This is a genomic window from Pseudomonas sp. NPDC087612, from assembly GCF_044743505.1.
GTDB lineage: Bacteria > Pseudomonadota > Gammaproteobacteria > Pseudomonadales > Pseudomonadaceae > Aquipseudomonas.
Genome location: NZ_JBIUWO010000004.1, coordinates 135673 through 190871 on the forward strand (window position 1 = coordinate 135673; position 55199 = coordinate 190871).

The window sequence follows — 55199 nt, forward strand, 5'->3', positions numbered from 1 at the left end:
TCGCCATCCCGATGACGGTGCTGGAGGAGCTCGACAAACTCAAGACGGGCAAACATACGATTGCCGCCGAATGTCGCCAGGCCATCCGCCTGATCGACCAGACCCTGGGCGATGCCTCGCCGGCCGATGTCGAGCAGGGCGTGCCGATCCAGCGCGGCAAGAGCGGCCCCAAGGGCTTCCTGTCGATTCTCATGAGCCCGCGCAACGAGCCCAACCGCCTGCTGCCGGAGAACCTCAACGACAACATCATCATCAACCAGTTGCTCGAGCTGCGTAGCCGGCGCAAGGAACTGGACGTGGTGCTGGTGACCAAAGACATCAACATGCGCCTCAAGGCCCGCGCCTGCGGGATCGCGGCCGAGGACTACAGCACCGACCAGCTGGTGGACGACGTCTCCCTGCTGTCCAAGGGTTACCACAGCGTCACCGGCTCGTTCTGGGACCGCGTCAGCAAGGTCGAGACCCGCCAGGACCATGGCCGCACCTGGCACCGGGTGCAGATGATCGACAACCTGCCGGCCGTGCACATCAACGAGTTCATCATTGACGAGCAGGGCTTCGTCGGCTGGATCAAGGGCATCAAGGATGGCGAGCTGGTGCTGCTCGACCTGCACCAGGAGCCGCTGCTGCACCAGGAAGCCTGGGGCCTCAAGCCGCGTGACATCCACCAGAGCCTGGCGCTGTTCGCCTTGCTCGACCCGGACATTCACCTGGTCAACCTGACCGGCGCGGCCGGTTCCGGCAAGACCATCCTGGCCCTGGCCGCCGCCATCGAGCAGACCATGGTCAGCAAGCGCTACCGGCGCATCATCGCCACCCGCAGCGTGCAGGGGCTGGACCAGGAGATCGGCTTCCTGCCGGGCACTGAAGCAGAAAAAATGGAGCCCTGGCTCGGGGCAATCACCGACAACCTCGAAGCCCTGCACATGGATGACGAAAACACCCATGGCAGCGTCGAGTACATCCTTGAGCGGGTGCCGCTGCAGTTCAAATCGCTGAACTACATTCGCGGTCGCAGCTTCCAGCAGAGCCTGATCCTGATCGATGAATGCCAGAACCTCACCCCGCACCAGATGAAAACCATCATCACCCGTGCCGGCGCCGGTTCCAAAGTGATCTGCCTGGGCAACCTGGCGCAGATCGACACCCCTTACCTGTCCGCCACCAGCTCCGGCCTGACCTACCTGACCGAGCGCTTCAAGGACTTCCCCAACGGCGTGCACATCACCCTGCAGGGCGTACCGCGCTCGATTCTGGCCGAATACGCCGAATCGCACCTGTAACCCGGTACGGAGGTTGCAAAAAGCCCGCATCAGCCGATGCGGGCTTTTTCATTGCTGGTAATTTCATTTCCAACCGCGGCCAAAAGCACCCCAACCGGTGAAAATTACGCTCACTATGCTGTCGTCCTTGTCGAGAATCAGCAGGTAAGGGCTCTGCCCGGTATAACCAATGACTCCCGGCCGAATCTCGCTGACTTCACCTCCACCCGCATTTTTGCAGATCTCGTCGGCTAACTCCTTGCTGAATGTCTTGCCAATGTAGGGAGCAAAGACGGGTTGCATTTTTTCGTAGTCTTTCGCGTTCATGACCATATCGGTGCCTCCTGGCATCAGGTTAGGGTGCGTGCAAGGTTGTTGCATTGGCAGCTTCTACCTGCAGACGCATCAGTGTGTAGTAGATGGATATCGCATGTTTAAAGCCCCAGGCAGTGTCCGCGCTTGTCGCTAAGGTCTGACTCAAGGGTTTACAATCGACTGTCCTGAAACAGGAGTAACGCTGTGCTGACCCATCTCGATTCCCAAGGTCGCGCCAACATGGTCGACGTCACCGATAAAGCCGTGACGTCGCGTGAGGCGGTGGCCGAAGCGCGGGTGCGCATGCTCCCGCAAACCCTGCAGATGATCGTCGAAGGCGAACACCCCAAGGGTGACGTGTTTGCCGTGGCGCGCATTGCCGGTATCCAGGCGGCGAAGAAGACCAGCGACCTGATTCCGTTGTGCCACCCGTTGCTGCTGACCAGCGTCAAGGTCGAGCTCCGCGCCGAAGGCAACGACACTGTCTATATCGTCGCCCGTTGCAAGCTGGCCGGGCAGACCGGGGTAGAAATGGAAGCGCTGACCGCTGCCAGCGTCGCGGCCCTGACCATCTATGACATGTGCAAGGCGGTCGACCGCGGCATGATCATCGACGGCGTGCGCGTGCTGGAAAAGCTCGGCGGCAAGAGCGGCCATTACCAGGCGGATGAAGTGAAATGAAAATCAAGGTGATGTATTTCGCCCGTTACCGGGAGTTTCTGGGGGTTGATGCCGAAAAGCTCGAGGGTTCGTTCGCTACCCTGGATGACGTACGCAAGGCGCTGGTTGCAAAAGGTGACAAGCATGATGTGCTGCGCGAACAGAACCTGATGTGCGCGCGCAATGAAGAGCTGTGCAAGCTGGACGAGCCGCTTGAAGACGGTGACGAAGTGGCGTTCTTTCCGCCCGTGACCGGAGGCTGAGCATGAGCGTTCGAGTCCAGAGCGAGCCCTTTGATCCGGGGGCTGAAGTCAATGCGATGCACGCGGCCAACGTCGGTGTCGGCGCGGTGGTCGGTTTTGTCGGTTACGTGCGCGACTTCAATGATGGCCAGGACGTGGCGGGGATGTTCCTCGAGCATTATCCGGGTATGACCGAAAAGGCCCTGGCCAAGATCGTGGTTGAAGCCCAGCAGCGCTGGCCGTTGCTCAAGGTCGAGGTGCTGCACCGCATTGGCGGCCTGGAACCCGGTGAACCGATCGTTTTTGTCGGTGTTGCCAGTGCCCATCGTCAGGCCGCATTCGATGCCTGCAATTTCATCATGGACTACCTGAAAACCCGCGCGCCGTTCTGGAAGAAGGAACAGACCGGCGACGGCCCGCGTTGGGTCGAGGGCAAGCAGAGTGATGAAGAGGCAGCAGGGCGCTGGTAAATCTGATCGCGGGGCAAGCCCGCTCCTACAGGGATCAAGGTAGGAGCGGGCTTGCCCCGCGATGCTTTTGCTTGTTGAATTTTCATACCAAAAAGTCCAGTATGGAATTATAAGTACAAAATAATTCCAGGCCGACCCGCGCCTGCCCCTTTCCCTCTGTCTGGCACCACACCTCCAACAACGAGCGAGAGAGCCCCGTCATGAACAAGTTCACCCTGATCAGCGGCCTGGCCCTGAGTCTGATGGCCAGCAGCAGTCTGTTTGCCGCCGAGAAGACATTGCGCATTGGCATCGAAGCCGCGTACCCGCCGTTCGCATTCAAGACCCCTGACGGCAATATCAGCGGCTTCGACTACGACATCGGCAATGCCCTGTGTGCGCAGATGCAGGTCAAATGCCAGTGGACCGAGCAGGAGTATGACGGCCTGATCCCGTCGCTGAAGGTCAAGAAGATCGATGCGGCGCTGTCGTCGATCACCATCACCGAAGAGCGCAAGCGCTCGGTGGACTTCACCCACAAGTACTACTTCACCTCCGCGCGCCTGGCGATGAAGGAAGGCAGCCAGGTCGACGACCAGTTCGTCAGCCTCAAGGGCAAGCGCATCGGTGTGCAGCGGGCAACTACCACTGACCGTTACGTCACCGAGGTGCTGGCCCCCAAGGGTATCGAGGTGGTGCGCTACACCAGTAACGAAGAGATCTTCATGGACCTGGTTTCCGGGCGTCTGGACGGCGTTTTCGCCGACACCATTCCGCTGGAGCAGGGTTTTCTGAATACCGAGAAGGGCAAAGGCTACGCTTTCGTCGGCCCAGAGCTGAAAGACCCGAGCTATGTGGGTGAAGGCGCGGGTATCGCGGTGCGCAAGGGCAACACACAACTGGTGAGCGAGCTGAACCAGGCCATCGACGCCATTCGCGCCAACGGCGAATACCAGAAGATCCAGGCCAAGTACTTCAAGTCTGATATCTACGGCGACTGATCGCCGCTTTACTCAAGGCCTGAGCGTGATCAGGCCTTGAGTTCCTTCAGGTGCTTGTACACCGTCGCCCGTCCCATCCCCAGCACATTGGCCACATAGTTGGCGGCACTCTTGCCCTTGAACGCGCCCTCGGCGTGCAGGGCCAGTACCAGTTCGCGCTTATGGTCGCGGCTGAGCAGGTTGAGGCTCAGTTGACGTTGGCGCAGCCAGCTGTTGAGGAAGGTGTTGATGCGCTCCTGCCAGTCATCGCGAAACAGCGCATCGGGCTGCGGGATCAGCTTGCTCGGCGACAAGAACAGGTCGAGCGCCGCCTTGGCGTTTTCGAACAGGGAAATATTCAGGTTGATGCACAGCACCGCCAGCGGCTTGCCGGCCGGGTCGCGCAGTACGGTGCTCAGCGAGCGGATCTTCTGACCGTCCCAGTTGAGCTTTTCGTACGGTCCGATGTTGGTCTCGTCAGTACCTTCCTCGAACATGTCCTCCAGCGCCGCATCATCGCCAATCTCGCGCTTGGACAGGTTGTTGGCAATGTAGTCGATCTTCTGGCTGCGCAAATCGTGCAGCACCACTTCGGCGTGGGGGAAGAACAGGGTGGCGATGGCGTCGGCGATGGCCCGGTAGTTGTGCAGGACGGGATCGGCTTGGGGTGTGGGCATTCGGACGGGCTCCAGGCGGTGTCAGCGCCCTTGCGACAGGGCGCTTGGAGTGTGCCGCAATCGCGGCCGGGCGTCACCCTTGCAGGCGGCGCGGCGACAGCATCGCAGCGTTGAGGCCAAAGCCCTTGAGGGTGTCAGGCAAGTCTTCACCGCGCACCAGGGCGGCGCTGGCCTGGCCCATGGCCGGCGAGGTCTGGATACCATAGCCGCCTTGCGCGGCCACCCAGAACAGCCCGGGCACCTGCGGATCGAAGCCGGCCACCAGGTCGCCGTCAGCGACGAAGCTGCGCAAGCCGGCCCAGGTACGGGTCGGGCGACGAATGCTCAGGGTGGTGGCTTCTTCGATCTGGTAGATGCCCATGGCGATGTCCAGCTCTTCGGCCTGCACGTCGTGGGGCTCGACCGGGTCGGCATTGGCCGGTGAGCCGAGCAGCATGCCGGCGTCAGGCTTCATGTAGAACGACTCATCGAGGCTGACCAGCATCGGCCAGGCATGGCTGTCGATGCCTTCGGGGCCGGCGAAGATGAACGCGGCGCGGCGCTTTGGCTGCAGGCCCAGGGGTTGGGCGCCGGCCAGTTCGCCGACTTTGTCGGCCCAGGCACCGGCAGCGTTGATCAGCACCGGGGCGGTGAAGGTGCCGCGGCTGGTCTGCACGTGCCAGAGGCCGTCGGCGTCGCGGCTCAGGTGTTGTACTTCGCAGTCGCTGTGCACTTCACCCTGCTGGCGACGAATGCCGCGCAGGTAACCCTGGTGCAGGGCGTCGGTGTCGATGTCGCTGGCACTCGGGTCGTACAGGGCGCCATGCACCTTATCGCGGCGCAGCACCGGCAGGCGCGCGCAGGCTTGCTCGGCGCTGAGCAGCTCGACCTCTGGCACGCAGGCCTTGGCGCTCTGGTACTGACGCTGCAGTTCTTCAGGGTCACCATTGAGATCGACGGTCATTTCCCCGCGCGGGCTGAGCAGCGGGTGCTCGGTAAAACCCGCTGGCGGCTGGTCGAAAAACGCCCGGCTGGCCAGGGTCAGTGCGCGCACTTGCGGGGTGCCATAGGCGGCGGTGTACAGCGCTGCCGAGCGGCCGGTGGAGTGGTAGCCCGGCTGCGACTCGCGCTCAAGCAGCAGTACCCGGCCGTGGCCGGCCAGCCAGAAACCGGTGGAGGCACCGGCAATACCGGCGCCGATGATGATGAAATCAGCCTGTTGCATGAAGGTTTCCTCAGTCGGCGCGTTGCAGGCGGTACAGGGCGTTGGCCAGGGCGATGTCTTCCAGGCCCAGGCCGATGGAGCGGAAAAAAGCGTGGCGCTGGTAGCCCGGCTTGTGCGCCGCACCACTGATCAATTGCGCCAGATCGCCGACGATCGCATCGGCTTGCCAGCCATGTTGTTCGACGGCGATGCGCATCTCGCCGGCGCTGCCCGGGGTGGTTACGCGGTAGTCGCAGTAAACGTCCATCTCGCTTAAGGTTGCTGGCGGCACTTCGTGGGCACGCACCGCATTGGTGCTGATGGAGGTGATCAGCGCGGGCTTGCTCAATTGGCGCGGGTCGAGCACCGGCGTGGCGCAGGAGGTGCAGAGCATGATCACGTCGGCATCCAGCACCGCCTGCTCCAGGCTTTCGCTGAGCACCAGGCGCGGGTCGAGATTACTCAGGGCCTGACGCTGTTCGGTCGATTGCCGGCCCAGGCTTGGCGAGTACAGGCGGATGTCCTGCCATGGACGCAGGCTGCGGGCGTAATGCAGGTGGGCGCGGGCAATCGGGCCGCTGCCGATGATGGTCAGGCGCCGGGCCTCGCTGGCTGCCAGGGCATCGACGGCAACGGCGGTAGTGGCGGCGGTGCGCGCGGTGGTCAGTTCACCGGCATCGCACAGCAGCAGCGGCTGGCCGCTGTCCATGGACATCAGCAGGGTCCAGGCGGTGACCAGCGGTCCCTGCTCGCGGACGATATAGGGCGAGGTCTTGACCCCGTACACGCGCTGTTCGGCCAGCACGCCACCGTAGTTGATGAAGTCGCCTTTGCCGGCCGGGAATTCCACCAGTTGCTGGGGCGGTTGCACCGCTTGCCCGGCCGCCAGGTCACGGAACAGGTTGCGCAGGATCTGCGGAACATCCACCTGGGCGAGCAGTTGGCGAGCGTGCTGTTGATCGATGACGAGAGGCGCAGACATGCGAAGCTCCAAATGAACTATTTTGTCTATTATGGACTTTTAGTTTATTTGGGCAATATGCCGAGGTGTAAAAAGCATCGCGGGGCAAGCCCGCTCCTACAGGGTGGTGTAGGAGCGGGCTTGCCCCGCGATTGGTGTTACTGCACTCAGTGATGCTTGCGCGGTACCGGCTTGAGCAACTCGGTCGGTGGCATCTCGCAGCTGATCTTGCGCCCCAGCAGTTCTTCGATGGCTGGCAGCTGGTAGGAGTCATCCTCACCGGCGAAGCTGATCGACACGCCGCTGGTGCCGGCACGACCGGTACGACCAATGCGGTGCACGTAGTCGTCCGGGTCTTCCGGCAGGGTGAAGTTGATCACGTGGCTGATGCCGTCGATGTGGATACCGCGGCCAGCCACGTCAGTGGCTACCAGTACGGTGATGCGCCCTTCGCGAAAGCTCTCGAGGGTCTTGATCCGCTTGTGCTGCGGCACGTCGCCCGACAGCTGGGCGGCGTTGACGCCATCGCGCACCAGGCGCTCTTCGATGCGTCGTACTTCGTCCTTGCGGTTGGCAAAGACCATCACCCGTTCCCACTTGTTCTCGGTCACCAGGTTGTACAGCAGCTTGTACTTGTCGCTGCCGGCCACGGCATAGACGTGCTGCTCGACGGTCTCGCTGGCGACGTTCTCCGGCTCGATCTCGACGATGGCAGGGTCGGTGGTCCACTGCTTGGCCAGGTTCATCACGTCTTCGGTGAAGGTTGCCGAGAACAGCAGGGTCTGGCGCTCGCTCTTGGGCGGGGTCTGGCGGATGATCTGCCGCACCTGGGGGATGAAGCCCATGTCGAGCATGCGGTCGGCTTCGTCCAGTACCAGCACCTCGACCATGTCCAGGTGTGCTTCGCCGCGCTGGTTGAAGTCCAGCAGGCGGCCCGGGGTGGCGACCAGGATGTCGCAGTGGCGGGCTTCGAGGGCCTTGAGCTGCTTGTCGAAGTCCATGCCGCCGACGAAGGTCATGACGTTGAGGCCGGTGTATTTGGTCAGCGCCGCGGCGTCCTTGGCGATCTGCACCACCAGCTCGCGGGTCGGGGCGATGATCAGCGCCCGTGGCTCGCCCATGTAGCGCTCTTTCGGCGGCGGGGTCTGCTGCAGCTGGGTGATGATCGAAATCAGGAAGGCTGCGGTCTTGCCGGTACCGGTCTGGGCCCGGCCAATGGCGTCTTTGCCACGCAGGGTGTAGCCCAGCACCTGGGCCTGGATTGGCGTGCAGTACGGGAACCCTAGGTCGTGGATCGCATGCATCAGCTCGGGCGAGAGCTTGAAGTCATGAAAGCGGGTCTTGCCTTCCTGCGGCTCGACGGCGAAGTCTTCGAGCTTCCAGGTGGAGGCGGCGGGCTTTGGCTTGCGCTCACGGCGCGGCTTGGCCTCGGCCGGTTTTTCGGCGCGTGCCGGGGCAGGGTCCACGGCTTCGGTCTTGAGCGGTGCCGACGGGGCAGGGGCCTGGGGTACTGCGGGCGGCTGCTTCACGGGGGCAGCGGTTTCGGTGGCGAGTTGCTCAACCTCGCTCTTGCCGAACATCTTCTTGAGTGCTTTGAGCACGGTCATCTCATCAATTGGTTAAGGAATGTACGCCGGGCAGTGTAATGCAAGAATCGGGCGCGGCGTAGTGGATTGCACTGACAACTACAGGGAACGCTTCTTTTAGCGCAGGCGCTCGGCCAGCCAGTCGGCGATATCGCGAATTTCTTCCTGCAGCACTTCGTGCTCCATCGGGTACTCGGCCCACTTGGCGCTGACGCCCCAGTTCTTCAGGTGCTCGTAGGCGCTGCGCCCCATGGCCGGTAGCACAACCGGGTCGTACACACCGTGCAGGCACAGGGCCGGGGTGCGTTGCTGGCAGGCGCTCAGTTCGCGTGCCTCGGTGAAAGTCGGGGCATAGGTCGAAAGCGCCAGTACGCCGCCCAGGGCTTCTTGCCACTTTATATAGGCAGTGTGCAGCACCACGGCGCCGCCCTGGGAAAAGCCGGCGAGGATGATCCGCGACAGGGCCACACCCTTGGCCTGCTCGGCCTTGATCAGTTCGATCACCTGTTCCGCCGATTCGTGCAACTGGTCTTCATCGATGGCCCGCGCCGGGCTCATGGCCTTGATGTCGTACCAGCTGGGCATTGCATAGCCGCCGTTGATGGTCACCGGACGGGTGGGTGCCTGGGGCATGACGAAGCGGGTGGTCAGCAGAACTTCCTGCAGGGCCTCAGCCACCGGCATGAAGTCGTAACGATCGGCCCCCAGGCCGTGCAACCAGATCACACAGGCGTCTGCGGTTTTTTGTGGTTCGAGAATCAGCGGGTGGGTCATGACTGCTCCGAAAGTGTGCGCGCGCTCTTGTTTGCGTGCATGAAATGAAGGCGCGTCGGGTAAATCCGGGAAAAACCTGTCGCAAGGTTGCAAGTTTTCCTATTGACGTTAACTGAAACGCTTTAGCCCTTCAGTGTGGTACGCGCTTTGCTATGAAACTCCAGATGCGAGGTTACACGTTTTGGACGGTAACACCCGTTAGCGGTCCCCAAGGCTGTCACAGAACAGCGCATTGCGCCAATTGACCCAAAAACAAGCCAACACGGGTCGGATGCGCCTCATAAGGGTGCGGTGCAATCCCGGCTCACACAACAAGAGCAAAACTGGAGGTTTGAATGAAGATGTTGAAATCCACACTGGCAGTGGTTACCGCTGCTACCGCGTTGGGTATCAGCGGTTTCGCACAGGCAGGTGCGACCCTGGACGCAGTACAGAAGAAGGGATTCGTTCAATGTGGCGTCAGTGACGGCTTGCCGGGCTTCTCGGTACCGGATGCCAAGGGCAACATCGTCGGTATCGACGCCGACGTCTGCCGCGCGGTCGCCGCTGCGGTGTTCGGCGACGCCAAGAAGGTCAAGTTCAGCCAGCTCAACGCCAAGGAGCGCTTCACCGCGCTGCAATCGGGCGAAGTCGACGTGCTGTCGCGCAACACCACCTGGACCAGCTCGCGCGACGCCGGCATGGGCCTGGTGTTCGCCGGTGTTACCTACTACGACGGCATCGGTTTTCTGGTCAACAAGAAGCTCGGCGTTTCCAGCGCCAAGGAACTGGACGGTGCAACCATCTGCATCCAGGCCGGTACCACCACCGAACTCAACGTCTCCGACTACTTCCGCGCCAACGGCCTGAAATACACCCCGATCACCTTCGACACCTCCGACGAGAGCGCCAAATCGCTGGAATCCGGCCGTTGCGACGTGCTGACCTCGGACAAATCGCAGCTCTACGCACAACGCTCCAAGCTGGCCGCCCCGGCCGATTACGTGGTGCTGCCAGAGACCATCTCCAAGGAGCCGCTGGGCCCGGTGGTGCGCAAAGGCGATGAAGAGTGGTTCAGCATCGTCAAGTGGACCCTGTTCGCCATGCTCAACGCCGAAGAGATGGGCATCAGCTCGAAAAACGTCGAAGCCGAAGCCAAGGCCACCAAGAACCCTGACGTGGCCCGCATGCTCGGCGCCGACGGCGAGTACGGCAAAGACCTGAAACTGCCGAAGGACTGGGTAGTGCAGATCGTCAAGCAGGTCGGCAACTACGGCGAAGTCTTCGAGAAAAACCTGGGCAAGGAAACCCCACTGCAAATCGACCGCGGTCTGAACGCCCTGTGGAACAACGGCGGCATCCAGTACGCGCCACCGGTGCGCTGACGGTTGCGGCCTGCGGCGGCATCCGGCCGCCGCAGGCTGTTCGGTTCCCTTCCTTGCGGGGCATTACATGCAAAATAATATCGGCGCACCCAAGGGACTATCCCTGAGCGATCCACGTGTGCGTGCGTGGCTGTTCCAGATTATCACCGTGGTCGCGGTGGTCGGTCTGGGCTGGTACCTGTTTCACAATACCCAGACCAACCTGCAACACCGCGGGATCACTTCGGGCTTCGACTTTCTCGAACGCAGTGCCGGTTTCGGCATCGCCCAGCACCTGATCCCCTATACCGAACAGGACAGTTATGCGCGGGTGTTCGTAATCGGCCTGCTCAACACCCTGCTGGTAACCTTCATCGGCATCATCCTCGCGACCCTGCTGGGCTTCATCATCGGTGTGGCACGACTGTCACCGAACTGGATGATCAGCAAGCTGGCCACTGTGTATGTCGAGACTTTCCGTAACATCCCACCGCTGCTGCAGATCCTGTTCTGGTACTTCGCGGTGTTCCTGACCCTGCCGGGACCGCGGGGTAGCATCAATCTCAACGACACCTTCTTTATCAGCAACCGGGGCCTGAACATGCCCGGTGCTGCCATGGCCGATGGATTCTGGCCATTCGTCGTCGCCGTCGCACTGGCAATCCTTGCCATTGTGGTAATGGTGCGCCTGGCCAACCGGCGCTTTGAGGCCACCGGCGAGCCGTTCCACAAATTCTGGGTCGGCCTGTTCCTGTTCTTCGGCATTCCGGCGTTGTGCGTGCTGCTGTTCGGCGCGCCGGTGCACTGGGAGATGCCGCAGCTCAAGGGCTTCAACTTCGTCGGCGGCTGGGTATTGATCCCGGAACTGCTGGCGCTGACCCTGGCACTGACCATCTATACCGCAGCGTTCATCGCCGAAATCGTGCGTTCCGGCATCCGTTCGGTGAGCTACGGCCAGACCGAGGCGGCTCGCTCCCTGGGCCTGCGCGAAGGGCCGACGCTGCGCAAGGTGATCATTCCCCAGGCGCTGCGGGTGATCATCCCGCCGCTGACCAGCCAGTACCTGAACCTGGCGAAGAACTCTTCGCTGGCGGCCGGTATCGGCTACCCGGAAATGGTCTCGCTGTTCGCCGGTACCGTGCTTAACCAGACCGGCCAGGCCATCGAGGTGATCGCCATCACCATGAGCGTCTATCTGGCCATCAGCATCAGCATTTCCCTGCTGATGAACTGGTACAACAAGCGCATTGCGCTGATCGAGCGGTGAGGACAAGCGCATGAGTACCCATGTTTTCAAACCTGATATGCCTCCACCGGTCAAAGCCGTCGGCGTAATGGCCTGGATGCGCGCCAACCTGTTCTCCAGCTGGCTCAACACCCTGCTGACGCTGTTTGCCGTGTACCTGGTGTGGCTGATCGTGCCGCCGCTGCTGCAGTGGTCGATCTTCGACGCCAACTGGGTGGGCACCACCCGCGCCGACTGCACCAAGGAGGGCGCCTGCTGGGTGTTCATCCAGCAGCGCTTCGGCCAGTTCATGTACGGTTACTACCCGAGCGAGCTGCGCTGGCGTGTCGACCTGACCGTCTGGCTGGCGGTAATCGGCGCCGCGCCGTTGTTCATCTCGCGCTTCCCGCGCAAGGCGGTTTACGGCCTGGGCTTTCTGGTGCTGTACCCGATCATCGCCTACACCCTGCTGCACGGCGGCTACCTGGGCCTGGCCACGGTACCGACCAACCAGTGGGGCGGGCTGATGCTGACCCTGGTGATCGCCACCGTGGGCATCGTCGGGGCCTTGCCGCTGGGCATCCTGCTGGCGCTGGGGCGGCGTTCGAACATGCCGGCGGTGAAGGTGGTCTGCGTGACCTTCATCGAGTTCTGGCGCGGCGTGCCGCTGATTACCGTGCTGTTCATGTCCTCGGTGATGCTGCCGTTGTTCCTGCCTGAGGGCATGAGCTTCGACAAGCTGCTGCGGGCCATGATCGGGGTGATCCTGTTCCAGTCGGCGTACATCGCCGAAGTGGTGCGTGGCGGCCTGCAGGCTATTCCCAAGGGCCAGTACGAAGCCGCTGCGGCGATGGGCCTGGGCTACTGGCGCTCGATGGGCCTGGTGATTCTGCCGCAAGCCCTGAAGCTGGTAATCCCCGGCATCGTCAACACCTTCATTGCCCTGTTCAAGGACACCAGCCTTGTGATCATCATCGGCCTCTTCGACCTGCTCAACAGCGTCAAGCAGGCAGCTGCCGACCCGACCTGGCTGGGCATGGCGACCGAGGGCTATGTATTTGCCGCCCTGGTTTTCTGGATTTTCTGTTTCGGTATGTCCCGCTACTCCATGCATCTGGAGCGCAAGCTGGACACAGGCCACAAGCGTTAGGAGTGTTCCCATGAGTGAAGCGATCAAACAGCCTGTGAGCCCTGAAGGCATTATTCAGATGCAGGGCGTGAACAAGTGGTACGGCCAGTTCCACGTGCTCAAGGACATCAACCTGAACGTGCGCCAGGGCGAGCGTATCGTGCTGTGCGGGCCGTCGGGCTCGGGCAAGTCGACCACCATCCGCTGCCTCAACCGTCTTGAGGAGCACCAGCAAGGGCGCATCGTCGTCGATGGCGTGGAGCTGACCAACGACCTCAAGCAGATCGAAGCGATCCGCCGCGAAGTCGGCATGGTGTTCCAGCACTTCAACCTGTTCCCGCACCTGACCATCCTGCAGAACTGCACCCTGGCGCCGATGTGGGTGCGCAAGATGCCCAAGCGCAAGGCCGAGGAAATTGCCATGCACTATCTGGAGCGGGTGCGAATTCCGGAGCAGGCCAACAAGTTTCCCGGGCAGCTATCGGGCGGCCAGCAACAACGGGTAGCGATTGCCCGGGCGCTGTGCATGAAGCCGAAGATCATGCTGTTCGACGAACCGACCTCGGCGCTCGACCCTGAGATGGTCAAGGAAGTACTCGATACCATGGTTGGCCTTGCCGAAGACGGCATGACCATGCTCTGCGTGACCCACGAAATGGGCTTTGCCCGCACCGTGGCGAACCGGGTGATCTTCATGGATAAAGGCGAGATTGTAGAGCAGGCGGCGCCGGACGACTTCTTCGACCGGCCGCAGAATGAGCGGACCAAGTTGTTCCTGAGTCAGATTCTGCACTGACCCCATCGCGGGGCAAGCCCGCTCCCACAGGTAAACCACAAAACCTGTGGGAGCGGGCTTGCCCCGCGATGCTGTTAACCCATCAGTTTTCTTCTTTGGCTGCCGGTGCCGGCGGTGGACGCAAGCCGATTTCAGCAGTCAGCTTCAATTCCTTGCCGTTACGCATCACCTGAATCGCCACCTTGTCATTGGGCTTGATCCGCGCCACCTGGTTCATCGAGCGGCGGCCATCGCCGGCCGGTTCGCCGTTGATGCTGAGGATCACGTCACCCAGCTCCAGGCCGGCCTTCTGTGCCGGGCCATCACGGAAAATCCCAGCCACGACAATGCCCGGGCGCCCCTGCATGCCGAACGACTCGGCCAGCTCCTGGCTCAGCGGCTGCACCTCGATCCCCAGCCAGCCCCGAATCACCTGGCCGTGCTCGATGATCGACTTCATCACCTCCAGAGCCAGCTTGGTCGGGATGGCAAAGCCGATGCCTTGCGAGCCGCCGGACTTGGAGAAGATCGCCGTGTTGATGCCGGTGAGGTTGCCGTTGGCGTCGACCAGGGCGCCACCGGAGTTGCCCGGGTTGATTGCGGCGTCGGTCTGGATGAAGTCTTCGTAGTTGTTCAGGCCCAGCTGGTTGCGGCCGGTGGCGCTGATGATGCCCATGGTCACGGTCTGGCCGACACCGAAGGGGTTGCCGATGGCCAGGGCGACGTCGCCGATATGGATGTTGTCGGAGCGGCCGATGGTGATCGACGGCAGGTTCTTCAGGTCGATCTTCAGCACCGCGAGGTCGGTTTCCGGGTCGCTGCCGATCACCCGTGCCAGGGTTTCGCGGCCGTCCTTGAGCGCCACCACGATCTGGTCGGCACCGGAGGTCACGTGGTTGTTGGTCAGCAGGTAGCCTTCCGGGCTCATGATCACTGCCGACCCCAGGCTCGATTCCCAGCGGCGCTGCTTGGGCAGGTTGTCGCCAAAGAAGCGGCGGAACTGCGGGTCTTCGAACAGCGGGTGGGCGGTCTTGTTGACCACCTTGGTGGTGTACAGGTTGGCCACCGCGGGGGCGGCGATGCTCACGGCGTCGGCGTAGGACACCGGCCCCTGCATGATCCGCGTGGTTTGCGGGGCTTGCTGCAGGTTGACGTCCTGGCTGGGCAGGCCGACCCACTGCGGAAAGCGCTGGATGACCAACAGGGCGATCAGCACGCCGACCAGCAGCGGCCAGCCAAAGTAACGCAAAGCCTTGAACATTGAACGAATCCTGGGAGTTGGCAGAGGGCCGATGACAGCTGGGAGCGTAAACGCGCGCGATCATACTGCGCTGCGGCTTGTGCAGGAACTGTTAAATCGTCACGAAAACCAACAATGCCAGCCCCCAGGCAACTGCCGTCGGTTTCCCCAAACCCGGCGACGGCCCATAATGCCGCTCATTATACGGGGCCTTGGGCCGCGCTGAACTGCGAAATTGAGGAGTCTTTCCATGGCTGTTGCCTTGAGTACCCTGGTCGAGGAAGCTGAACGCTACCTCGGCAGCGCCAAAATCCAGGACTACTGCCCCAACGGCCTGCAGGTTGAAGGCCGCCCGCAAGTGACCCGCATCGTCAGCGGCGTGACCGCAAGCCAGGCGTTGCTCGACGCTGCAGTCGAAGCCGAAGCCGACCTGGTGCTGGTGCACCACGGCTATTTCTGGAAGGGCGAGAACCCGTGCATCACCGGCATGAAGCAGCGCCGGCTGAAAACCCTGCTGAAAAACGACCTGAGCCTGTTGTCCTACCACCTGCCGCTGGACCTGCACGCGGAAGTGGGCAACAACGTGCAGCTGGCGCGCCAGCTCGACATCACTGTCGAAGGCCCGCTGGACCCGCAGAACCCGCGCATTGTCGGATTGGTCGGCTCGCTCGCCGAACCCATGTCGGCGCGCGATTTTGCCCGCAAGGTGCAGGAGGTGATGGGCCGTGAGCCGCTGTTGATCGAAGGCGAGCAGATCATCCGCCGGGTCGGCTGGTGTACCGGCGGCGGCCAGGGCTATATCGACCAGGCGATTGCTGCCGGTGTCGACCTGTACCTGAGCGGCGAAGCCTCCGAGCAGACCTTCCACAGCGCCCGCGAGAACGGCATCAGCTTCATCGCCGCCGGCCACCACGCCACCGAGCGTTACGGCGTGCAGGCGCTGGGCGATTACCTGGCCCGACGGTTTGCCCTGGAACACCTGTTCATCGACTGCCCGAACCCTATATAAAGCTAAAACGGCAGGGCATATTCTTATACTGTTTCGTTCTAGTTGGCTGCCTAAATAGAATCGGGCGCTGTGATAAAGTGGCCCGCTCGAACACGGCCCGCTGGCCGTCCATAAGATCGTATTTCCGTGAGTAGCCATGGTCGACAAACTGACGCATTTGAAACAGTTGGAGGCGGAAAGCATCCACATCATTCGTGAGGTGGCCGCCGAGTTCGATAACCCGGTGATGCTGTACTCGATTGGCAAGGACTCGGCCGTGATGCTGCACCTGGCGCGCAAGGCCTTCTTCCCGGGCAAGCTGCCGTTTCCGGTGATGCACGTCGACACCCAGTGGAAATTCCAGGAGATGTACAGCTTCCGCGACAAGATGGTCGAGGAAATGGGCCTGGAGCTGATCACCCACGTCAACCCGGACGGCGTCGCCCAGGGCATCAACCCGTTCACCCACGGCAGTGCCAAGCACACCGACATCATGAAGACCGAGGGCCTCAAGCAGGCGCTCGACAAGTACGGCTTCGATGCCGCCTTCGGTGGCGCGCGCCGCGACGAAGAGAAGTCGCGGGCCAAGGAGCGGGTCTACTCGTTCCGTGACAGCAAGCACCGCTGGGACCCGAAGAACCAGCGTCCGGAGCTGTGGAACGTCTACAACGGCAAGGTCAACAAGGGCGAATCGATTCGCGTGTTCCCGCTGTCGAACTGGACCGAGCTGGACATCTGGCAGTACATCTACCTCGAAGGCATCCCGATCGTGCCGCTGTACTTCGCCGCCGAGCGTGAAGTGATCGAGAAGAACGGCACCCTGATCATGATCGACGACGCGCGCATCCTCGAGCACCTCTCGGAGGAAGAAAAGGCCCGTATCGTCAAGAAGAAGGTGCGTTTCCGTACCCTTGGCTGCTACCCGTTGACGGGCGCGGTGGAGTCGGAGGCCGAAAGCCTCACCGACATCATTCAGGAAATGCTCCTGACGCGCACTTCCGAGCGCCAGGGCCGGGTCATCGACCACGATGGCGCCGGCTCAATGGAAGACAAAAAACGTCAAGGGTACTTCTAAGCTTCAAGTTACAAGCGGCAAGCTGCAAGTTAGAAGCAAGGTGCGTAGCTTCTGGGTTTTGTCGGCTGCCGCCCCATTGTGGGTGCGTGAGAGTGCTTAACAATGGACTTTGAGAAGCTTGCTGTTTGGCAGAGATGCAAAGATTTGGCGGTAGCGATTTACACGCAGCAGAGGGTGTGCCGGGATCTTGGATTCAAGGATCAGATCACCCGGGCGGCACTTTCCGTTCCGTCGAATATCGCCGAAGGCATGGAGCGCAGAACGGCAAAAGAAAAGGTTCGCTATCTGTGTATTGCCAAGGCGTCCTGCGGTGAGTTGCGTACGCAGATCATCATCGGGGGAGAGGTAGGCTATCTGCCAAAGCCTTTGTCGAATGAGTGGATTACAGAGACTCGTGAGCTTTCAAGAATGCTGAGCGGGTTGATCAACAAAATTTCTGACTAGTTGTATGCCGACAAGCTTGCCGCTTGAAGCTTACAGCTTGGAGCTTGAATGTAATGAGCCACCAATCTGATCTGATCAGCGAGGACATCCTCGCTTACCTGGCCCAGCACGAACGTAAAGAGCTGCTGCGCTTCCTTACCTGCGGTAACGTCGACGACGGCAAGAGCACGCTGATCGGGCGCCTGCTGCACGACTCGAAGATGATCTACGAAGACCATCTGGAAGCCATCACCCGCGACTCGAAGAAGGTCGGCACCACCGGTGACGACATCGACCTGGCGCTGCTGGTCGACGGCCTGCAGGCCGAGCGCGAGCAAGGCATCACCATCGATGTGGCCTACCGCTACTTCTCGACCGCCAAGCGTAAGTTCATCATCGCCGACACCCCGGGCCACGAGCAGTACACCCGCAACATGGCCACCGGTGCGTCGACTTGCGACCTGGCGATCATCCTGGTCGATGCCCGCTACGGTGTGCAGACCCAGACCCGCCGGCACAGCTACATTGCCTCGTTGCTGGGCATCAAGCACATCGTCGTCGCGGTCAACAAGATGGACCTCAAAGGCTTTGACGAGGGCGTGTTCGAGAGCATCAAGGCCGACTACCTGAAGTTCGCCGAAGCCATCAACATGAGCCCGAGCAGCCTGCACTTCGTGCCGATGTCGGCGCTCAAGGGCGACAACGTGGTCAACCGCAGCGAGCGTTCGCCGTGGTACACGGGCCCGGCGTTGATGGAAATCCTCGAAACCGTCGAAGTCGCGGCCGACCGCAACTTCACCGACCTGCGCTTCCCGGTGCAGTACGTCAACCGGCCGAACCTGAACTTCCGCGGCTTCGCCGGTACCCTGGCCAGCGGCGTGGTGCACAAGGGCGATGAAATCGTCGTGCTGCCGTCGGGCAAGAGCAGCCGGGTCAAGTCCATCGTCACCTTCGAAGGCGAGCTGGAAAACGCCGGCCCCGGCCAGGCCGTGACCCTGACTATGGAAGACGAGATCGACATCTCCCGTGGCGACCTGCTGGTGCACGCCGACAACGTCCCGCCGGTGACCGACCAGTTCGACGCCATGCTGGTATGGATGGCTGAAGAGCCGATGCTGCCGGGCAAAAAATACGACATCAAGCGCGCCACCAGCTATGTGCCGGGCTCGATTGCCAGCATCGCCCACAAGGTCGATGTCAACACCCTGGAGCAGGGCGCCGCCAGTGCCCTGCAGCTCAACGAGATCGGCAAGGTCAAGGTCAGCCTCGACGCGCCGATCGCGCTGGACGGCTATGACAGCAACCGCACCACCGGTGCCTTTATTGTCATCGACCGCCTGACCAACGGCACCGTTGGCGCCGGCATGATCATCGCGCCACCGGTTGTGCCACATGGCAGCGTTGGCCAGCACGGCAAATTGGCCCACGTGGACACCGCAGAACGTGCCCTGCGTTTCGGTCAGCAGCCAGCCACCGTGCTGTTCAGCGGCCTCTCGGGCGCGGGCAAGAGCACCCTGGCCTATGCCGTGGAGCGCAAGCTGTTCGACATGGGCCGTGCGGTGTATGTGCTCGATGGCCAGAACCTGCGCCACGACCTGAACAAAGGCTTGCCGCAGGACCGCGCCGGGCGCACCGAGAACTGGCGCCGTGCCGCGCACGTTGCGCGTCAGTTCAACGAAGCCGGCCTGCTGACCCTGGCCGCCTTCGTCGCCCCGGACGCCGAAGGCCGCGAACAGGCCAAGGCGCTGATCGGCAAGGAACGCCTGCTTACGGTCTACGTCCAGGCTTCGCCTCTGGCGTGCCGCGAGCGTGACCCGCAGGGCCTGTATGCCGCCGGCGGCGACAACATCCCGGGCGAGAGCTTCCCGTATGACGTACCGCTGGATGCGGACCTGGTGATCGACACCCAGAACGTCAGCCTGGAAGACGGCGTCAAGCAGGTGCTGGAGCTGCTGCGCAAGCGTGGCGCGATCTAAGCGCTGGCGCTGAACAAGAAGCCCCACTTCGGTGGGGCTTTTTGTTGGTCGAATTCACCGCACGGTAGGAGCGGGCTTGCCCCGCGATGGGCCCTCATTCAGCCCACCTTCAGTCCAGGCCTGCCGTTGGCTACTCGCCACTCCAGGATCTGCTTCATAATTTTCTGCGGCGTTGGCTCCTGACCGCCAGCCGGGTAAAAAATCAGGTCCGAGCCCTCTGGATGTTGCGTCACTGCGATGAAGTGCTCTAGCAAGGTGTCCTGATAGAGCTCGGTGCCAGCGGCCTCGATAATGTTCTCGATCAGCAATTCGAACTCGGTTGCCGTGTAATCAGCAAAGCTGCTCTGGAGCAATATCATTGCTGATCACCATAGAGGCTGATGCATTGTTTGGGTGTCAGGATTCGCAGGTTGTCCAGGTCATACAGTGCACCGCCCTCGCTCGTTGGCACGATATGGCGCATTTCATAAGAACGGCGATTCTTGACCGTTTCTGAAAATGGCGCGCGGGGCGGATAGCCTTTCTGCATTCGGGCCAGGTTCGCTTTGGAGAATGGAGAGGTGAAAGGCGCATCGGTGCTTAAGGTCATTCAGAACAACCCCTGGTTGTTGACGGTGGGCGCCAGTGAAATGCTTCCTGGTGCGTCTTGCGCACAGGATGCAGATTTACAGGTGGGGATGTCTGTCGTGCGGGGTGGCAGTTGGAGTCAGGATTTTCTGAGCAGCGAGAAATTTGCTTCCTACAGGGCGATGCAGTGGGAAAATCGCGGGGCAAGCCCGCTCCCACATTGTAGGAACGGGATTTGAATTCAGATGTGCTTTTCCGACACCGGAATCACCCGCTTCTCCTTCACTGCCTTGAACGAGAAGCTCGAGTAAATCTCTTTCACCCCGGGCAAGGTCTGCAGCACTTCGCGGGCAAACTCACCGAATGACTCAAGGTCCCGGGCAAGGATTTCCAGCAGGAAGTCATAACGCCCGGAGATGTTGTGGCAGGCGACGATTTCGGGGATTTCCATCAGCCGCTGCTCGAAGGCGCGGGCCATTTCCTTGCTGTGCGAGTCCATCATGATGCTGACGAAAGCGGTTACGCCAAAGCCCAGCGACTTGGGCGAGAGGATGGCCTGGTAGCCGATGATGTAGCCGGCTTCTTCCAGTAGCTTGATCCGTCGCCAGCACGGCGAGGTGGTCAGTGCGACCTGGTCGGCCAGCTCGGAAACCGTCAAGCGCGCGTTGTCTTGCAAGGCCGCGAGCAACGCTCGATCGGTGCGATCGATGGTTGTAGGCATGTTTTACCCTCCGTGGTCTGAAATCGTTGTTTTTATGTCAATAACCTTCCGCAAGGACGGCTACATTTGGAAAAAAATCAGCACCTCAGTGGCATAAGCTTATAACAAACCACTAGAGGCTGTTTGCCATGAGCGGCTCCAATAACAATTCAGGTTTTGCCACCCGCGCCATTCACCACGGTTACGATCCACTGGAACACAGTGGTGCCCTGGTGCCACCGATCTACCAGACCGCGACCTTTGCTTTTCCGACCGTCGAGTACGGCGCTGCCTGCTTCGCCGGGGAACAGGCCGGACATTTCTACAGCCGGATTTCCAACCCTACCCTGGCCTTGCTGGAACAACGCATGGCCTCGCTCGAAGGCGGCGAAGCCGGCCTGGCGCTGGCTTCGGGAATGGGCGCGATTACCGCGACCCTGTGGACCCTGCTGCGCCCCGGCGACGAGGTGCTGGTGGGGCGCACCCTGTACGGCTGCACCTTTGCCTTTTTACACCATGGCATTGGCGAGTTCGGGGTCAAGGTACGGCATGTCGATATGAGCGACCTGCAGGCAGTTGCGGCGGCGATCAACGGCAATACCCGGGTGATCTATTTCGAAACCCCGGCCAACCCCAACATGCAGATGACCGATATCGCCGCCGTGGCCGCGCTTGCGCACCAGCACGATATCAGCGTGGTGGTGGACAACACCTACTGCACCCCGTACCTGCAGCGACCCCTGGAGCTGGGCGCCGACCTGGTGGTGCATTCGGCGACCAAGTACCTCAGTGGCCATGGCGATATCACTGCCGGCCTGGTGGTGGGGCGCAAGGCGCTGGTGGATCGGATTCGTCTGGAAGGCTTGAAAGACATGACCGGTGCGGTGATGTCGCCCCATGACGCCGCCTTGCTGATGCGCGGGATGAAAACCCTGAACTTGCGCATGGAGCGCCACTGCAGCAACGCCCAGGCCATTGCCGAATACCTCGAGCAACAGCCGGAAGTTGAAATGCTCAATTACCCCGGCCTGCCCGGCTTTGCTCAATATGAGCTGGCCCAGCGGCAGATGCGTTTGCCGGGCGGCATGATCGCCTTTGAACTCAAGGGCGGCATCACTGCCGGCAGGCGTTTCATGAATGCCCTGCAGTTGTTCAGCCGTGCCGTCAGCCTTGGCGATGCCGAATCGCTGGCCCAACACCCGGCAAGCATGACCCACTCCAGCTATACCCCAGAGGAGCGTGCGCAGTACGGCATTTCCGAAGGGCTGGTACGCCTGTCGGTGGGCCTGGAGGACATCGACGACCTGCTGGCGGATATTCAACAAGCGCTCAAGGCCTGCGCCTAACCTTTCACGGACGAGGTCAATGCAATGGTGGCAATGATGAACCTTGTGCCTGGCGAAGGTGTGCCGCGGCGCCCGGGCGATCCACAGCAGGACAGCGACCCGGGGGAAACCGCCGAATGGCTGGACGCACTGGATTCGACCCTGCTGCATTGCGGCCCGGAGCGTGCGCGGTTTCTGCTGCAGCAACTGCAAACCCATGCCCGCGAGTTGGGCCTGGAGCGCGGGGCCCAGGCCTTTTCGGCCTATCGCAATAGCTTGTCGGTGGAGCAGCAGGGCGTCTATCCGGGTGATCTGGATCTCGATGAGCGCATCACCAGCATCCTGCGCTGGAACGCCCTGGCCATGGTCATGCGGGCCAACCACGCTTATGGCGACCTCGGCGGGCACATCGCCAGTTATGCCTCGGCCGCAGAGATTTTCGAAGTCGGTTTCCAGCACTTTTTTCGCGGTGAGGCCGGTGGCGAGCAACGCAGCGCTGACCTGGTGTTCTTCCAGCCGCATTCGGCGCCGGGCATTTATGCCCGGGCCTTCCTGGAAGGGCGTTTGAGCGAAGAGCAACTGGCCAGCTATCGCCAGGAAGTGGCTGGCAAGGGCCTGTGCTCCTACCCACATCCGTGGCTGATGCCGGACTTCTGGCAGTTTCCGACAGGCTCCATGGGCATCGGCCCACTCAACGCGATCTACCAGGCGCGGTTCATGCGCTACCTGCACAACCGCCAGTTGCTCGATACCAGTGCCCGGCACGTCTGGGGGGTGTTTGGCGATGGCGAGATGGACGAGCCGGAGTCGATTGCCGGCTTGACCCTGGCCGCCCGCGAGCAACTGGATAACCTGACCTTCGTGGTCAATTGCAACCTGCAGCGCCTGGACGGACCGGTGCGCGGTAATGGTCAGATCATCCAGGAACTTGAAGCGCTGTTCAGTGGCGCCGGCTGGAACGTGATCAAGGTGCTCTGGGGCTCGGAGTGGGACGCATTGTTCGCTCGTGACACCGAGCACGTGCTGTTGCGCCAGTTGGCGGCGACCCCGGACGGGCAGTTCCAGAACCTTGGGGCCAAAGATGGCGCCTACAACCTCGAGCACTTTTTCAACCAGCAACCGGCCTTGCAAAAGCTGGTGGAGCACATGAGCTCGGCCGAGATCAATGCGTTGAAACGCGGTGGCCACGATTTTCGCAAACTGTACGCCGCCTTCGCCGCCGCCAAGGCCTGCAAGGGCCGGCCAACGGTGATTCTGGCCAAGACCAAGAAGGGCTACGGCATGAGCGCCGCCGGTGAGTCGCGAATGACCGCGCACCAGGCCAAGAAGCTCGACGTGCAGGCCTTGCTAGCCTTTCGTGATCGTTTTCATTTGCCGCTGTCGGACGCGCAGGTCGAACAGTTGCAGTTCTATCGACCGGACCAAGACAGCGCAGAAATGCGCTACCTGCGCGAGCGGCGGGAAGCTCTGGGTGGGCCGCTGCCTGCTCGGCGCAGCGACGTACGCCCGGTGCCGGTGCCAGCGCTGGAGGCCATGGGCGGCTTCGCCCTGCAGGCCGACGGCAAGGAAATGTCCACCACCATGGCCGCCGTGCGCATGCTCAGCGCTTGGCTCAAGGCGCCGCAGCTGGGGCCGCGGGTGGTGCCGATAGTCGCCGACGAGGCGCGCACCTTCGGCATGGCCAGCCTGTTCCGGCAGATCGGCATCTACTCGCCCCAGGGGCAATGCTACGAGCCGGAAGACGCAGGGTCGTTGCTGTCCTACAAGGAAGCGCGCGATGGCCAGTTGCTGGAGGAAGGTATTACCGAAGCCGGGGCGATTTCTTCCTGGGTGGCGGCGGCAACGTCCTACGCGGTGCATGGCGAACCGATGCTGCCGGTGTACATCTATTACTCGATGTTCGGCTTTCAACGCGTCGGTGACCTGATCTGGGCCGCCGCCGACCAGCGCGCCCGTGGCCTGCTGCTGGGCGCCACTGCCGGGCGCACCACGCTGGGCGGAGAGGGGCTGCAGCACCAGGACGGTTCAAGCCTGGTGATGGCCTCGATGGTGCCCAACTGCCGGGCCTGGGAGCCGTGCTTTGCTGGCGAGCTGGCGGTGATCCTCGAGTACGCGGCGCGGCGCATGCTCACTGAACAGTGCGATGAATTTCATTATGTCGCGGTGATGAACGAAAACTATCCACAGCCGTCCCTGCCGGCGCAGGTGCATGAAGAGGTTTTGCGCGGCATGTACCGTTATGTCGAACAGCAGCTGCCGGCTGCCCAGGGGCGGGTGCGCCTGCTGGGCTCCGGGGCGATTCTGCGCGAGGTGATTGCTGCCAGTGAACTGCTGGCCAGCGACTGGCAGGTTGCCAGTGAAGTGTTCAGTGTCACCAGCTTCAGCGAGCTGGCGCGTGAGGCGCGGGATGTAGATCGCGCCGGCCGGTTGGGGCAGGGCAGTGCTGATCTGAGCCATGTGCAGCGCTGCCTGGACGGTGACGCGCCGGTGATTGCGGCAACCGATTACGTGCGGGCCTGGCCGCAATTGATTGCTGAATATGTACAGGCACCTTATGTGACGCTGGGTACCGACGGTTTCGGCCGCAGTGATACCCGCCAGCAGTTGCGCCGGTTCTTCGAGGTCGATCGCTTCAGCATTGTTCTGGCAAGCCTGCACAGCCTGGTGCGCCAGGGTGGAGTTGAGCGGCGGGTGCTGGATGAGGCGCGGGAGAAGTATGGCTACCGGGAGGGGGAGGCGCCTTGGTATTGCTGAGGCTCATCACCGGGCAAGCCCGCTCCTGCAGGCTGCAACAGCAGCCATAATAAAAAACCCCGCCAGTTGGCGGGGTTTGTATTTTTAACGCTTGAGCCCGTAATGCTCATCGAGCATGCCCGGTGCGTTGGGCGCTTTCGGTGCGTAGTCGCGCGGCACCTCGGTGTCCTTCGGCGGGGTCAGGCGATCACGCGCAGGCTGCACGGCTTCGGAGTGCAGGGCGGCCAGCAGGCGCTGGCGGGTGAGTTCGTCCAGGGCCAGGCGGTTGGCGCCCTCGGCCAGGTGATCCTGGACGTCCTGGTAACTTTGGGTCAGCTTTTTGACCAGCGCAGCCGTACTGTTGAAGTGAGTAACCACCTCATTCTGGTAGCTGTCGAAACGTTCCTGGATATCATCCAGCTGACGCTGGGTGCTGCTCGGTGCGGCATTGGGCAGCAGGCGGGCGACCAGGAAACCAACGACGACACCCACGACGAGGGCCAGGGTCGGCAACAACCAAACTAAGAGCGAGAGTTCCACGAGTCCTTCCTCTATAAACGGCTTTGCTTTACGTTAACGGCTCGGACCTGCGCTGTATACCGCGAACGATCGCAAATATCTCAGACAGAATCATTCAGCTAGACGAGTCGACCCTTTCCGAGGTCACGGAGTTTATCCTTGCTTATCCGCGAAACCCCCGTATTCATCGATGGCCCGGTCGGCCAACTGGAAGCCTTGTACCTTGATGTTGCCGACGCCCGTGGCGTGGTGTTGCTGTGTCACCCTAACCCGGTGCAGGGCGGGACCATGACCAACAAGGTGGTGTCGATGCTGCAGCGCACCGCCCGCGATGCCGGTTACATCACCTTGCGATTCAACTACCGTGGTGTCGGTGCCAGCGCCGGTAACCATGACATGGGCAGCGGCGAAGTGGACGATGCTCAGGCGGCAGCGACCTGGCTGCTGGAACAACATCCGCGACTGCCCCTGACCCTGATGGGTTTTTCATTCGGCGGCTTTGTTGCGGCCAGCCTCGGCGGGCGTTTGGAAGCAAACGGTATCGAATTGAAGCACCTGTTCATGGTTGCGCCAGCGGTGATGCGCCTGCAGGATCACGACACCTTGCCACAAGGCTGCGCGCTGAGCGTGATCCAGCCGCAAACCGACGAAGTGATCGATCCGCAGATCGTCTACGCTTGGTCCGGCGCACTGCCACGCCCCCATGAGCTGCTGAAAGTGGCAGAATGCGGACACTTTTTCCATGGCAAGCTCACCGACCTCAAGGAACTGGTGCTGCCACGCCTTTCGAACTGATACAAGCCTGATAAGCGATTACCCATGACTACGCGCATCCTTACCGGTATCACCACCACGGGCACGCCTCACCTGGGCAACTACGCCGGTGCCATCCGCCCGGCGATCCTCGCCAGCCGTGAGCCGGGTGTCGACTCGTTCTATTTTCTGGCCGACTACCACGCCCTGATCAAATGCGACGACCCGCAGCGCATCCAGCGCTCGCGCCTGGAAATCGCCGCGACCTGGCTGGCCGGTGGCCTGGACCCGGAGCGAGTGACTTTCTATCGTCAGTCCGACATCCCCGAGATTCCCGAGCTGACCTGGCTGCTGACCTGCGTTGCGGCCAAGGGCCTGCTCAACCGCGCGCACGCCTACAAGGCGTCGGTGGACAAGAACGTCGAGAACGGCGAAGACCCGGATGCCGGCATCAGCATGGGCCTGTACAGCTACCCGGTACTGATGGCCGCCGACATCCTGATGTTCAACGCCAACAAGGTGCCAGTCGGCCGTGACCAGATCCAGCACGTGGAAATGGCCCGCGACATCGGCCAGCGCTTCAACCACCTGTTCGGCCAGGGCAAGGAATTCTTCGCCATGCCCGAAGCGCTGATCGAAGAAAGCGTCGCCACCCTGCCGGGCCTGGACGGGCGCAAGATGTCCAAGAGCTACGACAACACCATCCCGTTGTTCACCAGCGCCAAGGACATGAAGGATGCCATCTCGCGCATCGTCACCGACTCCCGCGCCCCGGGCGAAGCCAAGGATCCGGACAACGCGCACCTGTTCACCCTGTTCCAGGCCTTCGCCACTGCCTCCCAGGCCGATGAGTTTCGCAGCGAACTGCTCCAGGGCCTGGGCTGGGGCGAAGCCAAGCAGCGCCTGTTCCAGTTGCTCGATGGCCAGCTGAGCGAGCCGCGCGAGCGTTATCACCAGTTGATCAGCCGCCCGGCCGACCTTGAGGACATCCTCCTGGCCGGCGCGCAAAAAGCCCGCAAGGTGGCCACGCCGTTCCTTGAGGAGCTGCGCGAAGCGGTCGGCCTGCGCTCGTTCCGTAACGTCGAGCAGGCCACTGCCCAGGTCAAGAAGAAGGCGGCCAAGACCGCGCGCTTTGTCAGCTTCCGCGAAGACGACGGCAGCTTCCGCTTCCGCCTGCTGGCGGCCGATGGCGAGCAACTGCTGTTGTCGCGTAACTTCGCCGACGGCAAGACCGCAGGTGCTGTGAGCAAGCAACTGCAGCAGGGCGGCGAGCTTGACGTGCGCCACGAAGGCCTGGGCTTCAGCCTGTGGCTGGAAGGTGAGTGCGTTGGCGACGGCCCGCAGTTTGCCGACGGCGCCGCCCGCGACAGCGCCATCGAAACCCTGCGCGCGGCCCTGGTGCCCCAGCAGGACTGAACGGCTTATCGGAAGTCTGATTGCCATTATCCCGGGCCGTCGCTACAGTGACGGCCCGTTTTTGTTACCTTGCTAACGAATTATGACGCCCCTAGAACGATATCAAGCAGATCTGAAACGTCCCGAATTCTTCCATGACGCGGCGCAGGAAACTGCAGTGCGTCATCTGCAGCGCCTGTACGACGATCTGATCGCGGCGCAGAACAACAAGCCGGGTGTGTTCGGCAAGTTGTTCGGCAAGAAGGACCAGGCACCGGTCAAGGGCTTGTATTTCTGGGGTGGGGTAGGCCGCGGCAAGACCTACCTGGTCGATACCTTCTTTGAAGCGCTGCCGTTCAAGCAGAAGGTGCGCACGCACTTCCACCGCTTCATGAAGCGCGTCCACGAGGAAATGAAAACCCTCAAGGGCGAGAAGAACCCGCTGACCATCATCGCCAAGCGCTTCTCCGACGAGGCCCGGGTGATCTGCTTCGACGAGTTCTTCGTCTCCGACATTACCGATGCGATGATCCTCGGCACCCTGATGGAGGAGCTGTTCAAGAACGGCGTGACCCTGGTGGCCACCTCCAACATCGTCCCTGACGGCCTGTACAAGGACGGCCTGCAGCGCGCACGCTTCCTGCCGGCGATTGCCCTGATCAAGCAGAACACCGAGATCGTCAACGTCGACAGCGGCGTCGACTATCGCCTGCGGCACCTGGAACAAGCCGAGCTGTTCCACTTCCCGCTTGACGAAGCGGCCCACGAAAGCCTGCGCAAAAGCTTCAAGGCACTGACCCCGGAATGCACCCAGGCGGTCGAGAACGATGTGCTGGTGATCGAGAACCGCGAAATCCGCGCCCTGCGTACCTGTGACGACGTGGCCTGGTTCGAATTCCGCGAACTGTGCGACGGCCCGCGCAGCCAGAACGACTACATCGAACTGGGCAAGATCTTCCATGCCGTGCTGCTCAGCGGCGTCGAGCAGATGAGCGTCGCCACCGACGACATCGCCCGGCGTTTCATCAACATGGTCGACGAGTTCTATGACCGCAACGTCAAGCTGATCATCTCGGCCGAGGTTGAACTCAAGGACCTGTACACCGGTGGTCGCCTGACCTTCGAGTTCCAGCGCACCCTGAGCCGCCTGCTGGAAATGCAGTCCCACGAATTCCTGTCGCGGGCGCATAAGCCTTAAAAGCAGCTGCAAGTTTCAAGCTTCAAGCTGCAAGCAGGATCAAGAGCCGACCGCGTGCTGCTTTTGATCCTGCTCTTGCTCTTGCTCTTGCTCTTGCTTGCCGCTTGAAGCTTGAAGCTTGAGGCTTGAAGCTGAGGAGGCCTTTCAGGCCTCCTGCATAAACTGCTGCCGATACTGATTCGGCGACAACTCTGTGTGCTGCCTGAACAACCGGGCAAAGAAACTCGCATCGTCATAACCAACTTCATAGCTGATGGTCTTGATGCTTTTGCGTGTGCCCGACAGCAATCCCTTGGCCGTTTCGATCCGCAGCCGTTGCAGGTAGTGCAGCGGCTTGTCGCCGGTGGCGCTCTGGAAGCGGCGCATGAAGTTGCGGATGCTCATGCCGTGGTTGCGGGCCACGTCCTCGAAGCGGAACTTGTCGGCGAAATGTTCTTCGAGCCAGTGCTGGATCTGCAGGATGATCAAGTCCTGGTGCAGTTTCTGCCCGCCAAAGCCCATGCGCCCCGGGGTGTAGTTGCGCTGTACTTCGTAGAGGATGTCACGGGCCACCGCTTGCGCGACGTTGGCCCCGCAGAAACGCTCGATCAGGTAGATGTACAGGTCGCAGGCCGAGGTGGTGCCGCCGGCGCAATAGAGGTTGTCAGCGTCGGTCAGGTGCTTGTCCTGGTTGAGGCTGACCTTGGGGAAGCGCTCTTCGAACTGGCTGAAGAAGCGCCAGTAGGTGGTCGCCTCCTTGCCGTCGAGCAACCCGGCTTCGGCCAGCCAGAACACGCCGCTGGCCTCGCCGCAGAGCACGGCGCCGCGGGCGTGTTGCTCGCGTAGCCAGGGCAATACTTGCGGGTAGCGCTGGCAGAGGGCATCGAAATCGTCCCAGAACGCCGGCAGGATGATGATGTCGGCCTGCTCCAGGCCGCTGTCGACCGGCAGCATCACTTCGCTGAAGCTGCGCACAGGCTGGCCGTCAGGGCTCACCAGGCGGGTTTCGAACATCGGCTGCAGGCCCAGGCCCAACTGCTTGCTGTAGCGCAGGCTGGCGAGATGGAAGAAATCCTTGGCCTGCATCAGGGTCGATGCGAAGACATTGTCGATGGCCAGGATACTGACGCGCCGCAAGGACGCCGTGGGTTGGGTAAACATCATTTTCTTTATTCTTATAGGGTAGAGTGGTCAATCACCGGCTGGATCGTCTTATTTTTTGGCGATTGTGTCTACCCTCGGTTCCCACCTTGTTGATGGGAACCGGGATTGCGTCTCAGGGCGCGGGGTTGGGCTGGTCCTGATGGATGGCCTCGATGGCCGCCAGCAGCTCGTCGCTGAGCTTGAGGTCGGCGCTTGCCAGGTTGCTGTCCAGTTGCTCGAGGGTGGTGGCACCGATGATGTTGCTGGTCACGAACGGCTGGCGGGTGACGAAGGCCAGGGCCATTTGCGCCGGGTCCAGGCCATGGTCGCGGGCCAGCTTCACGTAGCGGCTGCAGGCAGCCACGGTTTGCGGGTTGGAGTAGCGCGAGAAGCGGCTGAACAGGGTCAGGCGGCCCGCGGCCGGGCGTGCGCCGTTTTCGTACTTGCCCGAGAGCATGCCGAAAGCCAGGGGCGAGTAGGCCAGCAGGCCGCACTGTTCGCGGATGGCGATTTCCGCCAGGCCCACTTCGAAGCTGCGGTTGAGCAGGTTGTAGGGGTTCTGGATCGACACCGCGCGGCTCCAGCCGCGGCTTTCGGCCAGCTGCAGGAACTTCATGGTGCCCCACGGGGTTTCGTTGGACAGGCCGATGTGGCGGATCTTGCCGGCCTTGACCTGCTCGTCGAGCACTTCGAGGGTTTCTTCCAGCGGGGTGAACAGGTCTTGCGGCGCATGCTGGTAACCCAGCTTGCCGAAGAAGTTGGTGCTGCGCTCTGGCCAGTGCAACTGGTAGAGGTCGATCCAGTCGGTCTGCAGGCGCTTGAGGCTGTCGTCCAGGGCGGCGACGATGTGCTGGCGGTTGTGCTTGAGCAGGCCGTCGCGGATATGGTTGATGCCGTTGCCGGGGCCGGCCACCTTGCTGGCCAGGATCCACTGGGCGCGATCGCCGCGCTGCTTGAACCCGTTACCGATCATGCGCTCGGTGGCGGCGTAGGTTTCCGGGCGGGGAGGGACGGGGTACATCTCGGCGGTATCGATGAAATTGATCCCGGCGGCCTTGGCCCGTTCGATCTGGGCGAAGGCCTGGGTCTGGTCGTTCTGCTCGCCCCAGGTCATGCTGCCAAGGCACAGGGCGCTGACGTTGAGGTCGGTTCGGCCCAGCTGGCGATAGTCCATTCGACTGCTTCCTGTCTAAAAGAAGCATAAAAGCAGGTTGAATTTTTTTTCGCAATCTGGATAATTCAGCCCCTCTCCGTGCAGCGGGAGTGATGCCCCGCTCCATAGAAGAACCCTGCCGAATATTGGACGCGCTGACCCGAGCCCCCGATAGCGTCCGTGTGCGGCTGTGTCCTTGACTTGTCAAGGTGCGCACTATCCAGTAAGATCTGCCGTCTTATTTTCGCTGGGCGGCCCCTGAGGCTATAAAGAATGAAAACTTTTACTGCTAAACCGGAAACAGTAAAGCGCGACTGGTTCGTCGTTGACGCTGCTGGCAAGACCCTGGGTCGTCTGGCCACTGAGATCGCGAGCCGTCTGCGTGGCAAGCACAAGCCAGAGTACACTCCTCACGTTGACACCGGCGACTACATCGTCGTCATCAACGCCGAGCAGGTTCGTGTCACTGGTGCCAAGACTTCGGACAAAATGTACTACTCCCACTCCGGCTTCCCGGGCGGTATCAAGGAAATCAACTTCGAGAAGTTGATCGCCAAGGCCCCAGAGCGCGTGATCGAGACCGCGGTTAAAGGCATGCTGCCTAAGAACCCACTGGGTCGCGACATGTACCGTAAGCTGAAAGTCTATGCGGGCGCTACTCACCCTCATACTGCTCAGCAGCCCCAAGAACTGAAGATTTAACGGAATAGTTCATTATGTCGGCGACTCAAAATTACGGCACTGGCCGTCGCAAGACCGCAACCGCTCGCGTTTTCCTGCGTCCAGGTACCGGTAACATCTCCATCAACAACCGTTCTCTGGACGTGTTCTTCGGTCGTGAAACCGCGCGCATGGTAGTACGCCAGCCGCTGGAACTGACCGAGACCACCGAAAAGTTCGACATCTACGTCACCGTTATCGGTGGTGGTGTCAGCGGCCAGGCCGGTGCAATCCGTCACGGTATCACCCGTGCACTGATGGACTACGACGAAACCCTGCGTGGCGCTCTGCGCAAAGCTGGCTACGTCACCCGCGACGCTCGTGAAGTCGAGCGTAAGAAAGTGGGTCTGCGTAAAGCACGTAAGCGTCCTCAGTACTCCAAGCGTTAATTTCGCTTCGGCGTTCAAAAAAAGCCCGGTTCCTGGTGGAACCGGGCTTTTTTTATGTCTTGAATAACTATGCTGTTGTTTACTGTGACAACTTGCCGCATAGACGCAAGTCAAGAGTTACAAGGGATAGCGGGGTGGCACAAGGCTAATCACCTTGTCAGAGAAGGGTCTTTTCATTACCATGCGGCAAATTTTTAGCAGTTCAGAAATTACTTAGTAGATGCCTGTTGCAACAGGCCATAAAGCTGATGGGAGAGGACTGAATGAGCAATGACGGCGTCAATGCAGGCCGGCGTCGCTTCCTCGTAGCAGCCACGTCCGTGGTGGGTGCTGCAGGAGCGGTGGGGGCTGCGGTCCCGTTCGTAGGGTCATGGTTCCCCAGTGCCAAGGCGAAAGCCGCGGGTGCACCGGTGAAGGTCAATATCGCCAAGGTAGAGCCTGGTCAGCAGATGATTGCTGAGTGGCGCGGCCAACCGGTGTTCATCGTCCGTCGTACCGAGGAGATCCTCGGTAACCTCAAGAAGATCACCGGCGACCTCTCCGACCCAGAGTCCAAGGCTTCGGTTCAACCCACTTACGTCGATCCGTCGAACCGCTCGATCAAGCCGGAAATCCTCGTGCTGGTCGGCCTGTGCACCCACCTGGGCTGCTCGCCGACCTTCCGTCCGGAAGTGGCACCTGTCGACCTGGGTCCGAAGTGGGTCGGTGGCTACTTCTGCCCGTGCCACGGCTCCCACTACGACCTGGCTGGCCGCGTCTACAAATCCCAGCCGGCGCCGCTCAATCTGCCAGTGCCGCCGCACTCTTATGAGTCGGACGACATCATTGTCGTCGGCGTCGATCAGGAGAACGCGTGATGAGTAAGTTCATGGATTGGGTTGACGCCCGCTTCCCCGCGACCAAGATGTGGGAAGACCATCTCAGCAAGTATTACGCACCGAAGAACTTCAACTTCTTCTATTTCTTCGGCTCCCTGGCCCTGCTGGTCCTGGTCAACCAGATCGTCACCGGCGTGTGGCTGACCATGAGCTTCACCCCTTCGGCCGAAGAGGCGTTCGCCTCGGTCGAATACATCATGCGTGACGTCGAATACGGCTGGATCCTGCGCTACCTGCACTCCACCGGCGCCTCGGCGTTCTTCATCGTCGTCTACCTGCACATGTTCCGCGGCCTGCTGTACGGCTCGTACCAGAAGCCTCGCGAACTGGTCTGGGTGTTCGGCATGCTGATCTACCTGGCGCTGATGGCCGAAGCGTTCATGGGCTACCTGCTGCCATGGGGCCAGATGTCCTACTGGGGTGCCCAGGTGATCATCTCGCTGTTCGGCGCCATTCCGGTGATCGGCGACGACCTGACCCAGTGGATCCGCGGTGACTACCTGATCTCCGGCATCACCCTGAACCGCTTCTTCGCCCTGCACGTGGTGGCCCTGCCGATCGTCATTCTCGGCCTGGTGGTGCTGCATATCCTGGCGCTGCACGAAGTCGGTTCGAACAACCCTGACGGTGTCGACATCAAGAAGCACAAGGACGAGAACGGCGTGCCGCTGGACGGTATCGCGTTCCACCCTTACTACACCGTGAAGGATATCGTCGGCGTCGTCGTGTTCCTCTTCGTGTTCTGCGCCATCGTGTTTTTCTTCCCGGAAATGGGCGGTTACTTCCTGGAAAAACCGAACTTCGAACAGGCCAACGCCTTCAAGACCCCTGAGCACATTGCCCCGGTCTGGTACTTCACTCCGTTCTACGCGATCTTGCGCGCCGTTCCGGACAAGCTGCTCGGTGTAATAGCCATGGGCGCCGCGATCGCCGTGCTGTTCGTCCTGCCGTGGCTGGATCGCAGCCCGGTCAAGTCCATGCGCTACAAGGGCTGGATGAGCAAGGTCTGGCTGCTGGTGTTCTGCATCTCGTTCGTGATCCTCGGTGTGCTCGGCGTTCTGGCACCTACCCCGGGCCGTACGCTGCTGTCGCAGGTATGCACCTTCCTGTATTTCGCCTACTTCCTTCTGATGCCGTTCTACACCCGGCTCGAGAAGACCAAACCGGTTCCGGAAAGGGTGACTGGCTGATGAAAAAGCTATTTGCAGTATTGATTCTGGCAGTGATGCCCGCGTTCACCTTCGCCGCCGAACACGGCCTGGAGCTGGACAAGGTCGATATCGACCTGACCGACAAGGCCGCCATGCAGGACGGCGCACGCACCTTCGCCAACTATTGCATGGGTTGCCATAGCGCCAAGTTCCAGCGTTACGAGCGCGTGGCTGACGACCTGGGCATTCCTCACGAGCTGATGCTCGAGAAGCTGGTGTTCACCGGCGCCAAGATTGGCGACCACATGAAGATCGGCATGAAGCCTGAAGATGCCAAGACCTGGTTCGGTGCCGCGCCGCCTGACCTGACCCTGGTTGCCCGGGTCCGTGGTACCGACTGGCTGTACAGCTACCTGCGTAGTTTCTATGAGGACAAGTCGCGTCCGTACGGGGTGAACAACAAGGTTTTCCCCAACGTCGGCATGCCTAACGTGCTGGTTGGCCTGCAGGGCAACCAGGTGATTGGCTGCAAGCAAGTGCAGACCGTGGTCGATGGCAAGAAGCAATACGACCCGCTGACCGGCTCGCCTTTGACTCATGAAGCATGCGACCAGCTGACCGTGGCGCCGAAATCCGGTACCCTGACGCCAGAGCAGTTCGACGAGAAGGTCAAGAACCTGGTGACCTTCCTGGCCTACTCGGCTAACCCGGTCAAACTGGAAAGCCAGCGCATCGGTACCTATGTGCTGCTGTATCTGGCCTTCTTCTTCGTATTCGCTTATCTGCTCAAGCGCGAATACTGGAAGGACGTGCACTGATCACGCAGTAGTTTCTGGTAGTTGAACGCGCCCTGGGGCGCCTCTGGAATCACAGGGGCGCTCGCAGGGCGCGTTTGCATTTGCAGCATTTATAAATTCATACGCGAGGAGGACCACTATGGGCGTGACCAACCGGTTAGCCTGCTACTCCGACCCCGCTGACCATTATTCTCATCGGGTGCGCATCGTTCTCGCCGAGAAGGGTGTCAGTGTCGAGATCATCAACGTCGATCCTGGTCGCCTTCCGCCCAAGCTGGTTGAAGTGAACCCCTATGGCAGCGTGCCAACCCTGGTCGATCGCGACCTGGCGTTGTACGAGTCGACCGTGGTGATGGAATACCTCGATGAACGTTACCCGCACCCGCCATTGTTGCCGGTGTATCCGGTGGCGCGGGCCAACAGCCGCCTGCTGATCCACCGTATCCAGCGCGACTGGTGTGCGCTGGTCGACCTGATACTCGACCCGCGCAGCAAGGAGCCGGCACGGGTACAGGCGCGCAAGGAGCTGCGCGAGAGCCTGACCGGAGTGTCGCCGTTGTTTGCCGACAAGCCTTGTTTCTTGAGTGAGGAGCAAAGTCTGGTCGATTGTTGTCTATTGCCCATACTCTGGCGTTTGCCGGTGTTGGGTATCGAACTGCCGCGGCCGGCCAAGCCGTTGCTCGACTACATGGAGCGACAGTTTGCCCGCGAAGCCTTCCAGGCAAGCCTGTCCGCTGCTGAACGTGAAATGCGCTAGGTTTTAAGGAGCTGTCGATGAACTCCAGTCGCCCCTATTTGGTACGTGCACTCTATGAGTGGATCGTGGACAACGACTGCACACCGCATATGCTGGTCAACGCCGAATACCCGGCCGTCCAGGTACCCCAGAGCTTCGCCAGTGACGGCCAGATCGTCCTCAACATCTCACCCAGTGCCGTACGTCACCTGCACATGGATAACGAGGCTGTGAGCTTCGAGGGCCGCTTTGGCGGCGTTGCTCACACCCTGTTCGTGCCTGCCGGTGCCATCCTCGGTATTTATGCCCGGGAAAACGGCCAGGGTATGGTCTTCGAACTCGAGCCGCCGCTGCTCGATGATGAAGATGAAGAAGACGACAGCGTCGAGCCGGATGACGACGGTCCGCCTGCCGGCGGCCAGCCGCCGCGGCCAAGCGGGCGTCCGAGCTTGAAGGTGGTCAAGTAACAAAAAAAGGCGATCCGCATGGATCGCCTTTTTTGTGTCTGCCGGCCTGGATTACAGGTCGGTGATGGTGCGGACCTGGTCCTTGTTGACCTTGATCACCTTGCCATCGAGCTGCTTGAACTCGTAGAAGCCGGCTGCGCGATCGTAGTGCGGCGCGTCGACTGCCTGGAATTCGCGGCCGTCGTTGAGGGTGATCTGGGTTGGGGTGGAGCAGCCGGCCAGGGTGGCGAAGGCGCCAATCAGCAAGGTTGGCAGCAGGCCGTTTTTCATGGGGACTTCCTAAGGATGGTTGGATCGCGGGGCGCTTGCCCCGCGATGGGTTTATCAGTCGATGTATTCGAACAGCTTGACGATCTTCTGCACGCCCGACACGCCCTGCACCAGGTTGGTGGCGCGCGAGGCTTCTTGCTGGGTCAGCAGGCCGAGCATGTAGACGATGCCGTTTTCGGTGATGACCTTGATGCGCGAACCGGGAATGTTGCTGTCGGTGAGCATCTGGGTCTTGATCTTGGTGGTCAGCCAGGCGTCGTTGTTGCGCGCCAGGATCGAGGAGGGCGGCAGCACCTGCAGCTCGTTATGCACCTTTTTCACCCGCTGGACCTGGCCGGCAGCCTGTTCGGCCAGGCCCTTGAGGTCGGCGCGCGGGGTTTGCCCGGCGAGCAGGACGATGCCGTTGAAGCTGCTGACGACAATGTGCGAGTTCTTGTCCAGGTCAGGGCTGGCCTTGGCGACGTTCACCGCGACTTTGGTTTCGATCAGCGAGTCATCGATCTTGCTGCCGAAGGTGCGGGTGCCGCGGTCGTCCTCGATCGGCTTGTCGCGGGTGGCGGTGAGCACCGAGCTGCAACCGGTGAGGCTCAGGCACAGGGTCAGGGCCATCAGGCCGAGGCGGTTAGGGGTCATTCTTCACTCCCGAACAGTTGGCTGTCGATCAGGTCGCAGAGGCAGTGGATCGCCAGCAGGTGGACTTCCTGGATACGTGCGGTGACGTTGGCCGGTACGCGAATCTCGACGTCTTCAGGCAGCAGCAGCGAGGCCATGCCGCCGCCATCGCGCCCGGTCAGAGCTACGACAATCATTTCGCGATCATGTGCGGCCTGGATCGCCTGAATAATGTTCGCCGAGTTACCGCTGGTCGAAATCGCCAGCAGCACATCGCCGGGCTGGCCCAGGGCGCGGATCTGCTTGGAGAATATTTCGTTGTAGCTGTAGTCGTTGGCGATCGAGGTGATGGTCGAGCTGTCGGTGGTCAGGGCGATGGCCGGCAGGCTCGGGCGCTCACGCTCGAAGCGGTTGAGCAGTTCGGAAGAAAAGTGCTGGGCATCGCCGGCCGAGCCGCCGTTGCCGCAGGCAAGCATCTTGCCCTCGTTGAGCAGCGCATTGACCATGACCTGACTGGCTTGCTCGATGTGTGGTGCAAGGACTTCCATCGCCTGTTGCTTGGTGTTGATGCTGGCCTGAAAAAGCTGGCGAATTCGGGATTGCATGTCCATCAGTGTGACCTTAAGTAGGGCGGCTGGCCGGGCGCGTCGGGAGTATACAAAAAAGGTCCCGGCACATGACTGTGCAGCCCGTGAAGCAAAGAGCAAAAAAGTTGTAGGGGTAATGGCGCAGGGCAGTGACGGGTTCAGCACTCGAAGGCATTTTTCAGCCAGTCCAGCGGTGGGCCCGAATGGCCTCTGCCTTGCAAGGCGATGACATCGAAACGGCAGGGGTGGTTGGCCCAGCGTGTTTCCTTTTGCAGAAAAGACTCGGCGGCTAGCACCAGTTTGTCCTGCTTGCGCCCGTCGATACTGGCGAGCGCACCGCCAAAATCCGCGTGCAGCCGGTAGCGGACTTCGACGAATACTACTGTATCGCTGTCGAGCATGACCAGATCAAGCTCGCCGCGTTTGCATCGCCAGTTCTGCGCCAGCAGCCGCAGGCCTTGCCCTTGAAGGTATTCAAGGGCTTGCCGTTCGGCGGCCTGGCCGGCCTGTTGGCGCGAACTGTCGGGCATCAGCGTGGGGTGTCGGGCAGGCGTTTGATTTGGCCGCCGGTGAACTCGGCCCACGGCAGTTGCCGCTCGATGCGCTGGTTCTCGTTCATGCTCAGGCTGCCGGACAGGCCGTCAATGCGGTTTTCCGGCAGCGCGCGCAGCTGGCCCAGGCGTGGTGCCAGGCTGAAGGCGTCGATGCCCATGGCGTACAGGCGGCCGAGGCTGCCGGCCGCTTGTGGCCACTGACGTTCTACCTGCTGGCGCAATGGGTTGCCGCTGTCGAGCAGCCATGGAGTATCGCAAAAGCGCACGCCGGTGAGGTCGCGGTACTGGTTGACGTCGCCGCTGGCGCTGTAAACGTGCGAGGTGGCATACACCGGTACGTCGCCAGCGTACTGGAAGTTCAGGGTCGGCTTGATCTGCTGGCCTTGCTGCGGGGTGGCGGCAAGGAAGATGAAGTCGATGTCCTGGCGGCGCGACGGCTGGGCCGATACGGCGCCGCCGACGGTGCTTTGCAGGCTCTTGGCGCGGCCTTCGCTCTGGCGCAACTGGAACAGCTCGGCGATCTGCTGGGCCAGGGCTACCGGCTGGTCGATGTGCTGGGCGGCCAGCAGGCTGCCACCGTTGGCTTCCCAGTCCTGGCGGAAGGCCTTGAGCACGCGGTCGCCCCATTCGCCTTTCGGCACCAGGGCGACGGCGCGCACCATGCCGTCGGCGCGGGCGCGGCGCGACACTTCACGGGCTTCGTCTTCGGCGGCGAGGCCGAACTGATACAGCTGCTCCGGGCCTTTCTGGCCGGCGTCGCTGTAGTTCAGGGCGAGGGTGGTGATCGGCAATTGCGGGTAGGCGGCGAGCTTTTTCACCAGCGGTTTTTCCAGCGGGCCAACCACCAGTTGCACGCCAGAGGCCTGGGCCTGGCGGTAGAAGTCGTCCAGCGAGGTCAGTCGCGAGCTGTCGAAGACTTCGATGGTCGGCGGCTTCTGGCCGGCTTGCTGGGCCTGGAAGTGCGCGGCCATGAAACCGTCACGCAGGGCGCGGGCAACGCCGGCCAGCTGGCCTTCCTGTGGCAGCAGCAGGGCGATTTTGGTCAGCGGCTGGCTGGTCAGCTCCATCAGCTTGATCAGCGACGGTGGCAGCTGGGCGGCGGCCGGGTGATCGGCGTGCTGGGCGCGCCAGGCGTCGATGGCGGCTTGTTGCTGCTCGACGGTGCCGGCGCCTTTTACCGCCAGGGCCAGGCTGGCCCAGCCGGCCATGTTGTCGGTGCCGCTGCTGAGGTTATTGAGCTGATCGCGCGGGGTGGCGGCTACCAGGTTCCAGATCGCGTCGTTGTTGGCGTTGGCAGCATCGCCCTTGAGTAGCGGCGTCAATTGCGCGCGCTCCTGGGCGGCGGCCAGTGGCTGGCCGTTGGCTTCCAGCACTGCGGCATGCACGCTGCGGGTACGGATCTGTTGATCTTCCGGCAGCTCGTTGAGGCGCGCCAGGCTTGGGTGGCTCAAGGCGGCCAGGGCCATTTTCGGCTGGTTGCGGCTCATGGCCAGTTCTGCCGCCAGGGTGCTGGCGAAGATCTGCTGGGCCGGTTTGAGCTGCTCCAGCGGCACCTGCTCGAGGATGCGCGCGGCGCGGGCATTGTCCTTTTGCTTGTAGGCCAGGTCGGCGGCGCTCAGGCGCAACAGTGCAGCTTGCTCCGGCGTCTTGCTGGTGGTGGCCTGTTCAAGCAGTTGCTCGATGCTGGCATCCGGTGTGCGCGGCAGTTCGCCGAGGCTCGACGAGGGCGAGCTGGCGCAGGCTGCCAGCAGGGCGGCGAGGCAAAGGGCTGTGAACAGCCGCAGGCAAGCGATCATGTAAGGGTCCTGTTACTCGATCAAATTAACTGGCAATTGTACCCAAGCGCTGGCCGGGGCGCGATCTTGCTGGCGTTAATCCTTCAATATAGGTGCTGGAACGCCGCTTTGCGGCAATCCTGATTGCCCAATGTTGCCGACTCTCGGGCTACAATGGCGCTTTGATCATGACGACAGGTGTGTGCAGTGACTGATGTTCCAGGGGCTTCCCAATCCACTTCGGGCACGCTTTACGTGGTGGCCACGCCGATCGGCAACCTGGATGACATGAGTGCCCGGGCACTCAAAATACTCGGTGATGTGGCGCTGATCGCCGCCGAAGACACCCGTCACTCCATTCGTCTGATGCAGCACTTTGGTATCAACACGCCGCTGGCTGCCTGCCACGAGCACAACGAGCGTGATGAGGGCAGTCGTTTTATCACCCGTTTGCTGGCGGGCGACAACGTCGCGCTGATTTCCGACGCCGGTACGCCGCTGATTTCCGATCCTGGCTATCACCTGGTACGCCAGGCCCGCGCCGCCGGAATCGCCGTGGTGCCGGTGCCCGGTGCCTGCGCGCTGATCGCGGCGCTGTCGGCCGCTGGCCTGCCGTCGGACCGGTTCATCTTCGAAGGCTTCCTGCCAGCCAAGGCTGTAGGACGTCGCGCGCGCCTGAGTCAGGTAAAGGAAGAGCCGCGCACGTTGATCTTCTACGAAGCACCACACCGGATTCTCGAGTGCTTGCAGGACATGGAAGAGGTATTCGGTGGCGAGCGCCCGGCGTTGCTGGCCCGCGAGCTGACCAAAACCTTCGAGACCCTCAAGGGTTTGCCGCTGGCCGAGCTGCGCGCCTTCGTCGAGGCTGACAGCAATCAGCAGCGTGGCGAGTGTGTGGTGCTGGTGGCGGGCTATACCGCGCCGGAAGATGAGCAGGCGGTCAGCAGCGAGGCAATGCGTATTCTCGACCTGCTGCTGGCGGAAATGCCGCTCAAGCGCGCCGCTGCGCTGGCGGCGGAAATCACCGGGGTGCGCAAGAACCTGCTGTACCAGGCGGCACTGGAAAAACAGAAAGCCCACTGATGTTATAGTGCTATTATCAGTTTTATCGCTTGTTCTTGGCGCCCGCTACCGTTAACCTTTGCGGCGGAGAGTCGATTGGACAGTCGCTGCCTTCTATTGTTCCGCAATAGAGGGGGGAGGAAAGTCCGGGCTCCATAGGGCAGAGTGCCAGGTAATGCCTGGGGGGCGCGAGCCTACGGAAAGTGCCACAGAAAATAACCGCCTAAGCACTTCGGTGCCGGTAAGGGTGAAAAGGTGCGGTAAGAGCGCACCGCATGACTGGCAACAGTTCATGGCTAGGTAAACCCCACTCGGAGCAAGACCAAATAGGGTTCCATATGGCGCGGCCCGCGTTGGAACCGGGTAGGTTGCTAAAGGCGTCCAGTGATGGCCGTCGTAGAGGAATGACTGTCCTCGACAGAACCCGGCTTACAGATCGACTCTCCACCTCTTCCCCTCCTGCTTGAATCGATAGCAGATGCGTGCTGGTAATACCGAAAAAATCTTACTCTTAATAAATTACTTTAACTTCGCTCTCTATCCGTCTGAGTGGGTTTGAGTTTTTTCGTCAAAATCCCTTCCGAATTGTCCTTCTATCTTCTCTGTGCGCGCTAAATCTCCGATCTGTAAGGGATTTCCTTATAAGCGTGCCTTGACGGTGTGGTAGGCGGATTCCTATAGTGTGCGCAAGTGGCAGAAAGTGGCATGAAGTGGGTTTTCTGACACAAAAACGCTAACATTGTGGGGAATCGCAGCCGTGTTCCGCGGAGCCAACGCCATCAACCTCGACGCAAAGGGCCGTCTCGCAATGCCGAGCCGGTACCGTGACGAGCTCGATTCGCGTAGTTCCGGGCAGTTGATCGTGACCATCGATGCGGTTGATCCCTGTTTATGTGTGTACCCGCTCGATGAGTGGGAGCTGATTGAAGCCAAGTTGCGCGCCTTGCCGTCATTGCGTGAAGAGAACCGCCGCCTGCAGCGTTTGCTGATCGGCAATGCGGTGGATCTTGAGCTTGATGGCAGTGGGCGTTTCCTGGTGCCGCCGCGTTTGCGCGAGTACGCCAAGCTCGACAAGAAGGCAATGCTGGTGGGGCAACTGAACAAATTTCAGCTGTGGGACGAGGATGCCTGGAACGCGGTTTCGGCAGCCGACCTCGCAGCTATCCAACAACCGGGCGCCATGCCTGATGAACTGCGTGATTTGATCCTGTGACTATAGATAGCGGCTTTAACCACATCACCGTACTGCTTGACGAAGCCGTCGAGGCTCTCGCCGTACGCGCCGATGGCTGCTATCTGGATGGCACCTTCGGGCGCGGCGGGCATAGCCGGTTAGTCCTCAGCAAGCTCGGGCCGCAGGGCCGGCTGCTGGGTTTTGACAAGGACCCACAAGCGATTGCCACCGGGCAAGCGCTGGCGGCCGAAGACGGCCGCTTTGTCATTGTGCAGCGCAGTTTTGCCGAGCTGGGCGCCGAAGTTGCCGAGCGCGGCCTGGCCGGCAAGGTCAGCGGCATCCTGCTCGACCTGGGCGTCTCGTCGCCACAGCTGGACGACCCTGAGCGCGGCTTCAGCTTCCTCAACGACGGCCCGCTGGACATGCGCATGGACCCGACTCGCGGCGTCAGCGCTGCAGAGTTCATCGCCACTGCGCCGGAAGAAGAAATCGCCCGGGTGTTCAAGGAATACGGCGAAGAGCGCTTTGCCAAGCGCATGGCCCGTGCCGTGGTGCTGCGCCGTGAAGAAATTCCGTTTACCCGCACCGCCGACCTTGCCGAAGTGCTCAAGGTTGCCAACCCGGCCTGGGAAAAGGGCAAGAACCCGGCAACCCGTGCCTTCCAGGGCCTGCGCATCCACGTCAACAACGAACTCGGTGACCTTGAGGCCGGCCTTGAGGCTGCGCTCGAAGCGCTGGAAGTCGGCGGGCGCCTGGTGGTGATCAGCTTCCATTCGCTGGAAGACCGCATCGTCAAACTGTTCATGCGCAAGCTGGTCAAGGGTGAGGCCGACAACCTGCCGCGCAACCTGCCGGTCCAGCACAAGCACTTCGAGCCGAAGATCAAGGTCCACGGCAAGGCCCAGTTCGCTTCCGAAGCCGAGCTCAAGGCCAACCCACGTTCGCGTAGCGCGGTCATGCGCGTCGCCGAGAAACTGCGGTGAGCCGTTTGTTCGCCAAGCCTTTGCCAGGCGGAAGCTTCCTGATGCTTCTGCTGTTCATTGGCGTGCTCGTTTCTTCGGTGGCGGTGTCCTACAGCGCGCACTGGAACCGTCAGTTGCTCAACACCCTGTACGGCGAACTCAGCGAGCGCGACAAGGCCCAGGCCGAGTGGGGCCGACTGATTCTCGAGCAGAGCACCTGGACAGCCCACAGCCGTATCGAGAACCTTGCCAGCGAACAGCTGAAAATGCGTATTCCGGCCGCTGACGAAGTACGGATGGTGGCGCCATGATGAAACTTGAAGGCGCACTCTACCCATGGCGGTTCCGCGTGGTCATCGCCCTGCTGGCACTGATGGTCGGCGCGATTGCCTGGCGCATCATCGACCTGCAGGTGGTCGACCGTGACTTCCTCAAGGGCCAGGGCGATGCCCGCAGCCTGCGACATATTCCTATTCCTGCGCACCGCGGGCTGATCACCGACCGTAATGGCGAGCCGCTGGCCGTCAGTACCCCGGTGACCACCCTGTGGGCCAACCCGAAAGAAATGCAGGCTGCCAAGGACCGCTGGCCGGCCCTGGCTGCCGCGCTCAAGCAGAACCCGCAGCAACTGGCAGCGCGCCTGGAACAGCAGGCCAGCAAGGAGTTCATCTACCTGGTCCGCGGCCTGACCCCGGAGCAGGGCCAGGTGGTGCTCGATCTTAAAGTCCCCGGTGTCTATGGCATCGAGGAATTCCGTCGTTTCTACCCGGCCGGCGATGTCGCCGCGCACATGGTCGGCTTTACCGACCTCGACGACCATGGCCGCGAAGGCGTGGAGCTGGCCTACGATGAATGGCTGGCCGGCGTGCCCGGCAAGCGACAGGTGATCAAGGACCGGCGCGGCCGGCTGATCAAGGACATCCAGGTAACCAAAAACGCCAAGGCCGGAAAGACCTTGGCGTTGTCGATCGACCTGCGCCTGCAATACCTGGCCACCCGCGAGTTGCGCAACGCCATTGCCGAACAGGAAGCCAAGGCCGGCAGCCTGGTGATCCTCGACGTCAAGACCGGCGAAGTGCTGGCCATGGTCAACCAGCCGACCTACAACCCCAACAACCGTCGCAGCATGTTCCCGGCGGCCATGCGTAACCGGGCGATCATCGACGTGTTCGAGCCAGGTTCGACGGTCAAGCCGCTGTCCATGAGCGCGGCCCTGCAGAGCGGGCGCTGGAAGCCGACCGACAAGGTCGAGGTCTACCCGGGCACCCTGCAACTGGGCCGCTACACCATTCGCGACGTATCGCGCAGCGAAGGGCCGATCCTTGACCTGACCGGCATCCTGATCAACTCCAGTAACGTCGGCATGAGCAAGATCGCCTTCGATATCGGTGGCGAATCGATCTACCGGGTCATGTCCCAGCTGGGGCTTGGCCAGTACACCGGCCTGGGCTTCCCGGGCGAGCGCGTCGGCAACCTGCCCAACCACCGCGAGTGGCGCAAGGCCGAGACCGCGACCCTGTCCTACGGCTACGGCCTGTCGGTGACCGCGCTGCAACTGGTGCATGCCTACGCGGCGCTGGCCAACGACGGCAAGATGGTGCCGCTGAGCATCCTCAAGGTCGACAAGGCGCCGGAGTCTACCCAGGTCGTGCCCAAGGAAGTCGCCGAGACCATCCAGGGCATGGTCCAGCAGGTTATCGAGGCGCCGCGCGGGGTGTTCCGCGCCCAGGTGCCGTTCTACCACGTGGGTGGCAAGTCGGGCACCGCGCGTAAAGCCACTATCGGTTCCAAGGGTTACACCGAGAATTCGTACCGTTCGCTGTTCGCCGGCTTCGGGCCGATGAGCGACCCGCGGTATGCCGTGGTCGTGGTCATCGATGAGCCGAGCAAGGGCGGCTACTTCGGTGGCCTGGTATCGGCGCCGGTGTTCAGCAAAGTCATGTCCGGCACCCTGCGCCTGATGAACATTCCGCCGGACAACCTGCCGCCGGCAACACCTACGCAGCAAGTCAACGCTGCACCGGTCAAGGGAGGACGCGGTTGATGACAATGCCATTGAGCAAGCTTTTTACCCAGGCCAGCCGCGATCCGTCGATCCGCGAACTGACCCTGGACAGCCGCAACGTGCGCCCGGGCGACCTGTTCCTGGCGGTGCCGGGTACGCGCATGGATGGCCGTGAACACATTGCCGACGCGCTCAAGCGCGGTGCGGCGGCGGTCGCCTATGAAGCCGAAGGCGCTACCGTGCTGCCGATCGCCGAGGTGCCGTTGATCCCGGTCAAGGGCCTGGCCGCGCAACTGTCGGACATCGCCGGGCGTTTCTACGGCGAGCCGAGCCGCCTGCTCGACCTGGTCGGCGTCACCGGCACCAACGGCAAGACCAGCGTCACCCAGCTGGTAGCCCAGGCGCTGGACCAGCTCGGCCAGCACTGTGGCCTGATCGGCACCCTCGGGACCGGTTTCTATGGCGCCCTGCAAAGCGGTCGCCTGACCACGCCGGACCCGATCGCCGTGCAGGCAACCCTGAGTGACCTGAAAAAGGCCGGGGCCAAGGCCGTGGCCATGGAAGTCTCTTCCCATGCCCTGGACCAGGGCCGGGTCGCGGCTCTGGCATTCGATATTGCGGTGATGACCAACCTGTCCCGTGATCACCTCGACTACCACGGCAGCATGCAGGCTTACGAAGACGCCAAGGCGCGCCTGTTCGCCTGGCCGAACCTGCGTTGCCGGGTGGTCAACCTCGATGACGATTTTGGCCGGCGCCTGGCAGCCGGGCAGGGCGAGTCGCGCCTGATCAGCTACAGCCTCAAGGATCCGGCCGCGTCGCTGTACTGCCGCGAAGCGCATTTCGATGATGATGGCGTGCGCGCCGTGATCGTCACCGCCCAGGGTGAGCACGCGCTGCGCAGCCGCCTGCTCGGGCGCTTCAACCTGAGCAACATGCTCGCGGCGGTCGGCACCTTGCTGGCGCTGGATTTCCCGCTGGACGAAATTCTCAAGGTTACCCCGGCGCTGGAAGGCCCGGTCGGGCGCATGCAGCGCCTGGGCGGCGGCAGCAAGCCGCTGGTGGTGGTCGATTACGCGCATACCCCCGATGCCCTGGAGCAGGTGCTGCAAGCGTTGCGCCCGCACGCCAAGGGCCAGTTGCTGTGCTTGTTCGGTTGCGGCGGCGATCGCGATCGCGGCAAGCGGCCGCTGATGGCCGAAGTTGCCGAGCGCCTGGCTGACCGCGTGCTGGTTACCGACGACAACCCGCGCACTGAAGACCCGCAGCAGATCTTCGCCGACATCCGCCCGGGTTTTGCCCAGGCCGATGCGGTCGAATTCGTTGCCGGCCGCGGTGCCGCCATCGCTCAGCTGATTGCCAGCGCCGGCGTTGACGATGTCATCGTCCTGGCCGGCAAGGGGCATGAGGATTATCAGGAAATCAACGGCGAGCGCCACGACTTCTCCGACCTGGTTGAAGCCGAGAAGGCCCTGGCCGTGTGGGAGGCTGCCCATGCTTAAGCCATTGTCCCTCAGCCAACTGACGGCGCCGCTCAACGGCCGCCTGCACGGTCAGGATGCAACCTTCAATGGCGTCAGCATCGACAGCCGTGCCATCACCGCCGGGCAGCTTTTCGTTGCCCTGGCCGGGCCGCGTTTTGACGGCCACGATTACTTGAATGACGTTGCTGGCAAAGGCGCGGTCGCCGCCCTGGTGCAGCGCGAAGTGCCGGGCAGCAGCCTGGCGCAGTTGGTGGTTGCCGATACCCGCCTGGCCCTGGGCCAGCTCGGCGCGTTGAACCGCGCCGCTTTCGACAAGCCGGTCGCCGCCATTACCGGCTCCAGCGGCAAGACCACGGTCAAGGAGATGCTTGCCAGCATCCTGCGCACCCGTGGCCCGGTGCTGGCCACCCGTGGCAACCTCAACAACGATTTTGGCGCACCGCTGACCCTGCTCGAACTGGCTCCGGAACACACCGCGGCGGTGATCGAGCTGGGCGCCTCGCGCATCGGTGAAATTGCCTACACCGTCGGCCTGACCAAGCCACAGGTCGCGTTGATCAACAATGCCGGAACTGCTCATGTCGGCGAGTTCGGCGGGCCAGAGAAGATTGTCGAAGCCAAGGGCGAGATCCTCGAAGGTCTGGGTCAGGATGGCGTGGCCGTATTGAACCTTGATGACAAGGCCTTCGCCATCTGGAAAAAGCGCGCCGGCAATCGCCCGCTGCTGACCTTCGCCCTGAACAACGCCGACGCCGATTTCCACGCTGCCAACATCGCCCACGACCCGCGCGGTTGCCCGTCGTTCGACCTGCACAGCCCGCTGGGCGTGGCGCGGGTCCAGCTCAACCTGCTGGGCACCCACAACGTGGCCAACGCACTGGCGGCCGCCGCTGCCGCGCATGCCTTTGGTCTGACCCTGGACGGTATCGTCCAGGGCCTCAATGCCGTGCAACCGGTCAAGGGCCGCACTGTGGTGCAGATGACGGCAAACGGTGTGCGGGTGATTGATGACACTTACAACGCAAACCCCACCTCGATGTGCGCTGCCGTTGATATACTCGCCGGCTTTTCCGGCCGCACCGTCCTGGTGCTCGGGGATATCGGCGAATTGGGCCAGTGGGCTGAGGAAGGGCATCGGCAGGTAGGCGAGTACGCCAAAGACAAGGTTTCGGCACTCTATGCGGTGGGCACCAACATGGCCCACGCGGTAGCTGCGTTCGGTACCAATGCCCGACATTTCGCTAATCAAGCTGACCTGATCGACGCCGTTCGCGCCGCCGAACAGGCCACCAACACCACTATTTTGATCAAGGGTTCGCGCAGCGCTGCGATGGAGAACGTCGTGGCGGCTTTGTGCGGTTCCAGCGGGGAGAAACATTAATGCTGCTGCTGCTGGCTGAGTATCTGCAACAGTTCTACAAAGGCTTCGCGGTCTTTCAGTACCTGTCCCTGCGCGGGATTCTGGGTGTGCTGACCGCGTTGTCGCTGGCCCTGTGGCTGGGCCCATGGATGATTCGTACCCTGCAGATTCGCCAGATCGGTCAAGCCGTTCGTAACGACGGCCCGCAATCGCACCTGTCCAAATCCGGCACCCCGACCATGGGTGGCGCACTGATCCTGTCGGCCATCGGCATCAGCACCCTGCTGTGGGCTGACCTGACCAACCGTTATGTCTGGGTGGTGCTGATCGTCACCCTGCTGTTCGGCGCTATCGGCTGGGTCGATGACTACCGCAAGGTGATCGAGAAGAACTCGCGCGGCCTGCCGAGTCGCTGGAAGTATTTCTGGCAGTCGGTGTTCGGCCTGGGCGCGGCGATCTTCCTTTACATGACCGCGCCGACCAGCGTCGAAACCACCCTGATCGTGCCGATGCTCAAGGATGTCACCATCCCGTTGGGTATCGGTTTCGTCGTCCTGACCTACTTCGTCATCGTTGGCTCCAGCAACGCGGTGAACCTCACCGACGGCCTCGATGGCCTGGCGATCATGCCAACAGTCATGGTCGGCGGCGCCCTGGGCATCTTCTGCTACCTGTCGGGTAACGTGAAATTCGCTGAATACCTGCTGATCCCTTATGTACCGGGCGCAGGCGAACTGATCGTGTTCTGTGGCGCGCTGATCGGTGCCGGCCTGGGCTTTTTGTGGTTCAACACCTATCCGGCCCAGGTGTTCATGGGCGACGTCGGTGCCCTGGCACTGGGCGCCGCACTGGGCACGATCGCGGTGATCGTGCGCCAGGAAATCGTCCTGTTCATCATGGGCGGTGTGTTCGTCATGGAGACCCTGTCGGTGGTGATCCAGGTGGCCTCCTTCAAGTTGACCGGCAAGCGCGTGTTCCGCATGGCGCCGATTCACCACCACTTTGAACTCAAGGGTTGGCCCGAGCCTCGGGTGATCGTCCGCTTCTGGATTATCACCGTGATTCTGGTGCTGATCGGCCTTGCCACCCTGAAACTGAGGTAGAAACGCGTGTCCTTGATCGCTTCTGACCACTTCCGCATCGTTGTCGGCCTCGGCAAGAGCGGCATGTCCCTGGTTCGCTTCCTGGCGAACCGGGGCATTGCCTTTGCGGTTGCCGACACCCGTGACAACCCGCCGGAACTGGACACCCTGCGCCGTGATTTCCCGCAGGTGGAAGTGCGCTGTGGCGAGCTGGACGTCGAGTTTCTCTGCCGCGCCGACGAGCTGTATGTCAGCCCCGGCCTGGCCCTTGCCACCCCGGCCCTGCAACAGGCCGCTGCCCGCGGCGTGAAGCTGTCGGGCGATATCGAACTGTTCGCCCGCAACGCCAAGGCGCCGATCATTGCCATCAGCGGCTCCAACGCCAAAAGCACCGTCACCACCCTGGTTGGCGAAATGGCCGCCGCGGCAGGCAAACGTGTGGCGGTCGGCGGCAACCTCGGTACCCCGGCGCTGGATTTGCTCAGCGACGACGTCGAGCTGTACGTGATGGAGCTGTCGAGCTTTCAGTTGGAGACCACCGACCAGCTCAACGCCGAAGTGGCCACCGTGCTCAACGTCAGCGAAGACCACATGGACCGCTACAGCGGCCTGCCGGCCTATCATCTGGCCAAGCACCGGATCTTCCGTGGTGCGCGCCAGGTGGTGGTCAACCGCCAGGATGCCCTGAGCCGGCCTCTGTTGTCTGAAGGCCAACCGGTATGGACCTTTGGTCTGAACGCCCCCGACTTCAAAGCCTTCGGTCTGCGCGAAGAGAGCGGCGAGAAGTACCTGGCGTTCGAATTCCAGAATCTGATGCCGGTGCGCGAGCTGAAGATTCGCGGCGCCCACAACCAGTCCAATGCCCTGGCGGCCCTGGCCCTGGGCCATGCGGTCGGTTTGCCGATGGACGCCATGCTCTCCAGCCTGCGCACCTTCGCAGGCCTTGCCCACCGTTGCCAGTGGATCCGCGAGCGTAACGGCGTGAACTGGTATGACGACTCCAAGGCGACCAACGTCGGTGCCGCCCTGGCGGCGATCGAAGGCCTGGGCGCCGATATCGACGGCAAGCTGGTGCTGGTCGCCGGCGGCGATGGCAAAGGTGCCGACTTCAGCGCCCTGCGCGCACCGGTTGCAGCCAACTGCCGCGCCGTTGTGCTGCTTGGCCGCGATGCCGAGCGCCTGGCGCAAGCCCTGGGCGACGACGTGCCGCAGATCCGGGTGAACACCCTCGATGAAGCCGTGCAGCAATGCGCCGAACTGGCCCAGCCTGGCGATGCCGTGCTGTTGTCGCCGGCCTGCGCGAGCCTGGACATGTTCAAAAACTTCGAAGAGCGTGGGCGCCTGTTCGCCCAGGCCGCAGGAGGGCTGGCATGATCTTCGGCATCATCAAGCCTTATCCATCGCCGCTGATCAGCGGTCGCGGCATCGACCTCGATTTCGCCATGCTCGCCGGTTGCCTGGCGCTGCTCGGCCTCGGCCTGGTGATGATCACCTCGGCGTCCTCGGAAGTCGCCGCGGCGCAGTCGGGCAACCCGCTGTATCACATGTTTCGCCACCTGGTGTACGTGGCCATCGGCGTCTTTGCCTGCATCGTCACCATGATGGTGCCGATCGCCACCTGGCAGAAGATGGGCTTCACCATGCTGGTCGGCGCCTTCGGCCTGCTGGTGCTGGTACTGGTGCCGGGCATCGGCCGCGAAGTGAACGGCTCGATGCGCTGGATCGGCTTCAGCTTCTTCAACGTCCAGCCCTCGGAAATCGCCAAGGTCTTCGTGGTCATTTACCTGGCCGGTTACCTGGTGCGTCGCCAGCAGGAAGTGCGCGAAAGCTGGATGGGCTTCTTCAAGCCGTTCATCGTGCTGTTGCCAATGGCCGGCCTGCTGCTGATGGAGCCGGACTTCGGTGCCACGGTGGTCATGATGGGCGCGGCGGCAGCGATGCTGTTCCTTGGTGGCGTCGGTCTGTTCCGTTTCAGCTTGATGGTGGTGCTGGCGGTGGCGGCGGTGTTCATCCTGGTCCAGGCCCAGCCCTACCGGATGGCACGTTTGATCACCTTCACCGACCCCTGGTCGGATCAGTTCGGCTCCGGCTACCAGCTGACCCAGGCGCTGATCGCCTTCGGTCGCGGCGAGTGGCTGGGTGTCGGCCTGGGCAACAGCGTGCAGAAGCAGTTCTACCTGCCCGAAGCGCACACCGACTTCGTCTTCTCGGTGCTTGCCGAAGAACTGGGCGTGGTCGGCTCGCTGGTCACCGTGGCGCTGTTTGTGTTTGTCACTGTGCGCGCGCTGTACATCGGCCTGTGGGCTGAAAAAGCCAAGCAGTTCTTTGCCGCCTACATGGCTTTCGGCCTGGCCTTCCTGTGGATTGGTCAGTTCCTGATCAACATCGGCGTGAACGTCGGCCTGCTGCCGACCAAGGGCCTGACCCTGCCGTTCCTCAGTTACGGCGGTAGCTCGCTGGTGATCTGCTGCGCCTGCGTCGGTTTGCTGCTGCGGATCGAGTGGGAGAGCCGCACGCACCTGGGCAGTGAAGAACACGAATTCGATGAAAGCGATTTTGCCGAGGAGCCGAATCATGGCCGCTAACGGCAAGAACGTATTGATCATGGCCGGCGGCACCGGGGGCCACGTGTTCCCGGCGCTGGCCTGCGCCCGTGAGTTCCAGGCGCGCGGCTTCAGCGTGCACTGGCTGGGCACCCCTCGCGGTATCGAGAACGAGCTGGTGCCCCAGGCAGGCCTGCAATTGCACCTGATCCAGGTCACCGGCCTGCGCGGCAAGAGCAAGCTGTCGTTGCTCAAGGCGCCGTTCACCCTGGTCAAGGCGGTGCTGCAGGCGCGGCGGATCATTCGTCAGCTCAAGCCGGTGTGCGTGGTCGGCTTCGGCGGTTACGTGACCGGCCCCGGTGGCGTAGCCGCCAAGCTCTGCGGCGTGCCGGTGGTGATTCACGAGCAGAACGCCCGCGCCGGTACCGCCAATCGGCTGCTGGTGCCCTTGGCTGGCCGAGTCTGCGAAGCTTTCCCCGACACCTTCGCGGCGTCGGACAAACTGCGCACCACCGGAAACCCGGTGCGCAGTGAACTGTTCATGGAAACCCTGCGCGAGCCCCTGGGCGCGCGCAGGCCTCGCTTGCTGGTACTCGGCGGAAGCCTGGGTGCCGAACCGCTGAACAAGCTGCTGCCCCAGGCCCTGGCCCAGGTGCCTCAGGAGATTCGTCCCGAGGTGTTCCACCAGGCTGGCAAGCAGCACGACCAGATTACCGCCGAGCGTTATCGCCAGGCGGGTGTCGAGGCTCAGGTAGAGCCGTTCATCAAGGACATGGCCCATGCCTATGGCTGGGCTGATCTGGTGGTCTGCCGCGCGGGTGCGCTGACTGTCAGCGAGCTGGCTGCGGCCGGCTTGCCCTCGATGCTGGTGCCCTTGCCCCATGCCATCGACGACCACCAGACCCACAACGCCCATTATCTGGCCCGTGAAGGCGCTGCCTTCCTGATGCCACAAGCGACAACTGGCGCAGCGCAACTCGCTGAACGCCTGAACGAGGTGCTGATGCAACCGGAAAAACTCACCACCATGGCCGCCACTGCCCGGCGCCTGGCCAAGCCCGCTGCCACCCGCACCGTGGTCGATATCTGTCTGGAGGTGGCCCATGGTTGAGAATCAAAAAGCCATGCCACAACCGGAAATGCGCCGTATCCGTCGCATCCACTTCGTCGGTATCGGCGGCGTGGGCATGTGCGGTATTGCCGAAGTGCTGCTGAACCTGGGTTACCAGGTGTCGGGCTCCGACCTCAAGACCTCGCCGGTCACCGAGCGTCTGGAATCCTTCGGTGCGCAGATCTTCATCGGTCACCGTGCCGAGAACGCCGCCAGTGCCGATGTGCTGGTGGTCTCGAGCGCCATCAACACCGCCAACCCGGAAGTCGCCACCGCCCTTGAGCGGCGCATTCCGGTGGTGCCGCGGGCCGAGATGCTCGCCGAGCTGATGCGCTACCGCCACGGCATCGCCGTTGCCGGTACCCATGGCAAGACCACCACCACCAGCCTGCTGGCCTCGGTGTTCGCTGCCGGTGGCCTGGACCCGACCTTCGTCATCGGCGGCCGCCTCAATGCAGCCGGCACCAATGCCCAGCTCGGCACCAGCCGCTACCTGATCGCCGAAGCCGATGAAAGCGACGCCAGCTTCCTGCACCTGCAGCCGCTGGTGGCGGTGGTCACCAACATCGACGCCGACCATATGGCGACCTACGAAGGCGACTTCAACAAACTGAAGAAAACCTTCGTCGAGTTCCTCCACAACCTGCCGTTCTACGGGCTGGCGGTGATGTGCCTGGACGATCCGGTGGTGCGCGAGATCCTCCCGCAGGTCAAGCGGCCGGCGGTCACCTATGGCTTCAGCGAAGAAGCCGACGTGCGTGCGATCAATGTCCGCCAGTCAGGCATGCAGACCCACTTCACCGTGCTGCGCCGCGATCGCGAGCCGCTGGACGTGTCGGTCAACATGCCGGGCAACCACAACGTGCTCAATGCCCTGGCGACCATCGCCATTGCCACCGACGAGGGCATCAGCGATGAAGCCATTGTCCAGGGCCTTTCGGGGTTCCAGGGGGTAGGGCGGCGCTTCCAGGTCTACGGCGAACTGCCGGTAGAGGGCGGCAGCGTGATGCTGGTCGACGACTACGGCCACCACCCGACCGAAGTCGCGGCGGTGATCAAGGCCGTGCGCGGTGGCTGGCCTGAGCGGCGCCTGGTGATGGTGTACCAGCCGCACCGTTACAGCCGCACCCGCGACCTCTACGACGATTTCGTCCAGGTCCTGGCCGACGCCAACGTACTGCTGCTGATGGAAGTCTACCCGGCCGGCGAAGAGCCGATCCCCGGTGCCGACAGCCGTCAGCTGTGCCACAGCATCCGCCAGCGCGGCCAGCTCGACCCGATCTACATCGAGCGCGGCATCGAGCTGGCGCCGCTGGTCAAGCCGCTGCTGCGCGCCGGCGACATCCTGTTGTGCCAGGGCGCCGGTGACATCGGTGGCCTGGCCCCGCAATTACTCAAGAGTCCGTTGTTCGCTGGTGCTGTTGCCAGTCAGGGGAAGTCGAAATGACTGATAACGCATACGCCACTTTGCACTCGACCATCGACCCGAAAGCCTTCGGCCGCGTTGCCGTGCTGTACGGCGGCAAGAGCGCCGAGCGCGAGGTTTCGCTGAAGTCCGGCGCCGCAGTCATCCAGGCGCTGACCAGCGCCGGTGTCGACGTGGTCGCCATCGATGTCGGTGACGATCTGCTGCAGCGCCTGCTGAGCGAGAAGATCGACCGCGCCTTCATCATCCTCCACGGGCGTGGCGGTGAAGACGGCAGCATGCAGGGCCTGCTGGAGTGCCTGGGCATCCCTTACACCGGCAGCGGCATCCTCGCGTCGGCGCTGGCGATGGACAAGCTGCGTACCAAGCAGGTGTGGCACAGCCTGGGGATTCCGACCCCTCGTCACGCCGTGCTGAGCAGCGAAGCCGACTGTATTTCTGCAGGTGCGGAACTGGGCTTCCCTTTGATCGTCAAACCGGCCCATGAAGGTTCCAGTATCGGTATGGCGAAAGTGCAGGGTGTCGACGAATTGATCGCCGCCTGGAAGGACGCCGCTACCTACGATTCGCAAGTGTTGGTCGAACAATGGATTCATGGTCCGGAGTTCACCGTCGCGACCCTGCGTGGCCAGGTGTTGCCGCCAATTGCCCTGGGCACCCCGCACACCTTCTACGACTACGACGCCAAGTACATTGCCAACGATACCCAGTACCGCATCCCGTGCGGCCTGGACGCGGTCAAGGAACAAGAGCTGATCGACCTGACTGCCCGTGCCTGCGACGCCATCGGCATCGCTGGCTGGGGCCGCCTGGACGTGATGCAGGACGAGCAGGGGCGTTTCTGGCTGCTCGAGGTCAACACCGCACCAGGCATGACTGATCACAGCCTGGTCCCGATGGCGGCACGCGCGGCCGGCCTGGACTTCCAGCAGTTGGTGCTGGCGATCCTGGCGGCAAGCGCCCCGGCGCGAGGTTAAGCCCATGCAAGGCGCGATGTTACGTCATCAGCAACCCGCCCCCGGCCGTAACAAGCCGGTGCCGCGTGGTGCTAGCCGGATGGTGGCCAAGGAGCCACTGTCGGCGCGCCTGCCCAAGGCCAACTTCAGCGTGTTCAAGCGCCTGCTGTGGCCGGTGCTGCTGGTCGTCGCAGGTTTTGGCGCCTACGAAGGTGCCCAGCGCCTGATGCCGTACGCCGATCGGCCGATTACCAAGATCGCCGTACAGGGCGACCTCAGCTACATCAGCCAGCAGGCGGTGCAGCAACGGATCGCCCCGTACGTGGCGGCGAGCTTCTTCACCGTCGACCTGGCGAGCATGCGCGCGGAA

At 62.1% G+C, this 55199-nt stretch carries 57 protein-coding genes and 1 other RNA gene (2 of these 58 only partly in view); 40 read left to right on the forward strand and 18 right to left on the reverse strand.

Annotation, left to right across the window (positions count from 1 at the left end):
• A protein-coding gene (locus ACIOVF_RS09485) for a PhoH family protein (protein WP_045197246.1) crosses the window boundary here: on the forward strand, positions 1-1283 show its 3' portion. Its footprint begins 112 nt before the window's first position; the window shows 1283 of its 1395 coding nt (coding positions 113-1395); its start codon lies off the left edge, out of view; it ends in the stop codon at positions 1281-1283.
• A gap of 63 nt (positions 1284-1346) precedes the next feature.
• Here the strand turns inward: ACIOVF_RS09485 and ACIOVF_RS09490 are convergent, their stop codons facing one another.
• Complete coding sequence (locus ACIOVF_RS09490; RefSeq protein WP_093379737.1) at positions 1347-1595, reverse strand: hypothetical protein; 249 nt, start codon at positions 1593-1595, stop codon at positions 1347-1349.
• Positions 1596-1781: 186 nt separating this feature from the next.
• Between ACIOVF_RS09490 and moaC the strand changes: the two genes are divergently transcribed.
• The 4 genes from moaC to ACIOVF_RS09510 all read left to right on the forward strand — a co-directional run bounded on the left by moaC (position 1782) and on the right by ACIOVF_RS09510 (position 3929).
• Positions 1782-2258 (forward strand): cyclic pyranopterin monophosphate synthase MoaC, encoded by a 477-nt coding sequence (moaC, locus tag ACIOVF_RS09495; protein ID WP_401289041.1) that lies wholly within the window; start codon positions 1782-1784, stop codon positions 2256-2258.
• On the forward strand, positions 2255-2500 hold the full coding sequence (gene moaD / locus ACIOVF_RS09500; protein WP_045197253.1) for a molybdopterin converting factor subunit 1: 246 nt from the start codon (positions 2255-2257) through the stop codon (positions 2498-2500). The genes moaC and moaD overlap by 4 nt, the downstream gene beginning before the upstream one ends.
• A gap of 2 nt (positions 2501-2502) precedes the next feature.
• On the forward strand, positions 2503-2949 hold the full coding sequence (gene moaE / locus ACIOVF_RS09505) for a molybdopterin synthase catalytic subunit MoaE (protein WP_195884975.1): 447 nt from the start codon (positions 2503-2505) through the stop codon (positions 2947-2949).
• Positions 2950-3149: 200 nt separating this feature from the next.
• Positions 3150-3929 (forward strand): ABC transporter substrate-binding protein, encoded by a 780-nt coding sequence (locus ACIOVF_RS09510; RefSeq protein ID WP_401289045.1) that lies wholly within the window; start codon positions 3150-3152, stop codon positions 3927-3929.
• Between the two features lie 29 nt (positions 3930-3958).
• On the opposite strand, the gene ACIOVF_RS09515 is transcribed toward ACIOVF_RS09510, so the two are convergent.
• The 5 genes from ACIOVF_RS09515 to ACIOVF_RS09535 form a co-directional block, all read right to left on the reverse strand.
• Positions 3959-4585 carry a transcriptional regulator gene (locus ACIOVF_RS09515; RefSeq protein WP_045197259.1) on the reverse strand — a complete coding sequence of 209 codons (627 nt, stop codon included), beginning with the start codon at positions 4583-4585 and terminating at the stop codon, positions 3959-3961.
• 73 nt (positions 4586-4658) lie between these two features.
• Entirely contained in the window at positions 4659-5789 is a 1131-nt protein-coding gene (locus ACIOVF_RS09520) for an FAD-binding oxidoreductase (protein ID WP_093379754.1), read from the reverse strand.
• 10 nt (positions 5790-5799) lie between these two features.
• The gene (locus ACIOVF_RS09525; protein WP_401289049.1) at positions 5800-6750 is read right to left on the reverse strand and encodes an ornithine cyclodeaminase family protein; all 951 of its coding nucleotides are present in this window, start codon (positions 6748-6750) and stop codon (positions 5800-5802) included.
• Positions 6751-6896: 146 nt separating this feature from the next.
• Positions 6897-8330 (reverse strand): ATP-dependent RNA helicase RhlB, encoded by a 1434-nt coding sequence (rhlB, locus tag ACIOVF_RS09530; RefSeq protein WP_401289051.1) that lies wholly within the window; start codon positions 8328-8330, stop codon positions 6897-6899.
• Positions 8331-8432: 102 nt separating this feature from the next.
• Positions 8433-9089, reverse strand: a complete 657-nt coding sequence (locus tag ACIOVF_RS09535) for an alpha/beta hydrolase (protein WP_045197265.1) — start codon at positions 9087-9089, stop codon at positions 8433-8435.
• 335 nt (positions 9090-9424) lie between these two features.
• Between ACIOVF_RS09535 and ACIOVF_RS09540 the strand changes: the two genes are divergently transcribed.
• The 4 genes from ACIOVF_RS09540 (at position 9425) to ACIOVF_RS09555 (ending at position 13582) form a co-directional block, all read left to right on the forward strand.
• Positions 9425-10453, forward strand: coding sequence for an amino acid ABC transporter substrate-binding protein (locus tag ACIOVF_RS09540; protein WP_038998832.1), 1029 nt, complete (start codon positions 9425-9427; stop codon positions 10451-10453).
• A 67-nt stretch (positions 10454-10520) separates the two neighbouring features.
• The gene (locus ACIOVF_RS09545) at positions 10521-11699 is read left to right on the forward strand and encodes an amino acid ABC transporter permease (protein WP_045197267.1); all 1179 of its coding nucleotides are present in this window, start codon (positions 10521-10523) and stop codon (positions 11697-11699) included.
• Between the two features lie 10 nt (positions 11700-11709).
• Positions 11710-12807 carry an amino acid ABC transporter permease gene (locus tag ACIOVF_RS09550; RefSeq protein WP_045197269.1) on the forward strand — a complete coding sequence of 366 codons (1098 nt, stop codon included), beginning with the start codon at positions 11710-11712 and terminating at the stop codon, positions 12805-12807.
• Positions 12808-12817: 10 nt separating this feature from the next.
• Positions 12818-13582 (forward strand): amino acid ABC transporter ATP-binding protein, encoded by a 765-nt coding sequence (locus ACIOVF_RS09555; protein ID WP_010220739.1) that lies wholly within the window; start codon positions 12818-12820, stop codon positions 13580-13582.
• Between the two features lie 82 nt (positions 13583-13664).
• Here ACIOVF_RS09555 and algW read toward each other — a convergent pair whose 3' ends face one another.
• Positions 13665-14822, reverse strand: a complete 1158-nt coding sequence (gene algW, locus ACIOVF_RS09560; protein ID WP_010220741.1) for a Do family serine endopeptidase AlgW — start codon at positions 14820-14822, stop codon at positions 13665-13667.
• Between the two features lie 229 nt (positions 14823-15051).
• Between algW and ACIOVF_RS09565 the strand changes: the two genes are divergently transcribed.
• From ACIOVF_RS09565 to cysN, 4 genes are all read left to right on the forward strand, one after another.
• On the forward strand, positions 15052-15810 hold the full coding sequence (locus ACIOVF_RS09565) for a Nif3-like dinuclear metal center hexameric protein (protein WP_045197274.1): 759 nt from the start codon (positions 15052-15054) through the stop codon (positions 15808-15810).
• A 136-nt stretch (positions 15811-15946) separates the two neighbouring features.
• A complete protein-coding gene (gene cysD / locus ACIOVF_RS09570; RefSeq protein WP_038998836.1) occupies positions 15947-16864 on the forward strand; it encodes a sulfate adenylyltransferase subunit CysD in 918 nt (305 codons plus the stop codon).
• Between the two features lie 102 nt (positions 16865-16966).
• Positions 16967-17308: a four helix bundle protein gene (locus ACIOVF_RS09575; RefSeq protein WP_401289056.1), complete on the forward strand. Its 342-nt coding sequence runs from the start codon at positions 16967-16969 to the stop codon at positions 17306-17308.
• A gap of 53 nt (positions 17309-17361) precedes the next feature.
• Positions 17362-19263 carry a sulfate adenylyltransferase subunit CysN gene (cysN, locus tag ACIOVF_RS09580; protein ID WP_045197276.1) on the forward strand — a complete coding sequence of 634 codons (1902 nt, stop codon included), beginning with the start codon at positions 17362-17364 and terminating at the stop codon, positions 19261-19263.
• Positions 19264-19361: 98 nt separating this feature from the next.
• Here the strand turns inward: cysN and ACIOVF_RS09585 are convergent, their stop codons facing one another.
• From ACIOVF_RS09585 to ACIOVF_RS09595, 3 genes are all read right to left on the reverse strand, one after another.
• Positions 19362-19622: a bacteriocin immunity protein gene (locus ACIOVF_RS09585; protein ID WP_045197278.1), complete on the reverse strand. Its 261-nt coding sequence runs from the start codon at positions 19620-19622 to the stop codon at positions 19362-19364.
• Positions 19619-19852 carry an HNH endonuclease gene (locus ACIOVF_RS09590; RefSeq protein ID WP_156160195.1) on the reverse strand — a complete coding sequence of 78 codons (234 nt, stop codon included), beginning with the start codon at positions 19850-19852 and terminating at the stop codon, positions 19619-19621. Before ACIOVF_RS09590 ends, ACIOVF_RS09585 begins: the two co-directional genes overlap by 4 nt.
• 219 nt (positions 19853-20071) lie before the next feature.
• Positions 20072-20551, reverse strand: coding sequence for an Lrp/AsnC family transcriptional regulator (locus ACIOVF_RS09595; RefSeq protein ID WP_045197280.1), 480 nt, complete (start codon positions 20549-20551; stop codon positions 20072-20074).
• 128 nt (positions 20552-20679) lie between these two features.
• Between ACIOVF_RS09595 and ACIOVF_RS09600 the strand changes: the two genes are divergently transcribed.
• Together ACIOVF_RS09600 and mdeB are read left to right on the forward strand one after the other, a co-directional pair.
• The gene (locus tag ACIOVF_RS09600) at positions 20680-21876 is read left to right on the forward strand and encodes a methionine gamma-lyase (protein WP_045197282.1); all 1197 of its coding nucleotides are present in this window, start codon (positions 20680-20682) and stop codon (positions 21874-21876) included.
• A gap of 36 nt (positions 21877-21912) precedes the next feature.
• Entirely contained in the window at positions 21913-24609 is a 2697-nt protein-coding gene (gene mdeB, locus ACIOVF_RS09605) for an alpha-ketoglutarate dehydrogenase (protein WP_045197885.1), read from the forward strand.
• 84 nt (positions 24610-24693) lie between these two features.
• On the opposite strand, the gene ACIOVF_RS09610 is transcribed toward mdeB, so the two are convergent.
• On the reverse strand, positions 24694-25128 hold the full coding sequence (locus tag ACIOVF_RS09610) for a YhcB family protein (RefSeq protein ID WP_038998843.1): 435 nt from the start codon (positions 25126-25128) through the stop codon (positions 24694-24696).
• Positions 25129-25266: 138 nt separating this feature from the next.
• Between ACIOVF_RS09610 and ACIOVF_RS09615 the strand changes: the two genes are divergently transcribed.
• From ACIOVF_RS09615 to zapE, 3 genes are all read left to right on the forward strand, one after another.
• The gene (locus ACIOVF_RS09615) at positions 25267-25902 is read left to right on the forward strand and encodes an alpha/beta hydrolase (protein WP_045197284.1); all 636 of its coding nucleotides are present in this window, start codon (positions 25267-25269) and stop codon (positions 25900-25902) included.
• A gap of 24 nt (positions 25903-25926) precedes the next feature.
• Positions 25927-27276, forward strand: a complete 1350-nt coding sequence (locus ACIOVF_RS09620) for a tryptophan--tRNA ligase (RefSeq protein WP_045197286.1) — start codon at positions 25927-25929, stop codon at positions 27274-27276.
• A gap of 82 nt (positions 27277-27358) precedes the next feature.
• Positions 27359-28453: a cell division protein ZapE gene (gene zapE / locus ACIOVF_RS09625; RefSeq protein ID WP_045197288.1), complete on the forward strand. Its 1095-nt coding sequence runs from the start codon at positions 27359-27361 to the stop codon at positions 28451-28453.
• A 144-nt stretch (positions 28454-28597) separates the two neighbouring features.
• Here the strand turns inward: zapE and ACIOVF_RS09630 are convergent, their stop codons facing one another.
• Both ACIOVF_RS09630 and ACIOVF_RS09635 read right to left on the reverse strand, forming a co-directional pair.
• A complete protein-coding gene (locus ACIOVF_RS09630) occupies positions 28598-29518 on the reverse strand; it encodes a GlxA family transcriptional regulator (protein WP_177329159.1) in 921 nt (306 codons plus the stop codon).
• A 190-nt stretch (positions 29519-29708) separates the two neighbouring features.
• A complete protein-coding gene (locus tag ACIOVF_RS09635) occupies positions 29709-30749 on the reverse strand; it encodes an NADP(H)-dependent aldo-keto reductase (RefSeq protein ID WP_045197290.1) in 1041 nt (346 codons plus the stop codon).
• Between the two features lie 252 nt (positions 30750-31001).
• Here ACIOVF_RS09635 and rplM point away from each other — a divergent pair, with 252 nt between their 5' ends.
• The 7 genes from rplM to ACIOVF_RS09670 all read left to right on the forward strand — a co-directional run bounded on the left by rplM (position 31002) and on the right by ACIOVF_RS09670 (position 35866).
• Positions 31002-31430, forward strand: coding sequence for a 50S ribosomal protein L13 (gene rplM / locus ACIOVF_RS09640; RefSeq protein ID WP_010220758.1), 429 nt, complete (start codon positions 31002-31004; stop codon positions 31428-31430).
• A gap of 14 nt (positions 31431-31444) precedes the next feature.
• Positions 31445-31837, forward strand: coding sequence for a 30S ribosomal protein S9 (gene rpsI, locus ACIOVF_RS09645; protein WP_038998850.1), 393 nt, complete (start codon positions 31445-31447; stop codon positions 31835-31837).
• 263 nt (positions 31838-32100) lie between these two features.
• Positions 32101-32694 carry a ubiquinol-cytochrome c reductase iron-sulfur subunit gene (gene petA, locus ACIOVF_RS09650; RefSeq protein ID WP_010220763.1) on the forward strand — a complete coding sequence of 198 codons (594 nt, stop codon included), beginning with the start codon at positions 32101-32103 and terminating at the stop codon, positions 32692-32694.
• The gene (locus ACIOVF_RS09655; protein WP_045197292.1) at positions 32694-33905 is read left to right on the forward strand and encodes a cytochrome bc complex cytochrome b subunit; all 1212 of its coding nucleotides are present in this window, start codon (positions 32694-32696) and stop codon (positions 33903-33905) included. Before petA ends, ACIOVF_RS09655 begins: the two co-directional genes overlap by 1 nt.
• A complete protein-coding gene (locus ACIOVF_RS09660) occupies positions 33905-34684 on the forward strand; it encodes a cytochrome c1 (protein WP_401289064.1) in 780 nt (259 codons plus the stop codon). The genes ACIOVF_RS09655 and ACIOVF_RS09660 overlap by 1 nt, the downstream gene beginning before the upstream one ends.
• 118 nt (positions 34685-34802) lie before the next feature.
• A complete protein-coding gene (locus tag ACIOVF_RS09665; RefSeq protein ID WP_010220766.1) occupies positions 34803-35420 on the forward strand; it encodes a glutathione S-transferase N-terminal domain-containing protein in 618 nt (205 codons plus the stop codon).
• Positions 35421-35437: 17 nt separating this feature from the next.
• Complete coding sequence (locus ACIOVF_RS09670; protein WP_045197293.1) at positions 35438-35866, forward strand: ClpXP protease specificity-enhancing factor; 429 nt, start codon at positions 35438-35440, stop codon at positions 35864-35866.
• Positions 35867-35917: 51 nt separating this feature from the next.
• Here the strand turns inward: ACIOVF_RS09670 and ACIOVF_RS09675 are convergent, their stop codons facing one another.
• The 5 genes from ACIOVF_RS09675 to ACIOVF_RS09695 all read right to left on the reverse strand — a co-directional run bounded on the left by ACIOVF_RS09675 (position 35918) and on the right by ACIOVF_RS09695 (position 39685).
• On the reverse strand, positions 35918-36136 hold the full coding sequence (locus ACIOVF_RS09675) for a YgdI/YgdR family lipoprotein (RefSeq protein WP_045197295.1): 219 nt from the start codon (positions 36134-36136) through the stop codon (positions 35918-35920).
• Positions 36137-36190: 54 nt separating this feature from the next.
• Complete coding sequence (locus ACIOVF_RS09680; protein WP_045197297.1) at positions 36191-36769, reverse strand: BON domain-containing protein; 579 nt, start codon at positions 36767-36769, stop codon at positions 36191-36193.
• Positions 36766-37359, reverse strand: coding sequence for a phosphoheptose isomerase (locus ACIOVF_RS09685; RefSeq protein WP_026001179.1), 594 nt, complete (start codon positions 37357-37359; stop codon positions 36766-36768). The genes ACIOVF_RS09680 and ACIOVF_RS09685 overlap by 4 nt, the downstream gene beginning before the upstream one ends.
• A 134-nt stretch (positions 37360-37493) precedes the next feature.
• Complete coding sequence (locus ACIOVF_RS09690) at positions 37494-37865, reverse strand: YraN family protein (RefSeq protein ID WP_045197304.1); 372 nt, start codon at positions 37863-37865, stop codon at positions 37494-37496.
• Entirely contained in the window at positions 37865-39685 is a 1821-nt protein-coding gene (locus ACIOVF_RS09695; RefSeq protein ID WP_401289071.1) for a penicillin-binding protein activator, read from the reverse strand. Before ACIOVF_RS09695 ends, ACIOVF_RS09690 begins: the two co-directional genes overlap by 1 nt.
• A 186-nt stretch (positions 39686-39871) precedes the next feature.
• Between ACIOVF_RS09695 and rsmI the strand changes: the two genes are divergently transcribed.
• The 15 genes from rsmI to ACIOVF_RS09770 all read left to right on the forward strand — a co-directional run.
• Positions 39872-40747: a 16S rRNA (cytidine(1402)-2'-O)-methyltransferase gene (gene rsmI / locus ACIOVF_RS09700; RefSeq protein WP_045197308.1), complete on the forward strand. Its 876-nt coding sequence runs from the start codon at positions 39872-39874 to the stop codon at positions 40745-40747.
• 67 nt (positions 40748-40814) lie between these two features.
• An RNA gene (gene rnpB / locus ACIOVF_RS09705) (RNase P RNA component class A) lies at positions 40815-41174 on the forward strand.
• Positions 41175-41483: 309 nt separating this feature from the next.
• Positions 41484-41939 carry a division/cell wall cluster transcriptional repressor MraZ gene (gene mraZ / locus ACIOVF_RS09710; protein WP_010220775.1) on the forward strand — a complete coding sequence of 152 codons (456 nt, stop codon included), beginning with the start codon at positions 41484-41486 and terminating at the stop codon, positions 41937-41939.
• A complete protein-coding gene (gene rsmH / locus ACIOVF_RS09715) occupies positions 41936-42883 on the forward strand; it encodes a 16S rRNA (cytosine(1402)-N(4))-methyltransferase RsmH (protein WP_045197311.1) in 948 nt (315 codons plus the stop codon). Before mraZ ends, rsmH begins: the two co-directional genes overlap by 4 nt.
• The gene (gene ftsL, locus ACIOVF_RS09720) at positions 42880-43173 is read left to right on the forward strand and encodes a cell division protein FtsL (protein ID WP_045197313.1); all 294 of its coding nucleotides are present in this window, start codon (positions 42880-42882) and stop codon (positions 43171-43173) included. The genes rsmH and ftsL overlap by 4 nt, the downstream gene beginning before the upstream one ends.
• Positions 43173-44906, forward strand: coding sequence for a penicillin-binding protein 2 (locus ACIOVF_RS09725; protein WP_176794319.1), 1734 nt, complete (start codon positions 43173-43175; stop codon positions 44904-44906). Before ftsL ends, ACIOVF_RS09725 begins: the two co-directional genes overlap by 1 nt.
• Positions 44906-46369, forward strand: a complete 1464-nt coding sequence (locus ACIOVF_RS09730) for a UDP-N-acetylmuramoyl-L-alanyl-D-glutamate--2,6-diaminopimelate ligase (RefSeq protein ID WP_093379813.1) — start codon at positions 44906-44908, stop codon at positions 46367-46369. Before ACIOVF_RS09725 ends, ACIOVF_RS09730 begins: the two co-directional genes overlap by 1 nt.
• The gene (murF, locus tag ACIOVF_RS09735; RefSeq protein WP_093379818.1) at positions 46362-47732 is read left to right on the forward strand and encodes a UDP-N-acetylmuramoyl-tripeptide--D-alanyl-D-alanine ligase; all 1371 of its coding nucleotides are present in this window, start codon (positions 46362-46364) and stop codon (positions 47730-47732) included. The genes ACIOVF_RS09730 and murF overlap by 8 nt, the downstream gene beginning before the upstream one ends.
• Positions 47732-48814, forward strand: coding sequence for a phospho-N-acetylmuramoyl-pentapeptide-transferase (gene mraY / locus ACIOVF_RS09740; protein WP_036996790.1), 1083 nt, complete (start codon positions 47732-47734; stop codon positions 48812-48814). The genes murF and mraY overlap by 1 nt, the downstream gene beginning before the upstream one ends.
• 6 nt (positions 48815-48820) lie before the next feature.
• Positions 48821-50167, forward strand: coding sequence for a UDP-N-acetylmuramoyl-L-alanine--D-glutamate ligase (gene murD, locus ACIOVF_RS09745; protein WP_045197331.1), 1347 nt, complete (start codon positions 48821-48823; stop codon positions 50165-50167).
• Complete coding sequence (ftsW, locus tag ACIOVF_RS09750) at positions 50164-51378, forward strand: putative lipid II flippase FtsW (protein WP_045197333.1); 1215 nt, start codon at positions 50164-50166, stop codon at positions 51376-51378. The genes murD and ftsW overlap by 4 nt, the downstream gene beginning before the upstream one ends.
• Positions 51368-52447 carry an undecaprenyldiphospho-muramoylpentapeptide beta-N-acetylglucosaminyltransferase gene (gene murG / locus ACIOVF_RS09755; RefSeq protein WP_093379822.1) on the forward strand — a complete coding sequence of 360 codons (1080 nt, stop codon included), beginning with the start codon at positions 51368-51370 and terminating at the stop codon, positions 52445-52447. Before ftsW ends, murG begins: the two co-directional genes overlap by 11 nt.
• The gene (gene murC, locus ACIOVF_RS09760) at positions 52440-53894 is read left to right on the forward strand and encodes a UDP-N-acetylmuramate--L-alanine ligase (RefSeq protein ID WP_045197336.1); all 1455 of its coding nucleotides are present in this window, start codon (positions 52440-52442) and stop codon (positions 53892-53894) included. Before murG ends, murC begins: the two co-directional genes overlap by 8 nt.
• Positions 53891-54850 carry a D-alanine--D-alanine ligase gene (locus tag ACIOVF_RS09765; RefSeq protein WP_401289080.1) on the forward strand — a complete coding sequence of 320 codons (960 nt, stop codon included), beginning with the start codon at positions 53891-53893 and terminating at the stop codon, positions 54848-54850. Before murC ends, ACIOVF_RS09765 begins: the two co-directional genes overlap by 4 nt.
• Before the next feature lie 4 nt (positions 54851-54854).
• Positions 54855-55199: the 5' portion of a cell division protein FtsQ/DivIB gene (locus ACIOVF_RS09770; protein WP_038998876.1), read on the forward strand. 525 nt of this gene lie beyond the right edge of the window; 345 of the gene's 870 nt are visible here — the first part of the coding sequence; its start codon is at positions 54855-54857; its stop codon lies beyond the right edge, outside the window.

What these genes read in the sequence shown, in the direction of transcription:
- ACIOVF_RS09565 (WP_045197274.1), top strand. Translation starts at nt 15,052, where the DNA reads ATGGCTGTTGCCTTGAGTACCCTGGTCGAGGAAGCTGAACGCTACCTC.
- algW (WP_010220741.1), bottom strand. Translation starts at nt 14,822, where the DNA reads ATGTTCAAGGCTTTGCGTTACTTTGGCTGGCCGCTGCTGGTCGGCGTG.
- ACIOVF_RS09595 (WP_045197280.1), bottom strand. Translation starts at nt 20,551, where the DNA reads ATGCCTACAACCATCGATCGCACCGATCGAGCGTTGCTCGCGGCCTTG.
- mraY (WP_036996790.1), top strand. Translation starts at nt 47,732, where the DNA reads ATGCTGCTGCTGCTGGCTGAGTATCTGCAACAGTTCTACAAAGGCTTC.
- murG (WP_093379822.1), top strand. Translation starts at nt 51,368, where the DNA reads ATGGCCGCTAACGGCAAGAACGTATTGATCATGGCCGGCGGCACCGGG.
- rplM (WP_010220758.1), top strand. Translation starts at nt 31,002, where the DNA reads ATGAAAACTTTTACTGCTAAACCGGAAACAGTAAAGCGCGACTGGTTC.
- ACIOVF_RS09490 (WP_093379737.1), bottom strand. Translation starts at nt 1,595, where the DNA reads ATGGTCATGAACGCGAAAGACTACGAAAAAATGCAACCCGTCTTTGCT.
- ACIOVF_RS09685 (WP_026001179.1), bottom strand. Translation starts at nt 37,359, where the DNA reads ATGGACATGCAATCCCGAATTCGCCAGCTTTTTCAGGCCAGCATCAAC.
- ACIOVF_RS09550 (WP_045197269.1), top strand. Translation starts at nt 11,710, where the DNA reads ATGAGTACCCATGTTTTCAAACCTGATATGCCTCCACCGGTCAAAGCC.
- zapE (WP_045197288.1), top strand. Translation starts at nt 27,359, where the DNA reads ATGACGCCCCTAGAACGATATCAAGCAGATCTGAAACGTCCCGAATTC.
- ACIOVF_RS09620 (WP_045197286.1), top strand. Translation starts at nt 25,927, where the DNA reads ATGACTACGCGCATCCTTACCGGTATCACCACCACGGGCACGCCTCAC.
- ACIOVF_RS09695 (WP_401289071.1), bottom strand. Translation starts at nt 39,685, where the DNA reads ATGATCGCTTGCCTGCGGCTGTTCACAGCCCTTTGCCTCGCCGCCCTG.
- ACIOVF_RS09655 (WP_045197292.1), top strand. Translation starts at nt 32,694, where the DNA reads ATGAGTAAGTTCATGGATTGGGTTGACGCCCGCTTCCCCGCGACCAAG.
- murC (WP_045197336.1), top strand. Translation starts at nt 52,440, where the DNA reads ATGGTTGAGAATCAAAAAGCCATGCCACAACCGGAAATGCGCCGTATC.
- ACIOVF_RS09680 (WP_045197297.1), bottom strand. Translation starts at nt 36,769, where the DNA reads ATGACCCCTAACCGCCTCGGCCTGATGGCCCTGACCCTGTGCCTGAGC.
- ACIOVF_RS09525 (WP_401289049.1), bottom strand. Translation starts at nt 6,750, where the DNA reads ATGTCTGCGCCTCTCGTCATCGATCAACAGCACGCTCGCCAACTGCTC.
- ftsW (WP_045197333.1), top strand. Translation starts at nt 50,164, where the DNA reads ATGATCTTCGGCATCATCAAGCCTTATCCATCGCCGCTGATCAGCGGT.
- moaE (WP_195884975.1), top strand. Translation starts at nt 2,503, where the DNA reads ATGAGCGTTCGAGTCCAGAGCGAGCCCTTTGATCCGGGGGCTGAAGTC.
- ACIOVF_RS09555 (WP_010220739.1), top strand. Translation starts at nt 12,818, where the DNA reads ATGAGTGAAGCGATCAAACAGCCTGTGAGCCCTGAAGGCATTATTCAG.
- ACIOVF_RS09510 (WP_401289045.1), top strand. Translation starts at nt 3,150, where the DNA reads ATGAACAAGTTCACCCTGATCAGCGGCCTGGCCCTGAGTCTGATGGCC.
- ACIOVF_RS09635 (WP_045197290.1), bottom strand. Translation starts at nt 30,749, where the DNA reads ATGGACTATCGCCAGCTGGGCCGAACCGACCTCAACGTCAGCGCCCTG.
- ACIOVF_RS09690 (WP_045197304.1), bottom strand. Translation starts at nt 37,865, where the DNA reads ATGCCCGACAGTTCGCGCCAACAGGCCGGCCAGGCCGCCGAACGGCAA.
- ACIOVF_RS09540 (WP_038998832.1), top strand. Translation starts at nt 9,425, where the DNA reads ATGAAGATGTTGAAATCCACACTGGCAGTGGTTACCGCTGCTACCGCG.
- ACIOVF_RS09630 (WP_177329159.1), bottom strand. Translation starts at nt 29,518, where the DNA reads ATGCAGGCCAAGGATTTCTTCCATCTCGCCAGCCTGCGCTACAGCAAG.
- ACIOVF_RS09670 (WP_045197293.1), top strand. Translation starts at nt 35,438, where the DNA reads ATGAACTCCAGTCGCCCCTATTTGGTACGTGCACTCTATGAGTGGATC.
- cysN (WP_045197276.1), top strand. Translation starts at nt 17,362, where the DNA reads ATGAGCCACCAATCTGATCTGATCAGCGAGGACATCCTCGCTTACCTG.
- ACIOVF_RS09520 (WP_093379754.1), bottom strand. Translation starts at nt 5,789, where the DNA reads ATGCAACAGGCTGATTTCATCATCATCGGCGCCGGTATTGCCGGTGCC.
- ACIOVF_RS09575 (WP_401289056.1), top strand. Translation starts at nt 16,967, where the DNA reads ATGGACTTTGAGAAGCTTGCTGTTTGGCAGAGATGCAAAGATTTGGCG.
- ACIOVF_RS09765 (WP_401289080.1), top strand. Translation starts at nt 53,891, where the DNA reads ATGACTGATAACGCATACGCCACTTTGCACTCGACCATCGACCCGAAA.
- ACIOVF_RS09665 (WP_010220766.1), top strand. Translation starts at nt 34,803, where the DNA reads ATGGGCGTGACCAACCGGTTAGCCTGCTACTCCGACCCCGCTGACCAT.
- rpsI (WP_038998850.1), top strand. Translation starts at nt 31,445, where the DNA reads ATGTCGGCGACTCAAAATTACGGCACTGGCCGTCGCAAGACCGCAACC.
- mdeB (WP_045197885.1), top strand. Translation starts at nt 21,913, where the DNA reads ATGAACCTTGTGCCTGGCGAAGGTGTGCCGCGGCGCCCGGGCGATCCA.
- murF (WP_093379818.1), top strand. Translation starts at nt 46,362, where the DNA reads ATGCTTAAGCCATTGTCCCTCAGCCAACTGACGGCGCCGCTCAACGGC.
- cysD (WP_038998836.1), top strand. Translation starts at nt 15,947, where the DNA reads ATGGTCGACAAACTGACGCATTTGAAACAGTTGGAGGCGGAAAGCATC.
- ACIOVF_RS09545 (WP_045197267.1), top strand. Translation starts at nt 10,521, where the DNA reads ATGCAAAATAATATCGGCGCACCCAAGGGACTATCCCTGAGCGATCCA.
- moaD (WP_045197253.1), top strand. Translation starts at nt 2,255, where the DNA reads ATGAAAATCAAGGTGATGTATTTCGCCCGTTACCGGGAGTTTCTGGGG.
- ACIOVF_RS09730 (WP_093379813.1), top strand. Translation starts at nt 44,906, where the DNA reads ATGACAATGCCATTGAGCAAGCTTTTTACCCAGGCCAGCCGCGATCCG.
- ACIOVF_RS09515 (WP_045197259.1), bottom strand. Translation starts at nt 4,585, where the DNA reads ATGCCCACACCCCAAGCCGATCCCGTCCTGCACAACTACCGGGCCATC.
- ACIOVF_RS09660 (WP_401289064.1), top strand. Translation starts at nt 33,905, where the DNA reads ATGAAAAAGCTATTTGCAGTATTGATTCTGGCAGTGATGCCCGCGTTC.
- ACIOVF_RS09675 (WP_045197295.1), bottom strand. Translation starts at nt 36,136, where the DNA reads ATGAAAAACGGCCTGCTGCCAACCTTGCTGATTGGCGCCTTCGCCACC.
- ACIOVF_RS09600 (WP_045197282.1), top strand. Translation starts at nt 20,680, where the DNA reads ATGAGCGGCTCCAATAACAATTCAGGTTTTGCCACCCGCGCCATTCAC.
- ACIOVF_RS09535 (WP_045197265.1), bottom strand. Translation starts at nt 9,089, where the DNA reads ATGACCCACCCGCTGATTCTCGAACCACAAAAAACCGCAGACGCCTGT.
- ACIOVF_RS09725 (WP_176794319.1), top strand. Translation starts at nt 43,173, where the DNA reads ATGAAACTTGAAGGCGCACTCTACCCATGGCGGTTCCGCGTGGTCATC.
- ACIOVF_RS09590 (WP_156160195.1), bottom strand. Translation starts at nt 19,852, where the DNA reads ATGACCTTAAGCACCGATGCGCCTTTCACCTCTCCATTCTCCAAAGCG.
- ACIOVF_RS09585 (WP_045197278.1), bottom strand. Translation starts at nt 19,622, where the DNA reads ATGATATTGCTCCAGAGCAGCTTTGCTGATTACACGGCAACCGAGTTC.
- petA (WP_010220763.1), top strand. Translation starts at nt 32,101, where the DNA reads ATGAGCAATGACGGCGTCAATGCAGGCCGGCGTCGCTTCCTCGTAGCA.